The organism is Streptomyces sp. NPDC093111 (assembly GCF_040683955.1).
In the GTDB taxonomy this organism is placed as follows: domain Bacteria; phylum Actinomycetota; class Actinomycetes; order Streptomycetales; family Streptomycetaceae; genus Streptomyces.
Map to the genome: position 1 here is coordinate 1 of NZ_JBFBNW010000037.1, position 48,672 is coordinate 48,672.

Below are 48,672 nucleotides of genomic sequence, written 5' to 3' on the forward strand. Positions count from 1 at the left end.
GCCCGCGCACGGGTCTTCGGCACAGTCGCCCGCCTCGCGCGAACGGCCGAAGTGCCCTGCGGGGCCGTATCGGATACGGCCCGCGCACGGGTCTTCGAGCCACCTGCGGGGGGCGGCGGCGTGCCCCAGCGGATCTCCACACAGGGCGAGCCGGGCGGCGAGCGACGCGCCGAGGGCGCCACTCACCGCTCCGGCTCGCCCCCGGGTCGCTCCGGCCCTCCCCCAGCCCGCTCGGCTCGCTCGGGGCCCTTTCAGGCTCACTCCAGCCCTCACTGGCTCGCTCGGGCACACCCCGGCCCTCCCCAGCCCGCTCGGGCTCGGCACGTGGCCGGCACGGGGCCGCACGGGCTCGGCACGTGGCCGGCACGGGCCCGCACGGGCTCGGCACGGGCCCGCTCGGGCCCTCCCCGCCCCTCCCGCCCCTCCCCGGAGCCCGGCGTCCTAGCCCGCGACCGCCGCCCGTACCTCGTCGGCGAAGCGGTCCGCCGCGGCGCGGAGCGCGGACGCGTCCGGGCCCTCCTTCAGGACGCCGCGGCTGACGTTCGGGACCACGTTGCGGACGGCCGCGCCGAAGACCGCGGGGAGGTCGGCCGGGGTCGCGCCCTGGGCGCCGATGCCGGGGGCGAGCAGCGGACCGTTGATGTCCAGGTCGAAGGCGGACAGGTCGCCGAGGGTGGCGCCGACGACCGCGCCGAAGGAGCCCATGGGGCTCTCCCCCGCGTTCTCCGCCGCCAGGTGGGCCAGCATCGTCGCGCCGATGGTCCGGCCGTCCTCGCGGACCGCGCGCTGCACCTCGGCGCCCTCGGGGTTCGAGGTGAGGGCGAGCACGAAGAGACCGGCGCCGGACTCGCGGGCCAGGTCGACGGCCGGCTTCAGGGAGCCGTAGCCGAGGTACGGGGAGACCGTGAGCGCGTCCGAGAACAGCGGGGAGTCCTTGCGCAGGAACGCCTCCGCGTAGGCGCCCATCGTGGAGCCGATGTCGCCGCGCTTGGCGTCCATGACCACCAGGCCGCCCGCGGCCCGCAGATCGGCGACGGCGCGCTCCAGGACGGCGATGCCGCGCGAGCCGAAGCGCTCGAAGAAGGCCGCCTGGGGCTTGAAGACGGCCACGGTGCCGGCCAGGGCCTCCACGACGGTGTACGTGAAGCGCTCCAGGCCCGCGATGTCGTCCGCCAGGCCCCAGGAGCTCAGCAGGCCCGCGTGCGGGTCGATGCCGACGCACAGGGGGCCGCGCTCGTCCATGGCGGCGCGCAGGCGGGCGCCGAACGGGGCCAGGTTCTCCAGGGTCGCTTCGGTCACTTCTCGGCCTTTCGGTGGGCGGCGCCGACGGCCTCGGCGAGGGTGGCGTACGGGGAGGCGGCCAGGCGCGCGGCGAGGCCCTTGTGGATCGCGCGGGCGTAGAACGGGCCCTCGTAGATGAAGGCGCTGTAGCCCTGGATCAGGGTGGCGCCGGCGAGGATCCGCTGCCAGGCGTCCTCGGCGTTCTCGATGCCGCCGACGCCGATCAGGACGATCCGGTCGCCCACGCGCGCGTAGAGGCGGCTCAGGACCTCCAGGGAGCGCTGCTTGACGGGAGCGCCGGACAGTCCGCCGGTCTCCTTGACCAGCGCGGGGTCGGAGGTCAGGCCGAGGCCCTCGCGGGCGATGGTGGTGTTGGTGGCGATGATGCCGTCGAGGCCGAGCTCCAGGGCCAGGTCGGCGACGGCGTCCACGTCCTCGTCGGCGAGGTCGGGGGCGATCTTGACCAGGAGCGGGACGCGGCGGTCGGTGACGGCGCGGTCGGCGGCCTCGCGGACGGCGGTCAGGAGCGGGCGCAGCGACTCGGTGGCCTGGAGGTTGCGCAGGCCCGGGGTGTTCGGCGAGGAGACGTTGACGACCAGGTAGTCGGCGTGGCGGGCGAGCCGCTCGGTGGACTTCACGTAGTCGGCGGCGGCCTCGGCCTCGGGCACGACCTTGGTCTTGCCGATGTTGACGCCCACGACGGTCCGGAAGACCGCGTCGCGGGCCGCCAGGCGGTCCGCCACGGCCGCCGAGCCCTCGTTGTTGAAGCCCATGCGGTTGATCAGGGCGCGGTCCGGGACCAGCCGGAAGAGGCGCTTCTTGGGGTTGCCGGGCTGCGCCTCGCCGGTGACGGTGCCGATCTCGACGTGGTCGAAGCCGAGCATGGCCATGCCGTCGATGGCGACGGCGTTCTTGTCGAAGCCGGCGGCGAGGCCGAAGGGGCCGTGCATGCGCAGGCCCAGGGCCTCGGTGCGCAGCTCCTTGTACCGGGGGGCGAGGACGGCCGCGACGAAGGTGCGCAGGACCGGGGTGCGAGCGGCGAGCCGGATCCAGCGGAAGGCCAGGTAGTGGGCCTTCTCGGGGTCCATCCGCTTGAAGATCAGGTTGAAGAAGAGCTTGTACATCGTCCGAGATATCCCTTGTGCGCTCATGAAGAGGGGGACACCGCGGGTGTTGCCGGTGTCCCCCTGCTTCGTACGGGCTGCTAGTCGCGGGCCGCGGTCAGCTGCTCCGCGTGCTCCTGGAGCGAGCGGACGCCCACGTCTCCGTGGTTGAGGGCGTCGATGCCCTGGACCGCCGCCGCCAGCGCCTGGACCGTGGTCAGGCAGGGAACGGAGCGGGCCACCGCCGCCGTACGGATCTCGTAGCCGTCGAGGCGGCCGCCGGTGCCGTACGGGGTGTTGACGATCAGGTCGACCTGGCCGTCGTGGATGAGCTGGACGATGGTCTTCTCGCCGTTCGGCCCCTCGCCCTCGGACTGCTTGCGCACGACGGTGGCGTTGATGCCGTTGCGCTTGAGGACCTCGGCGGTGCCGGAGGTGGCCATCAGCTCGAAGCCGTGGGCGACGAGCTCACGGGCCGGGAAGATCATCGAGCGCTTGTCGCGGTTGGCGACGGAGATGAACGCGCGGCCCTTGGTGGGCAGCGGGCCGTAGGCGCCGGCCTGCGACTTGGCGTACGCCGTGCCGAAGACGTTGTCGATGCCCATGACCTCGCCGGTGGAGCGCATCTCCGGGCCGAGGACGGTGTCCACGCCGCGGCCGTGGATGTCGCGGAAGCGCGACCACGGCATCACGGCCTCCTTGACGGAGATCGGCGCGTCGAGCGGCAGGGTGCCGCCGTCGCCGGTCTTCGGCAGCAGGCCCTCGGCGCGCAGCTCGGCGATGGTGGCGCCCAGCGAGATGCGGGCGGCGGCCTTCGCGAGCGGCACCGCGGTCGCCTTCGAGGTGAAGGGGACCGTGCGGGAGGCGCGCGGGTTGGCCTCCAGGACGTACAGGATGTCGCCGGCCATCGCGAACTGGATGTTGATCAGGCCGCGCACGCCGACGCCCTTGGCGATGGCCTCGGTGGAGGCGCGCAGGCGCTTGATGTCGAAACCGCCGAGGGTGATCGGGGGCAGGGCGCAGGCCGAGTCGCCGGAGTGGATGCCGGCCTCCTCGATGTGCTCCATGACACCGCCGAGGTAGAGCTCCTCGCCGTCGTAGAGCGCGTCGACGTCGATCTCGATGGCGTCGTCGAGGAAGCGGTCGACGAGGACCGGGCGGGTCGGGGAGATCTCGGTGGACTCGGCGATGTACGACTCCAGGCGCGCCTCGTCGTAGACGATCTCCATGCCGCGGCCGCCGAGCACGTACGAGGGGCGTACGAGGACGGGGTAGCCGATCTCGTCGGCGATGGCCTTGGCGCCGGCGAAGGTGGTGGCGGTGCCGTGCTTCGGCGCGGGCAGCCCGGCCTCGGCGAGCACCTGGCCGAAGGCACCGCGGTCCTCGGCGGCGTGGATGGCCTCCGGGGAGGTGCCGACGACCGGCACGCCGTTGTCCTTGAGCGCCTGGGCGAGGCCCAGCGGGGTCTGGCCGCCGAGCTGGACGACGACACCGGCGATCGGGCCCGCGAGGGACTCGGCGTGGACGATCTCCAGCACGTCCTCGAGCGTCAGCGGCTCGAAGTACAGGCGGTCGGAGGTGTCGTAGTCCGTCGAGACGGTCTCGGGGTTGCAGTTGACCATCACGGTCTCGTAGCCGGCGTCGCTGAGCGCGAAGGAGGCGTGGACGCAGGAGTAGTCGAACTCGATGCCCTGGCCGATGCGGTTCGGGCCGGAGCCCAGGATGATCACCGCGGGCTTCTCGCGCGGCGCGACCTCGCTCTCCTCGTCGTACGAGGAGTAGAAGTACGGGGTGTTGGCGGCGAACTCGGCGGCGCAGGTGTCGACCGTCTTGTAGACCGGGCGGACGCCGAGGGCGTGCCGGACCTCGCGGACGACGTCCTCGCGCAGGCCGCGGATCTCGGCGATCTGGGCGTCGGAGAAGCCGTGGCGCTTGGCCTCGGCGAGGAGCTCGGGCTCCAGCTTCTCGGCGCCGGCCAGGTCGTCGGCGATCTCCTTGATGAGGAAGAGCTGGTCGACGAACCAGGGGTCGATCTTGGTGGCCTCGAAGACCTCCTCGGGGGTGGCGCCCGCGCGGATGGCCTCCATGACGGTGTTGATCCGGCCGTCGGTGGGGCGGACCGCCTCGCGGAGCAGCTCGGCCTTGTCGCCGGTCTCGCCGGTGAAGGCGAACTGCGAGCCCTTCTTCTCCAGGGAGCGCAGGGCCTTCTGGAGCGCCTCGGTGAAGTTGCGGCCGATCGCCATGGCCTCGCCGACCGACTTCATGGTCGTGGTCAGCGTGGAGTCGGCGGCCGGGAACTTCTCGAAGGCGAAGCGCGGGGCCTTGACGACGACGTAGTCGAGGGTCGGCTCGAAGGAGGCCGGCGTCTTCTCGGTGATGTCGTTGGGGATCTCGTCCAGCGTGTAGCCGACGGCGAGCCGGGCCGCGATCTTGGCGATCGGGAAGCCGGTCGCCTTGGAGGCGAGCGCGGAGGAGCGGGAGACGCGCGGGTTCATCTCGATGACGATGATCCGGCCGTCGACCGGGTCGATCGCGAACTGGATGTTGCAGCCGCCGGTGTCGACGCCGACCTCGCGGATGATCGCGATGCCGATGTCGCGGAGCCGCTGGTACTCGCGGTCGGTGAGCGTCATCGCCGGGGCGACGGTGATCGAGTCACCGGTGTGGACGCCCATGGGGTCGAAGTTCTCGATGGAGCAGACGACCACGACGTTGTCGTTCTTGTCGCGCATCAGCTCCAGCTCGTACTCCTTCCAGCCGAGGATGGACTCCTCCAGGAGCACCTCGGTGGTCGGGGAGAGCGTGAGGCCCTGGCCGGCGATGCGGCGCAGCTCCTCCTCGTCGTGGGCGAAGCCGGAGCCGGCGCCGCCCATGGTGAAGGAGGGGCGCACGACGACGGGGTAGCCGCCGAGGGTGTCGACGCCCTTGAGGACGTCGTCCATGGAGTGGCAGATGACCGAGCGGGCGGACTCGCCGTAGCCGATCTTGGCCTTGACGGCCTCGACGACGCCCTTGAAGAGGTCGCGGTCCTCGCCCTTGTGGATGGCCTCGACGTTGGCGCCGATGAGCTCGACGCCGTACTTCTCCAGGACGCCCTGCTCGTGCATGGAGATCGCGGTGTTGAGCGCGGTCTGGCCGCCGAGGGTGGGCAGGAGGGCGTCGGGGCGCTCCTTGGCGATGATCTTCTCGACGAACTCGGGGGTGATCGGCTCGACGTACGTGGCGTCGGCGATCTCCGGGTCGGTCATGATCGTGGCCGGGTTGGAGTTCACCAGGATGACCCGCAGGCCCTCGGCCTTGAGGATGCGGCAGGCCTGGGTACCGGAGTAGTCGAACTCGGCTGCCTGGCCGATGACGATCGGGCCGGAGCCGATGACCAGGACGGACTGGATATCGGTGCGCTTAGGCACGCTCGGCCTCCAGGGCGGTGTTCATGAGCGAAGTGAAGCGGTCGAAGAGGTACGCGGCGTCGTGCGGGCCCGCGGCCGCCTCGGGGTGGTACTGGACGGAGAAGGCCGGCTGGTCGAGCAGCTGGAGACCCTCCACGACGTCGTCGTTCAGGCAGACGTGGGAGACCTCGACCCGCCCGAAGGGGGTGTCGGAGACCTTGTCGAGGGGCGCGTCGACGGCGAAGCCGTGGTTGTGCGCGGTGACCTCGACCTTGCCGGTGGTGCGGTCCTGGACGGGCTGGTTGATGCCCCGGTGGCCGTACTTCAGCTTGTAGGTGCCGAAGCCGAGCGCGCGGCCCAGGATCTGGTTGCCGAAGCAGATGCCGAAGAGCGGGGTCTTGCGGCGCAGGACCTCCTGCATGACGGCGACGGGGCCGTCGGCGGTGGCCGGGTCGCCCGGGCCGTTGGAGAAGAACACGCCGTCGGGGTTGACGGCGTAGACGTCCTCGGCGGTGGCGGTGGCGGGCAGCACATGGACCTCGATGCCGCGCTCGGCCATCCGGTGCGGGGTCATGCCCTTGATGCCGAGGTCGACGGCGGCGACGGTGAACTTCTTCTCGCCGATCGCGGGGACGACGTACGTCTCCTTGGTGGCGACCTCGGCGGAGAGGTCCGCGCCCTTCATCTCGGGCTGCTGGCGGACCTCGGCCAGCATGGTGCCCTCGTCGGGGAGCGCGCTGCCGGAGAAGATGCCGACGCGCATGGCGCCGCTCTCGCGCAGGTGGCGGGTGAGGGCGCGGGTGTCGATGCCCTGGATGCCGACGACGCCCTGCTGCCGCAGCTCCTCGTCGAGGGAGCGGCGGGCGCGCCAGTTGGAGGAGACGCGTGCGGGGTCGCGGACGACGTAGCCGGCGACCCAGATGCGGGACGACTCGGGGTCCTCGTCGTTGACGCCGGTGTTGCCCACGTGGGGGGCGGTCATCACGACGACCTGGCGGTGGTACGACGGGTCGGTGAGGGTCTCCTGGTAGCCGGTCATGCCGGTGGAGAACACGGCCTCGCCGAAGGTCTCCCCCACGGCCCCGTAGGCGCGGCCGCGGAAGATGCGGCCGTCCTCCAGGACGAGTACGGCGGGAACCTTGGAGGCTCCCCTTGTGGAGGTCGTCATCGTGCGCCTTCCGTCGTGTTTGCGTGGTTCGTGGTGCTCATGGAGTTGATCGCCTCGACCCAGGCGGCGTGATCGGCCGCCCGGTCGGAGCGGAAGCCGGAGTCGAGCAGCGTGTCGCCGTGCGTCCAGGTGACGACCAGGAGGCCGCCCTCGGTGAGGACCTTGCCGGCGATGCCCTTGTCCAGCCGGGCCTCGCGCAGGGCGTGGGCCGGGATGAGGAAGTCGTTCGCGCCGGGGCGGACGACCGCGACGCCCTGGTCCGTCAGGGTGAGCTCGGCCCGGCTGCGGACGCCCAGGCCGTGGGCGACGATCCGGTCGAGCCAGTGCCCGGCGGTGGTGGAGCCGTGGTAGCGGCCGGCCAGTGCGAGCCGGGCCTCACCGGGTGCCTCGGGCAGCTCGGGGAGGGCCGGCAGGCCGGACTGGAGGCTGCCGCGCCACTTCCATCCCTGGCGCATCAGCCAGTAGACGAAGGCGACGAAGAGCAGCAGTCCCGCGACCCAGCCGATGCGGCCGGCCCAGTCGGTGACCTCGGCGGACTTCTGCTCGGCCAGTTGAATGAGTGGTGTCACGCCAGCTTCCCGTCGACGAGCGTTGCCCGGCCCCGCAGGAACGTGTGGGTGACGCGCCCCGGCAGCTCGCGGCCCTCGTAGGGGGTGTTGCGGCTGCGGGAGGCGAAGTCGGCGGGGTCCACGACACCACGGTAAGCCGGATCGACCAGCGTCAGGTTGGCGGGCTCACCTGCCGAGACGGGGCGGCCGTGCTCCTTGGCCTGTCCGATCCGGGCCGGATTGACGGACATCCGGTCGGCGACGCCGGCCCAGTCGAGCAGTCCGGTCTCCACCATCGTCTGCTGGACGACGGACAGGGCGGTCTCCAGGCCGACCATGCCCATGGCGGCCGCGGCCCACTCGCAGTCCTTGTCCTCGTGCGGGTGCGGGGCGTGGTCGGTGGCGACGATGTCGATGGTGCCGTCGGCGAGGGCCTCGCGCAGCGCCATGACGTCCCGCTCGGTGCGCAGCGGCGGGTTCACCTTGTAGACCGGGTTGTACGTCCGTACGAGCTCGTCCGTGAGGAGCAGGTGGTGCGGGGTGACCTCGGCGGTGACGTCGATGCCGCGGGACTTGGCCCAGCGGACGATCTCGACGGAGCCGGCCGTGGAGAGGTGGCAGATGTGGACGCGGGAGCCGACGTGCTCGGCGAGCAGGACGTCGCGGGCGATGATCGACTCCTCGGCGACGGCCGGCCAGCCGCCCAGGCCGAGCTCGGCGGAGACGATGCCCTCGTTCATCTGGGCGCCCTCGGTGAGGCGGGGCTCCTGGGCGTGCTGGGCGACGACGCCGCCGAAGGCCTTCACGTACTCCAGGGCGCGGCGCATGATCACGGCGTCGTCGACGCACTTGCCGTCGTCGGAGAAGACGGTGACGCCGGCGGCGGAGTCGTGCATGGCGCCGAGCTCGGCCAGCTTCTTGCCCTCCAGGCCGACGGTGACGGCGCCGATGGGCTGCACGTCGCAGTAGCCGTGCTCGCGGCCGAGGCGGTAGACCTGCTCGACGACGCCGGCGGTGTCGGCGACCGGGTGGGTGTTGGCCATGGCGAAGACGGCCGTGTAGCCACCGGAGGCGGCGGCCCGGGTGCCGGTGAGGACGGTCTCGGAGTCCTCGCGGCCCGGCTCGCGCAGGTGGGTGTGCAGGTCGACGAGGCCCGGCAGCAGGATCCGGCCCTCGGCCTCGATCACCTGCGCGCCCTCGGCCGACAGGCCGGTGCCGACCTCGGCGATGGTCTCGCCGTCGATCAGGACGTCCTGCGCCTCGCCACCGAGCACCTTCGCACCACGGATCAGGATCTTGCTCATGGGGTTCAGTTCTCCTCGGTGCGGGGGGTGGCGGGGGCGGCGGGGGCGGCGGGCTCGGAGCCGCCGAGCAGCAGGTAGAGCACGGCCATGCGGATGGAGACGCCGTTGGCGACCTGCTCGACGACCGTGCAGCGGTCGGAGTCGGCGACCTCGGCGGTGATCTCCATGCCGCGGACCATGGGCCCGGGGTGCATGACGATGGCGTGCTCGGGCATCTTGGCCATCCGCTCGCCGTTCAGCCCGTAGCGGCGCGAGTACTCGCGCTCGGTCGGGAAGAAGGCGGCGTTCATCCGCTCGCGCTGCACACGCAGCATCATCACCGCGTCGGACTTCGGCAGCACGCCGTCGAGGTCGTACGAGACCTCGCAGGGCCAGGTCTCCACGCCGACGGGGACCAGGGTGGGCGGGGCCACCAGGGTGACCTCGGCGCCGAGGGTGTGCAGCAGGTCGACGTTGGAGCGGGCGACCCGGCTGTGCAGGACGTCGCCGACGAGCGTGATGCGCTTGCCGTCCAGGTCCTTGCCGAGGCCGGTGTCGCGGCCGACCAGGCGGCGGCGCATGGTGAAGGCGTCCAGGAGGGCCTGGGTGGGGTGCTGGTGGGTGCCGTCGCCCGCGTTGATGACGGGGGCGTCGATCCAGCCGGAGGTGGCCAGGCGGTACGGGGCGCCGGAGGCGCTGTGCCGGATGACGACGGCGTCGACGCCCATCGCCTCCAGGGTCTGCGCGGTGTCCTTGAGGGACTCGCCCTTGGAGACGCTGGAGCCCTTGGCCGCGAAGTTGATCACATCGGCGGAGAGGCGCTTCTCGGCGGCCTCGAAGGAGATCCGGGTGCGGGTGGAGTCCTCGAAGAAGAGGTTGCAGATCGTGCGGCCGCGCAGGGTCGGCAGCTTCCTGATCGGCCGGTCGGCCACCCGGGCCATCTCCTCGGCGGTGTCGAGGATGAGGACGGCGTCGTCGCGGGTGAGGTCGGCGGCCGAGATGAGGTGACGCATCATCGGGGTTTCTCTCCGGGGTGGGGAGGGTGAGGGCATGCGGGTGCGCAGGGCTGTGCCCCGGACCCGTCGGGGGCCGGTCCGGCTAGGAGGCGGGCTTGCTGCCGAGCAGCACGGTGTCGCGACCGTCCTCCTCGGCGAGCTGGACCTTGACCGTCTCCCGCAGCGACGTGGGGAGGTTCTTGCCGACGTAGTCGGCGCGGATCGGGAGCTCGCGGTGGCCGCGGTCGACGAGGACGGCGAGCTGGACGGCGCGGGGGCGGCCGATGTCGCCGAGGGCGTCGAGGGCGGCGCGGATGGTGCGGCCGGAGAAGAGCACGTCGTCGACGAGGACGACCAGGCGGCCGTCGATGCCGTCACCCGGGATCTCGGTGCGGCCGAGGGCGCGCGCCGGCTTCATCCGCAGGTCGTCGCGGTACATCGTGATGTCGAGGGAGCCGACCGGGATCTTGGCGCCGGTGATCGATTCCAGCTTCTCGGCCAGCCGGCGGGCGAGGTACACACCGCGGGTCGGAATGCCGAGGAGGACCACGTCGTCGGCACCTTTGGCGCGCTCGACGATCTCGTGGGCGATGCGGGTCAGGACCCGCGCGATGTCCGGGGCCTCGAGAACGGGCCGGGCATCGGTGTGCTGCTGTGCGTCCATATGAAACGGACCTCCTTCTCCGCCTCACGGGACGGACCTTAAAGGACGTCGGAATTGCGCCATCCACACTACCAGGGGCGGGCCGGTGCCCTGCTCACCCCCCTGGCGCCGCTCCGGTCCCGTCCCCCGGGAGGGGGCGGTATGGACCATTCGGCTTGACGGGAGAGTGTCACGCTGCGTAACCTCACAGTGAGTTACCAGCCGCGCGGCACCGCCGCAATCGTCACAGCGTCCGGGAGCGTTATGTCCAGCGAATACGCAAAGCAGCTCGGGGCCAAACTCCGTGCGATCCGCACCCAGCAGGGCCTTTCCCTCCACGGTGTGGAGGAGAAGTCCCAGGGCCGCTGGAAGGCGGTCGTGGTCGGTTCTTACGAGCGTGGTGACCGCGCCGTGACCGTACAGCGTCTGGCCGAGCTGGCGGACTTCTACGGGGTCCCGGTGCAGGAGCTGCTGCCGGGCACCACGCCGGGCGGGGCCGCCGAGCCGCCGCCGAAGCTGGTCCTGGACCTGGAGCGCCTCGCCCACGTCCCCGCCGAGAAGGCCGGCCCGCTCCAGCGCTACGCGGCGACCATCCAGTCGCAGCGCGGCGACTACAACGGCAAGGTGCTGTCGATCCGCCAGGACGACCTGCGCACCCTCGCCGTCATCTACGACCAGTCCCCCTCGGTCCTCACCGAGCAGCTGATCAGCTGGGGCGTCCTGGACGCGGACGCGCGCCGCGCCGTCGCCCACGAGGAGAACTGACCCCCTGCGGGTCGGAAAGCCTCATACCAGCGCAGAAACGTGCCGCCGGGCCCCCGGGAGTCGCTCCGACTCTCGGGGGCCCGGTGCGTTCCCGCAGGGCGCCTGAGGGCCTGCCTGGCGCCGCCGCCACCCACACGGCGCTCCGGCCGGCCGGAGCACGGTCGGCGGCGAGCACGATCGGCCGGAGCACGGCGAAGGGGCCCGCAGCACCAGTGGTGCTGCGGGCCCCTTCGACTGCCGTGGGAACGGCTGCGGGCCTGGGCCGGGTGTGGGACTAGGCGTCCGCGTCCCGGCGAAGGCGCGGCTTCAGGTCCTTGAAGCGGCCGAGCAGACCGTTGACGAAGGCCGGCGACTCGTCCGTGGAGAACTCCTTGGCGAGCTGCACCGCCTCGTCGATCGCCACCGCGTCCGGGGTGCCGTCCTCCCAGATCAGCTCGTACGCGCCGAGGCGCACGATGTTCCGGTCGGCGACGGGCATCCGGTCGAGGTCCCAGTCCACCGCGTAGGTCGCGATGAGCTCGTCGATGCGCGCCACGTGCGAGGAGTACCCCTCGACCAGCTGCATGGTGAACTCGTTGACCGGCGGCTGGTGGTCGTCCGACCGGGCGAACCGGACCTGGTCCGCGAGGACTGCCTGGACCGAGGTGCCGCGCTGGTCGGCCTCGAACAGGATCTGGAAGGCCCGCCTGCGGGCCTTGCTCCGGGCAGCCACGGTTAGCTGTTCACCCGGCCGAGGTAGGCGCTGGAGCGGGTGTCGACCTTGACCTTCTCACCGGTGGTGATGAAGAGCGGGACCTGGATCTGGTGACCGGTCTCCAGGGTGGCGGGCTTGGTGCCACCGGTGGAGCGGTCGCCCTGGACGCCCGGCTCGGTCTCCTGGATCACGAGCTCGACGGCGGCCGGCAGCTCCACGTAGAGCACCTCGCCCTCGTGCTGCGCGACCGAGGCGGTGAAGCCCTCGATCAGGAAGTTGGCGGTGTCGCCGACGTTCTTCCGGTCGATGTGCAGCTGGTCGTAGGTCTCCATGTCCATGAAGACGAAGTACTCGCCGTCCATGTAGGAGAACTGCATGTCACGGCGGTCGATGGTGGCGGTGTCGACCTTCGTACCAGCGTTGAAGGTCTTGTCGACGACCTTGCCGGAGAGCACGTGCTTGAGCTTGGTGCGCACGAAGGCGGGGCCCTTGCCGGGCTTGACGTGCTGGAACTCGACGACGGACCAGAGCTGGCCCCCGTCGAGCTTGAGCACCATGCCGTTCTTGAGGTCGTTCGTGGAAGCCACGGTTGCGGAATCTCCTGGACTGACGTGGACCTGGGAGGCGTACGCGCCCTACAGCGCGAGCAGCTCCTTGGTCGTGATGGTGAGTAGCTCGGGTCCGCCGTCCGCCTCCTGGCGTACGACGAGCGTGTCATCGATCCGGACCCCGCCCCGGCCCGGGAGGTGGACCCCCGGTTCGACGGTGACCGGCACACAAGCGTCCAGTTTACCCATGGCCGCGGGTGCCAGCTGCGGGTCCTCGTCGATTTCCAGGCCCACGCCGTGCCCGGTGAGGGGTGCGCTGGCGTCTCCGTGGCCCCCCGCGACGAGAATCTGCCGGGCCGCGCGGTCGACGTCGCGGTACTCGGCGCCGGGTGCGAGGGCCTCCCGGCCGGCCCGCTGAGCGGCGAAGACGAGGTCGTACAGCTCGATCTGCCAGTCGGCGGGAGTGGTCCCGATGACGAAGGTACGACCGATCTCACAGCGGTAGCCGCGATAGTTGGCGCCGAGGCAGACGGACAGGAAGTCGCCCTCCTCGACCCGCCGGTCGGTGGGCCGGTGCCCGGCCCGCCCGGAGTGCGGCCCGGTGGCCACGGAGGTGCGGAAGGCGGGGCCGTCGGCGCCGTGGTCGACGAGCCGCCGCTCCAGCTCCAGGGCGAGGTGCCGCTCGGTCCTGCCGACCAGGATGGACTCCAGGAGCTCGCCGAGGGCCTGGTCGGCGATCTCGGCGGCGATCCGCAGACAGGCGATCTCGTCCTCGTCCTTGACGATCCGCAGCTGTTCGACGCCGCTCGACAGGTCGGCGAGGCGCAGTCCGGGGGCGACGGAGCCCATGGCCCGGTGGCGGGCGACGGTCAGGTGGTGCTCCTCGACGGCGAGGCCGTCCGCCCCGGCCTTGCGGGCGAAGTCGACGGCCGCGACCGCCGGATCGCCGCCGCCGGTGGGCAGCAGCAGCTGGCGCAGCAGCTCGTCGAGCCGCCCGTCGGCGGGATCGGTGCCCGGGGCGGTCGGGCAGAGCAGCACGTCCTCCTCGGGGCCGAGCAGCAGCACCGCCCCGGCGGGTGAACCGCCGGTGAGATAGCGGACGTTGGCGGGACGGGAGACCAGGGCCGCCGAGCTGCCCGCGGCCGCACACCGGTCGCGCAGCCGCACCCGGCGGTCCGCATACACCTCTGACATGTTCCGAGCGTACGAGGGGCCGGGCGCCCCGGCCTGTTCAGCGGGTCCGACCGGGCGGGCCCGCCGTCCCCGGCGACGGCCCGCCGGCCCGTCCGGGGCCGCCGCGCCCTCAGCCCGTCTGGGGGTTCGCGATCGCGCGGGCCAGGACGTCGTCGAGGACGCGGGCGGTGGTCTCCACGTCGTACGTGGAGTTGTCGATGATCGGCAGGCCGGAGCCGTACCAGCCGGCCATCCGGCCGTGGATGGCGGCGACCTCCTCGTCCGAGAGGCGCCGGTTGCCGCTGCGCTCGGCGTTGCGCTCCAGGACGATGTCGAGGCCGGGCAGCAGGACGACGGGGAGCAGGCCGGGGCCGACGTGGCGCTTCCAGCCGCCGAGGCCGACGACGGGCCAGTCGGGGAAGACGGCGTCGTCGAGGATGCAGGAGATGCCGTTGGCGAGGAAGTTGCGGGCGGCGAAGCCGCAGGTGCGGCGGGCGAGGCGGTACTGGGCCTCGGAGTTCTCGTTCCACCCGGCCTGCGGGTCGGCGAAGCCGGAGCAGACCCATTCACGCACGTCGTCGAGGCTGATGTGGGCGGTCGGGACGTGCCGGCGCCGCGCCCAGTGGCGGGCGACGGTGGTCTTTCCGGCGCCGGCCGGTCCGATGAGCAGCACGGCGAGGGTGGCGGTCCCGGTGCCGGTCACCATCGGCGGCATCGCCGTGTGGGCGGTGACGGGGGCGCTCGTCCAGCCGGGTGCGGGCGGCGGGCCCTGCGGCGGTCCGGGCGGCGGCGCGGCCTGCGCGGAGGGGTAGGGGTAGTGCTGCGGCGGGGCGGGCGGAACGGGGGGAGGCGCGCCCTGGGCGGCTCCGGGCGCGTGGGCCCGCGGGGCGTGCGCCCAGGCCGAGGGGTCGGCGGGCTGGTGCGGTGGCGACGGAGCCCCCATTCCGTGCTGCATCCCGGTGCCCACTCCGTCCCGTACGCCTTTTGCTTCCACTGTTGCCGGAACGTTACCGCCCCCGGCTTCCCGAGGGGAAACGGCCGGGGGCGGTACGCGGTGCCCGAGGGCCTCGCGAGCGGTGCTCAGGAGGTGTTCAGGCGGTCAGTTCCTCCGCGAGCGCGCGCAGGGCGAGCCGGTAGGAGCCGATCCCGAAGCCGGCGATCGTGCCGGTCGCCACGGCGGCGACGACCGAGGTGTGCCGGAACTCCTCGCGCGTGTACGGGTTGGAGATGTGCACCTCGATGAGCGGCGCGGTGCGCTGGGCGGCCGCGTCGCGCATGCCGTACGAGTAGTGCGTGAACGCGCCGGGGTTGAGCACGACCGGCAGCGAGCCGTCCGCGGCCTCGTGCAGCCAGCGGATCATCTCGCCCTCGTCGTTGGTCTCGCGCACCTCGACGTCGAAGCCCAGCTCCTCGCCGAGGGTCCGGCAGGAGTCGACCAGCCCCTTGTAGGAGGTGGCGCCGTAGATGTCGGGCTCGCGGGAGCCGAGCCGCCCCAGGTTCGGGCCGTTGAGGACGAGGACCCGGCGCGGCTCGCTCACGCGGACACCTCGCCGTAGGCGGCGATCAGGACGGCCGGGTCGGGGCCCTCCAGGACCGTCGGCTTGCCGAGGCCGTCGAGGACGATGAAGCGCAGCAGGTCGCCGCGGGACTTCTTGTCGACCTTCATGGTCTCCAGCAGCTTGGGCCACTGGTCGCCTCGGTAGGTGAGCGGCAGTCCGACCGACTCCAGGACGGCGCGGTGCCGGTCGGCGGTGGCGTCGTCGAGGCGGCCGGCGAGCCGGCCGAGCTCGGCGGCGAAGACCATGCCGACGGAGACGGCGGCGCCGTGGCGCCACTTGTACCGCTCGTTCTTCTCGATGGCGTGGGCGAGGGTGTGCCCGTAGTTGAGGATCTCGCGGCGGCCGGCCTCCTTGAGGTCGCCGGAGACGACCTCGGCCTTGACCTGGATCGACCGCACGATGAGCTCGGCGGTGTGCGGTCCGGCCGGGGTACGGGCGCCCTCCGGGTCCCCCTCGATCAGGTCGAGGATGACCGGGTCGGCGATGAAACCGGCCTTGATGATCTCGGCGAGGCCGCTGACGTAGTCGTGCACGGGCAGCGAGTCCAGCGCGGCGAGGTCGCAGAGCACCCCGGCCGGCGGGTGGAAGGCGCCGACGAGGTTCTTGCCCTCGGCGGTGTTGATGCCGGTCTTGCCGCCGACGGCCGCGTCGACCATGGCGAGCACCGTGGTGGGCACGGCGATCCAGCGCACGCCCCGCAGCCAGGTCGCGGCGACGAAGCCGGCCAGGTCGGTGGTGGCGCCGCCGCCGACGCCCACGATGATGTCGCTGCGGGTGAAGCCGGTCTGGCCGAGCGCCTTCCAGCAGTAGGCGGCGACCTCCGCGGTCTTCGCCTCCTCGGCGTTGGGCACCTGGATGGCGACGGCCTCGTAGCCCTGGTCCGCGAGGTCGCCACGCAGGGCCTCGCCGGTCTCGGCGAGCGCCTCGGGGTGGATGACGGCCACCCGCTTGGCGCCGGGGCCGATGAGGGCGGGGAGCTCGCCGAGCAGCTGCCGTCCGACCAGCACCTCGTACGGCTCGGTGCCCGCCGAGCCGCCGACCTGGATACGGGTCACTTCCTGGTGCGTCATGTCTCCTTCTTCAGGTCCAGAGCGTCGAGGACGGCGTCCGCGACCTCTTCGGGTGTGCGGTCGTCGGTGGCGACGACGGCACGGGCGACTTCGGTGTAGAGGTGGCGGCGGGCGTCCATCAGCTCGCGCCACTGGCGGCGCGGGTTGACGGCGAGCAGCGGCCGCGCGGCGCCGAGGCCGACGCGGCGGACCGCTTCCTCGACGTCCATCGAGAGGTACGCGACGGGCAGCCCGGCCAGCAGGGCGCGGGTGCCGGCGTCGAGCACGGCACCGCCGCCGAGCGCGAGGACGCCCTCGTGCTCGGTGACGGCGGTGCGCACGGCCGCGCGCTCCAGGGCCCGGAAGTGGTCCTCGCCGTCCTCGACGAAGATGTCGGAGATCTCGCGTCCCTCGGCGGCGACGATGTCGGCGTCGGTGTCGCGGTACGCGGCGCCGAGCCGCTCGGCGAGGAGCGCGCCGACCGTGGACTTGCCGGAACCCATCGGGCCGACGAGGACGACCAGGGGGCCGCCGGTCACCGGATCTGGAGGTTGTCGAGGTAGGACCGCACGTTGCGGCGGGTCTCGGGGACGCTGTCTCCGCCGAACTTCTCGACGACCGCGTCGGCCAGGACCAGCGCGACCATGGCCTCGGCCACGATCCCCGCCGCCGGCACCGCGCACACGTCGGAGCGCTGGTGGTGGGCCGCGGCGACCTCGCCGGTGGCGACGTCGACGGTGGCGAGCGCGCGGGGCACGGTCGCGATGGGCTTCATGGCGGCGCGGACGCGCAGCAGCTCGCCGGTGGTCAGGCCGCCCTCGGTGCCGCCGGCGCGGCCGGTGGCGCGGGTGATGCCGTCGGGGCCCTGGACGATCTCGTCGTGGGCCTGGGAGCCGGGGACGCGGGCGAGGTCGAAGCCGTCGCCGACCTCGACGCCCTTGATGGCCTGGATGCCCATGAGCGCGGCGGCGAGGCGGGCGTCGAGGCGCCGGTCCCAGTGCACGTGCGAGCCGAGGCCGACGGGCACGCCGTAGGCCAGGACCTCGACGACGCCGCCGAGGGTGTCGCCGTCCTTGTGGGCCTGGTCGATCTCGGCGACCATCGCCTTCGACGCGTCGGCGTCCAGGCAGCGCACCGGGTCGGCGTCCAGCTTCTCGACGTCGGCCGGGGTCGGGTAGACGCCGTACGGGGCCTTCGCGGCGGCGAGCTCGACGACGTGGGACACGATCTCGATGCCGGCCGCCTCCTTCAGGAAGGAGCGGGCGACGGCACCGAGGGCGACACGGGCGGCGGTCTCACGGGCGCTGGCGCGCTCCAGGATCGGCCGGGCCTCGTCGAAGCCGTACTTCTGCATGCCGGCGAGGTCGGCGTGGCCGGGGCGGGGCCGGGTCAGGGGCGCGTTGCGGCCCGTCTCCTTGAGCTCCGCGGGGTCGACGGGGTCCGCCGACATGACCTTCTCCCACTTCGGCCATTCCGTGTTGCCGACCATGACGGCGACGGGCGAGCCGAGCGAGAGGCCGTGGCGGACTCCGCCGAGGAAGGTGACCTCGTCCTGCTCGAACTTCATCCGGGCTCCGCGCCCGTAGCCGAGGCGCCGCCGCGCGAGGTGGTCGGCCACCAGCTCCGTGGTGACCGGCACGCCTGCGGGAAGTCCTTCGAGGGTTGCAACCAGCGCGGGTCCGTGGGACTCCCCCGCCGTCAGCCAACGCAGCCTGCTCAACGATGCTCCTCATGCTCGCGCCTGGGCTCTGCTCCGGCGCGACCTGGGTGCGCGGCCCTGGTCCGCCTCCCCTGATCCTCCCACGTCCCGGCGCCTGATCGATCGCCGGTCCACAGGTCGGAACGCATCTGTCAGGTGTCGAGTCGGGTTTCGGCCAGCCCGTCCGCGGGGCTCCGCCGGGCCCGCCACCGGGTCACCACGCAGTACAGGAGGAACGCGCCGCCGAGCGCGAGGACCGGATAGCGGACCACCGCGGGCAGGGAGCCGATCCCGATCCGGACCAGCCCGATCACCAGATGGACGAGATCCCAGCCCGCGTCCCACCTGGACGCGAGCAACACGTCTCCCGCCACGCTCTCTCCCCCTGTTTCCCCGCCGCCCCGTCGTCCCCGTGGCCCCTCGGCCCCCGGCCCCCGTCGTTCCGGATCAGCGCTCGGCCAGCGCCCGCTCCCCCGCCGCCCGCATCGCGGCCAGCGGCCCCGGGGCCCGCCCGGTCATCTGCTCGACCTGGAGCACCGCCTGGTGGACCAGCAGGTCGAGGCCGCCGACCACCTTCCCGCCGCGCGCCGACCAGGCGGAGGCGATCCGGGTGGGCCACGGGTCGTACAGCACGTCGAAGAGGGTGCCGGGGGCGTCCGGCACGGCCGCCGCGAGCGCGTCCGTCGTCCCGGCCGGCGTGGTGGCGACGACCAGCGGGGCCGCGAAGGCCTCGGCGGCGTCGTCCCAGGCGGCGGTGCGCACGTCGACGCCGAGCCGCTCGCCCCAGCCCCGCATCTCCCGCGCGCGCGCCTCACTGCGTACGTAGGCGGTGACGGGCCCCGAGCAGATCCCGGCCAGGGCGGCGAGCGCCGAGGAGGCGGTGGCGCCCGCGCCGAGGATCGCGGCCGAATCGACCTTCTCGACGGCCCGCTCCCGCAGGGCGGCGACGATGCCGGGGGTGTCGGTGTTGTCGCCGACCCGCCGCCCGTCCTCGGTGCACACGACCGTGTTCACCGCCTCGACCGAGGCCGCCACGTCGGTGACCTCGTCGAGCAGCGGCATGATCGCCCGCTTGAGCGGCATCGTGAGCGAGAGCCCCGCCCACGACGCGTCGAGCTCGCCCATGAACCCGGGCAGCGCGGCCTCGTCCACCTCGAAGCGGTCGTACGACCAGTCGTCGAGGCCGAGCTCCCGGTACGCGGCCCGGTGCAGCACCGGGGAGAGCGAGTGGGCGATGGGCGAGCCGAGCACGGCCGCCCGCCGTCGGAAGGTCATCTCAGTTCCCTGCGTTGAACTTCTCGACGAGCCGGTCGTGCTCGGCGAGCGTCTTGGCGAACTCGGTCTTGTTCATGCCGTCCGTGGCGACGAAGTACATCCAGCCGTCGTTCGTCGGGTGGAGGGCGGCGGTCATCGCCTCGACGCCCGGATTGCCGATCGGTCCCGGCGTGAGACCCGCGTGCTTGTACGTGTTGTACGGGTCCGGGTTGGTGAGGATCTCCTTCCGGGTGATCTTGATCTTGCTCGTACCCATCAGGTAGTTGTACGTCGAGTCGAACTGGAGGAGCTGGAAGGTCTCCTTGTTGTCCGGCGAGAGACGGTTGTAGATGACTTCGGCCATCTTCGTGAAGTCGTCGTGCGTCTTGCCCTCGGCCTGGATCATGCTCGCGACCGTGACCAGCTCCCAGGGGCCGCCCTTCAGCCCGAGCTGGCGCGACTTCGCCTCCAGGTCCAGCTTTCCGTACTCCTCGTTGGACCGCGCGACCATCTTCCGCAGCACGTCCTCGGGTTTGTTGCCCTTGGCGACCGGGTAGCTGGCCGGGAAGAGGAAGCCCTCCAGGGGGTCCTTGACGTCGGCGTGGTTCTTCGCCCAGTCCGGCAGGCCGAGGGAGCCGGCCTGTTTGAAGGCGGTCTCCTTCGTGGTGCCCGGCTTGAGGTCGAGACGCTTGTCGATCTCGGCGTAGACCCAGGAGTTGCGGCGCCCCTCGGGGATGACGAAGTTGGCCTTGCTCGCCGGGCTGAGCATCAGCGCGACGGCGCTCTCCGCCGACATCCCCTTCTTCATCGTGTAGACGCCGTCCTGGATGGCGACGCCCTTGGGGTTCTTCTGCTGGGCCGAGACGAAGGCGTCGACGCTCTTGACGACACCCGCCTTCTTGAGGATGTTGCCGATGTCGTAGCCGAGGGCCCCGCGCGGGATCTCGATCTGGACCGCCCCGCTGCCCTCGCCGGCGTAGTCGGGCGCCGCGCCGAACTGGCCCTGCCAGAACTGGTAGCCGAAGTAGCCGATGCCGCCGACGCCGCCGCCGATGACGAGCGCCACGACCAGGCAGGCCATGCCGTTCTTGGCCTTGCGGCCCTTCTTCTTGCCCTTGCCGCCCCGGCGGTCGCCACGGCGCCCGGCGGGCTCGTCGTCGTACGCGTCGTCGTAGGGCTCGTCGTCGTGGGCGTCCGCCGCCGTGTCGCCGTCGTCCGCACGGCCACGGTCGCGACGCCCGCGGCGCCCGGTCCGCTCCTCGGTCCGCTCGTCCGGCCGGGGGTCCGACGGCTCGTCCTCGCCGGTGAAGAACGGGTGGTCCTCCTCCGGCTCCCGCTGCGCCTCCGCCTCCCAGTCGGTCACCGGCTGGGGCGGCACCTGGCGCCGGCCCGGGGGCTGCGGCGGGGGGTAGGCCTCGGGGGTGCCGTAGAGGTCGGGCTGCTGGCCGCCGTACGGATCGGCGGGCGCGGCGTTGTACGGCATCGCCGCCTGGCCCGTCTCCCAGGTGCCGTCGTACTGCTGTGCGGGATACCCGGGCGTGTCGTACCCGCCCGGGTTCCCGTACTGCTGTTCGCCGTAAGCCTGCGGATAGTACGGCTGCTGGGCCTGCTGAGGCTGCTGGGGCTGTTGCGGCTGCTGGTAGGCGCCGCCTCCGTAGGTCTGACCGTACGGATCCTGCTGCCCCTGGTGACCGGGATGCCCCTGGTGACCGGGATGGCCCTGCTGCTGCTCGTACTGCTGCTGCGCCTGCTGCTGGTCGTACTGCTGCTGCGCCTGCTGCGGGTACTGCTGCTGGCCCTCCCACCCCTGGTCCCCGTACAGCGGGTCCGTGGGGTGCCACGGTTCGGAGCCGGGGCTCCGGCCATACTCAGTCATCGATCCCCAAACAGCCGCGAGGCTTCCGGACGATCCGCCTCTACGTAGTGCGGCAGCTGTTCGAACACCGCCGCATCGCGCGGAACGTTACCGTATCGCGATCAGATGACCACTTCGACGCCCTCGCCGGGCGGATTACCTGATACCCGTTCGGACTCAAGAGCGTTCTGAAGGATGATCACAGCGGCGGCCTGGTCGATGACGGACCGCCCCTTCTTGGCCTTCACCCCGGAGGCCCGCAGCCCCTGGGTCGCCGTCACCGTCGTCATCCGCTCGTCGACCAGCCGGACCGGCACCGGGGCGATGCCCTTGGCCATCTCCCCGGCGAAGGCCCGGACCTTGGTCGCGGCCGGACCCTCCCGCCCGCTGAGCGAGCGGGGCAGGCCCACGACGACCTCGATCGGCTCGTACTCCTCGACGATCTGGCGCAGCCGCCGGTGGGCGGCCGGGACGTCACGTCCCGGCACGGTCTCCACCGGCGTGGCGAGGACCCCGTCGGGGTCGCACGAGGCGACCCCGATCCGGGCGTCCCCGACGTCGACCGCGATCCGGCGTCCGCGACGCATCGTCACGCGGTCTCCACCACAAGACGCTCGACGGCCTCGATGGCCTCGCCGACGGCCTGCGGGTTCTGACCGCCGCCCTGGGCGACGTCGGGCTTGCCGCCACCGCCGCCACCGAGGGTCTTGGCCGCGGTGCGGACCAGCTCGCCGGCCTTGAGACCGCGCTCGCGGGCGGCCTCGTTGGTGGCGATGACCGTCAGCGGCTTGCCGTTGACGGTGGTGAACAGGGCCACGACCACCGGACGGTCCGCGGGGATGCGGCCGCGCACGTCGAGGACCAGCTTGCGCAGGTCGTCGGCGCCGGTGCCGTCCGGGACCTGGCCGGTGACCAGGGCGACGCCGCGGACGTCCTTGGCGGAGTCGACCAGACCGGCGGCGGCCTGCAGGACCTTCTCCGCGCGGAACCTCTCGATCTCCTTCTCGGCGTCCTTCAGCTTGCCGAGCATCGCGGAGACCTTCTCCGGCAGCTCCTCCGGGCGGCCCTTGACCAGCTCCTGGAGCTGGGCGACGACCGTGTGCTCACGGGCGAGGAAGTGGTACGCGTCGACGCCGACCAGGGCCTCGACACGGCGCACGCCGGAACCGATGGACGACTCGCCGAGCAGCTTCACCAGACCCAGCTGGGCGGTGTTGTGCACGTGCGTACCGCCGCACAGCTCCTTGGAGAAGTCGCCGATGGTCACGACGCGGACCTTCTCGCCGTACTTCTCGCCGAACTCGGCGATGGCGCCCTGGCGCTTCGCCTCGTCGATCGGCATGACCTCGGCGTGGACCTCCAGCTCGCGCGAGAGGACCTCGTTGATCTTCTGCTCGACGTCGGTCAGGACCGCGCCGGGCACGGCGTTCGGCGAGCCGAAGTCGAAGCGGAAGCGGCCCGGCGAGTTCTCCGAACCGGCCTGGGCGGCCGTCGGGCCGAGCGCGTCGCGCAGCGCCTGGTGGGTGAGGTGGGTGGCCGAGTGGGCGCGGGCGATGGCCCGGCGGCGCCGGATGTCGATGGCGGCGTAGGCGGTCGCGCCCACGGTCACCTCGCCGACCTGCACCGAACCCTTGTGCACGGAGACGCCGGGGACCGGCTGCTGCACGTCGCGGATCTCGATGACCGCGCCGGAGTGCAGCTTGATGCGGCCCTGGTCGGCGAGCTGGCCGCCGCCCTCGGCGTAGAACGGGGTGCGGTCCAGGACGACCTCGACCTCGTCGCCCTCCGAGGCGGCCGGCGAGGGAACGCCGTTGACCAGCAGGCCGACGACGGTGGTCTCGCCCTCGGTGTTGGTGTAGCCGGTGAACTCGGTGGCGCCGTTGCCGTCGGCGATCTCGCGGTACGCGGTGACGTCGGCGTGACCGGTCTTCTTGGCCAGGGCGTCGGCCTTGGCGCGGTCCCGCTGCTCCTTCATGAGGCGGCGGAAGCCCTCCTCGTCCACGGACAGCCCCTGCTCGGCGGCCATCTCGAGGGTGAGGTCGATCGGGAAGCCCCAGGTGTCGTGGAGCAGGAACGCCTTGTCGCCCGACAGGATCGTGCCGCCGGCCGACTTGGTCTCGGTGACCGCGGTGTCGAGGATGTTCGTGCCGCCCTTGAGGGCCTTGAGGAACGCGGCCTCCTCGGCGAGCGCGACCGTCTCGATGCGCTTGCGGTCGGTGACCAGCTCCGGGTACTGCTCGCCCATCGTGTCGATCACGGTGTCGACGAGCTCCTGCACGACCAGGCCGGTGGCGCCGAGCAGGCGCATGTTGCGGACGGCGCGGCGCATGATGCGGCGCAGCACGTAGCCGCGGCCCTCGTTGCCGGGGGTGACGCCGTCGCCGATGAGCATCACGGAGGTGCGCATGTGGTCGGCGACGACCCGCAGCGACACGTCGCTGTCGTGGGCCTTGCCGTAGGCGACGCCGGTCAGCCGGGTCGCCTTGTCGATGACGACCTGGAGGGTGTCGGTCTCGTACATGTTCTGCACGCCCTGGAGGATCATCGCCAGGCGCTCGAGGCCGAGACCGGTGTCGATGTTCTTTGACGGCAGCTCGCCGAGGATCGGGAAGTCGTCCTTCCCGGTGCCCTCGCCACGCTCGTACTGCATGAAGACCAGGTTCCAGATCTCCACGTACCGCTCGTCGTTGACGGCCGGGCCGCCCTCGACGCCGAACTCGGGACCGCGGTCGTAGTTGATCTCGGAGCACGGGCCGCAGGGGCCGGGGACGCCCATGGACCAGTAGTTGTCCTTCTTGCCGAGGCGCTGGATGCGCTCGGCCGGGACGCCGACGACGTCGCGCCAGATCTGCTCGGCCTCGTCGTCCTCCTGGTAGACGGTGATCCAGAGCTTCTCCGGCTCAAGCCCGTAGCCGCCGTGCTCGACCGAGGAGGTCAGCAGCTCCCAGGCCAGCTTGATGGCGCCTTCCTTGAAGTAGTCGCCGAAGGAGAAGTTGCCGCACATCTGGAAGAACGTGCCGTGCCGGGTGGTCTTGCCGACCTCTTCGATGTCCGGCGTGCGGACGCACTTCTGCACGCTGGAGGCGCGCGAGAAGGGCGGCTTGACCTCACCCAGGAAGTAGGGCTTGAACGGCACCATGCCGGCGGGGACGAGCAGCAGAGTCGGGTCGTCCGCGATGAGCGACGCCGAAGGGACGACGGTGTGCCCGCGCTCCTCGAAGAAGCTCAGCCAGCGGCGGCGGATTTCAGCCGACTCCATCAGTGGTCCTCATTCCGGTTGTACGAAAACGAATACGGGGTGGTCGTGCCGGGGTCCGCGAGCGGTCCGAGCGCGGGCCTGCGGCGCGGCGCGGGGAACTCACGGCCGGGGTCCTGGTCCGCCGGGGCGTCCAGGCCGAGGGCCGAGCCGAGCTCGGCCTCGCGCTGCTGCATGCCCGCCCTCACGTCGAGGGCGAAGTCCTTGAGCCGGTGGCCGGTCTCGATCGCCTTGTCCGCCGCCTGGGCGGCGAGGCTCTCGGGGGTCAGCTGCTTGAGCTTGCGGTTGACCTTGGTGGTGGCCCAGACGCCGGCGGCCGCGCCGGCGGTGAACCAGAACGTACGGCGGAACATCCTGCTCAGCCCTTCTGCTTCCGGCGCCTCGCGGACGGCACAATACGACCGACGATCACAGTACGCGGGTCGGACGCGGGCGGCGCGGGGGGAGCGTCCTGACGGCCGCGGCCCATTGCCCTGCGCACCCCGTAGCCGAAGGCCGCGACCTTGACCAGGGGGCCGCCGAAGGTGGAGGCGACGGTGGTGGACAGCGCGGAGGCGTTGGAGGTGACCTCCTGGACGTCCGAGGCGATGGCGTCGACCCGGTCGAGCTGGGTCTGCGCGGAGCGCACGGTCGCGGAGGCGTCGGCGAGCAGCGGGACGGCCTGTTCGGTCACGTCCGCCACCAGCTTGGTGGTCGCCTTGAGCGTCTGCGCCAGCCTCACCAGCACCACGGCGAGGAAGGAGACCAGGATCGCCCAGAAGACGGCCACCAGGATGCCGGCCACCTCTCCACCGGTCACTCCGCACCGCTCTCTGCTGTCGCTCATGTCTTCGGGCCTCCGACGGACGTCGGGCCCTTGTTTACCAGTCCTCCGACCCTATCGCGCCGGAGCTCTTCAGCCGTACCGCATTCGCGCTCGTGGGAGGGGAGTTGCGCCGGTCCGATTGTACGGAGCGCGCGCGGATGAGTACGCTCCGTGTCCCATGCGACGGAGCAATCTCCCTGCGGAGCTCAACCGGTTCGTGGGCCGGGCCGCGGAACAGGACGAACTGGCCCGCCTCATCGAGGAGTTCCGCCTGGTCACGGTCGTCGGTGTGGGCGGGGTCGGCAAGACGCGGCTGGCGCTGCGCACCGCGGCCGCCGAGCAGAAACGCTACGCCGACGGGGTCCGGCTCGCGGAGCTGTCCGCGCTGCGGGATCCGGAGCTGGTGGCCCACGCCCTGGTCGAGTCCCTCGGTCTGACCGACCACACCCTGCGCGGCCCGCGGGAGGTGCTGACCGAACACCTGGCGGAGCTGCGGCTGCTGCTCGTGGTGGACGGCTTCGAGCACCTGGTGGAGGAGTGCGCGGGGCTGCTGCGGGAGTTGCTGCGCGGCTGCGCCGGGCTCACGGTGCTGGCGGTGGGCCGCCGGCCGCTGCGGGTGGACGGCGAGGCCGTGCTGGCGCTGGCGCCGATGGCGGAGGCGGACGCGGTGGCGCTGTTCACCGAGCGGGCGGCGGAGTCGGCGGGGCGGCACGCGCCGGCGGCGCCCGGGCCGGTGCGGGAGCTGTGCCGGCGGCTGGACGGGATCCCGCTGGCACTGGAACTCGCGGCCGGGCGCCTGCCGCTGCTCTCGGTGGAGCAGGTGCTGCAACGGCTCGACGACCGGTTCCGGCTGCTCGACGGCGGTCGGCGCGGGGCGCTGCCCCGGCACCGGACGCTGCGCACGGCGATCGGCTGGAGCCACGAGCTGTGCGCCCCGGAGGAGCGGCTGCTCTGGGCGCGCCTCTCGGTGTTCTCGGGCCCGTTCGACCTGGAGGCGGTGGAGTACGTCTGCTCGGGGCCCGAGTTGCCGGTGGAGCGGGTGCTCGACGTGCTAGGCGAGCTGCTGGCGCAGTCGCTGGTGGCGCGGGAGGAGTCGGCGGCGGGGCCGCGCTACCGGATGCTGGACACGGTCGCGGCGTACGGGGCGGAGTGGTTGGCGGCGCTGGACGACACGGAGCGGATGCGCCGTCGGCACCGCGACTGGTACATGGGGCTCGCGACCTGGTGCGAGCTGGAGTGGTTCAGTCCCCGGCAGGCGGAGGTGGCGGCGGCCACGGACGTGGCGCTGCCGAATCTGCGGGCGGCGCTGGAGCTGTGCCTGGAGTCGCCCGAGGACCTCGCGCTCGCCCAGCACCTGGCGGGCACGCTCTGGTTCTACTGGGCGGGGTGCGGGCGTCTGTCCGAGGGGCGGCACTGGCTCGACCGGGCGCTGGGCGCGGCCCCGGCGGGGGCGGAGCAGGAGGACGCGCGGCTGAAGGCGCTGTGGGTGCTGGGGTACGTGGCCGTCCTGCAGGGGGATCCGACGGCGGCGGTGGCGGCGTTGCACGAGTGCGGCGAGCGGGCCCGGGCCACGGGCAACGCGCTGGCGGAGGCGTACGCGACGCACCGGATGGGGTGTCTGGCGCTGTTGTCGGACGACATGCCGCGGGCCGAGGAGCTGATCGGGCGGGCCCTGGAGGCGTATCGGGAGCAGGGCGAGCTGAACAGCAACGTGCTGATGGGCCAGGTCGAGCTGGCGATGGCGCGGGCGTTCCAGGGGGATCTGGAGGGCGCGGTCGCGCTGTGCGCGGAGGTCCGGGAGATCTGCGAGGAGCGGGGCGAGCGGTGGACGCGGGCGTACGCGCTCTACGTGCTGGGGTACGCGGCGCTGGCCGAGGGGGAGCCGGCGCGGGCGCGGGAGCTGCTGGCCGAGTGCGTCACCATCGACCACGCCTTCCACGACCTGGTGGGTCTGGTGCTGGCGGTCGAGCTGCTCGCGCTGGTGCGGGCGGCCGAGGGGGACGTGCGGGAGGCGGCGGTGCTCCAGGGCGCGGCGCGGCCGATGTGGGACTCGGTGGGGCTGCCGCTGTTCGGCTCGGGCCATTTCAACGGCCCGCGGGTGCTCTGCGAGCGGCAGGCGGGCGAGGCGCTGGGCGGCGAGGGGTACGCGGCGGCGTTCCGGGAGGGGCAGGCGCTGTCGTGGGACGAGGCGGTGGACCGGGCGCTCGCCGAGTGCCGGGATCCGGCCGTCCTCGGGCAGCCGGCCGGGCCGAGGGCGCCGCGGCCGTTCCGTACCGCGCGGACACCGGTCCCGGACACGCGGAAGCCCGCCGGCTCCCCCACGGGTAAGGGCGGGGAAGCGGCGGGCTGAACACCGCGGGGGTGGTACTACACCGTTGCCGAGATCAGCGGGCGTAGTACTCGACGACCAGCTGCTCGTCGCAGATGACCGGGATTTCCTTGCGGTTCGGGTCGCGGTCGAGGCGGAAGGCCAGGGCCTTCAGGTTGACCTGCAGGTAGCGCGGGGTCTCACCGTCGGCGGCGAAGCCACCCTCACGGGCGACCTCGAACAGCGGCTTGGTGCGGCTGCGCTCGCGGACCATCACGACGTCGTCGGGACGGACGCGGAACGACGGCTTGTCGACCTTGGTGCCGTTGACCTGGATGTGGCCGTGGACGACCATCTGACGGGCCTGGTAGATGGTGCGGGCGATGCCCGAACGCAGGACCAGGGCGTCGAGGCGACGCTCGAGCTCGACGACCAGCGCCTCGCCCGTCTTGCCCTCGGCCTTCTTCGCGCGGTCGTACGCGCGGGCCATCTGGCGCTCGCTGATGTCGTACTGGGCGCGCAGACGCTGCTTCTCGAGGAGACGGACCTTGTAGTCCGAGTTCTGCTTGCGGCCACGGCCGTGCTCGCCCGGCGGGTAGGGGCGGGCCTCGAAGTACTTGACGGCCTTCGGCGTCAGCGCAATGCCGAGCGCACGGGACTTCTTGACCTTGGGACGCGACTGGTTAGGCACGTTCTCCAGACCTCCATTGTAGGTTAGGTTAGGCTCACCTTACTCAAGGAGATCGCATGTCTCGCCCGGGGAACACCACACGCATCACGGACGGCAGCACAAAGACCGATGCACTTTCCTCCACGGAAGCCGCGGAAGGCATCGATACGACGGAGGTCCGATCAGCTCATGGTCAGCCGCGTCCAAACGGGCTTGATCTCGCACGGATGCCGTCAGCAGCCGAGCGCACACGAACTCTCGTACAGAGTACATGCTCCGCGGTGCTGCTGATTCCGGGGGCCTCCGGGCACCCCCCGGAGCAGCTCTCCCCCGAGGCCCGCGCGGTCGGACCGGACGGCGAGATCTTCCTGCTCTACCCCGCGGACGCGGCACCGGTACGGGCCGCCACCCACGCGCAGGACGACGAGCTGCCGGTCGTGCTGGAGCTCACGGACGTCGCCCCCGTCTCGGTCCCCCACCGCATCCGGGGCCGGGCCTGGATCTCCGGCTGGCTGACCTGCGTGCCCGGGATCGCCGAACCCGGCCGCATGATGCTCCGCGTGGAGGTCGGCGCGGCCAACGTGGACGACCTGTGGGGCTGCGCCGAGGTCGACCCCGAGGAGTTCGGGGCGGCCGAACCCGATCCGCTGCGGATCCACGAGACGGAGCTCCTCCAGCACCTGCACGCCGCCCACGGCGACCGGATGCGCGAACTGACCTCGCTGCTCGGCACCCACGCGGCCGGCCTGGTCCCCACGCGTGACGTGGCCCCGCTCGCCCTCGACCGCTTCGGACTGCGGGTCCGCTTCAGCGCCGGCCCCGAGTCCTGCTTCGACGCACGCTTCGACTTTCCCGAGGCCGTACGGGACGTCTCCGGGCTGCGCCGCGAGATGCACCGGCTCTTCGAGGCAGCCGCCTCCTGACGCCCCGGCCCCGGGGGTGTCACGAACAGCCGGGCGGCTCCGCCGGCGCCCGCACGGCCGCCCTCCTCCTTCAGCCGCCCTCGCCCTTCAGGCGCTCCCGCACCTTCTCCACCACGTCCGCGTAACGCGCCTCCGCCCCGTAGCGGGTCGGCTCGTAGTAGCGCTTGCCGTGGACCGGGTCTGGGGCGTACTGCTGCGGGGCGATGGCGCCGGGGACGTCGTGCGGGTAGACGTACCCCTGGGCGTGGCCCAGTTTGGCGGCGCCCTTGTAGTGCCCGTCGCGCAGGTGGGGCGGGACCGGGCCCGCGAGGCCGTCGCGGACGTCGGCACGGGCCGCGAAGATCGCGTTCGTCGCCGCGTTCGACTTCGGGGCGAGGGCCAGGGCGATGGTGGCGTGGCTCAGGGTCAGCGCCGCCTCCGGGAAGCCGATCATCGCGACGGCCTGGGCGGCGGCCACGGCCAGCGGCAGCGCGTTCGGATCGGCGAGGCCGATGTCCTCGCTCGCCGAGATCATCAGCCGCCGGGCGATGAACCGCGGGTCCTCCCCCGCCTCGATCATGCGGGCCAGGTAGTGCAGTGCCGCGTCCACGTCCGAGCCGCGGATCGACTTGATGAGGGCGCTGGCCACGTCGTAGTGCTGGTCGCCGTCCCGGTCGTACGTCACGGCGGCCCGGTCGACGGTCTCCTCGACCGTCTCCAGGGTGATCTCCGCCTCCTGCTTGGCGAGGGCGGCGCCCGCCGCCGCCTCCAGGGCGGTCAGGGCGCGCCGCGCGTCCCCGCCGGCGATGCGCAGCAGATGGGCCTCGGCGTCCTCGGCCAGGGTGACGGCCCCGCCGAGTCCCCGCTCCTCCTCCAGGGCCCGGCGCATCAGTCCGCTCAGGTCCTCGTCGGTGAGCGACTCCAGGGTGAGCAGCAGAGAGCGGGAGAGCAGCGGGGAGATCACCGAGAAGTACGGGTTCTCCGTGGTGGCGGCGATCAGGGTCACCCAGCGGTTCTCGACGGCCGGCAGGAGGGAGTCCTGCTGGGCCTTGGAGAAGCGGTGGATCTCGTCGAGGAAGAGGACGGTCTCCTTGCCGTAGCCCCCGACGGCGCGGCGGGCGCCGTCGATGACCGCCCGGACCTCCTTGACGCCCGCGGTGATCGCGGAGAGCTCCACGAACCGCTTGTCCGTCGCCTTCGACACCACGTACGCCAGGGTGGTCTTGCCGATGCCCGGCGGGCCCCACAGGATCACCGAGGAGGCGCCGGCGGGGCCGCCGCCGTCGCCGACCAGGCGGCGCAGGGGCGAGCCCGGCTTGAGCAGGTGCCGCTGGCCCACCACCTCGTCGAGGGTGCGCGGGCGCATCCGGACGGCCAGCGGGCTGCTGGCCGGATCCTTCTCCTGGCGTTCTTCGGCGGCTGCGGTAAACAGGTCGGGCTCCACGGTCATGAAGCCTAGGTCACCGCACTGACAACGGGGGCCGCCGTCAGCTGGTCCAGAAGTCCCACCAGCGGGTCAGGATCAGCATGCCGATGATCCCGACGTGCAGCACGGGCAGCACCCAGGTGAACTCGTCGAAGAAGGTGCGCACGGCGCCGGGGGCGCGGATGACGCCCTGGCGCACGTTGTGCGAGGTGGTGTACCAGAACATGACGATGGTGGCGACCCAGGCCAGGCAGCACCACAGGCACAGCGAGTTGATCTCGTACAGCGACTGGTACATGAGCCAGGTGCAGAAGCCGACGCCGAAGAGCGCGCCCGCGTTGAGGCCGAGCCAGTACCAGCGCCGGTAGCGGGCGCCGGCCAGCAGGCCCACGCCGATCGCGACGACCATGCCGTACGTGACGAGCCCGAGCATCGGGTTGGGGAAGCCGAAGACCGAGGCCTGCTCGCTCTTCATGATGTTGCCGCAGGAGACGATCGGGTTGAGGCTGCACCCCGGGGTGAAGTTCGGGTCCTCGAGGAGCTTGAACTTGTCGATCGTGATGACCCAGGCGGCGAGCAGCCCGGCGGCGCCGGTGATCACCAGGAGCCAGGCGAAGGCGCGGCTGGCGCCGATGGTGCGGGGTTCGTCCCGCACGGCGGTCTCGTGGGCGGCCGCTGCTTTCGTCATGTCGCTCTGCTCGCTCTTCTCGCTGGGCTCGTTCGGCTGACCGGGCACGGTCATTGTGCCGCACAGGGTGCCACGGGCCGCGTTCGCGCCCGGTAAGGGAGCCGGAAAGGCGGGAGGGGCCCGGTCCGCGTGACGCGGGCCGGGCCCCTCCTCCGTACGGTGTGCGGTCAGGCCAGCTTGGCCCGCACCGCGTCGAGCAGTCCGTCGAGGGCGACCGGCTGCTGCTCGCCGGACTCCATGTCCTTGAGCTGGACGACGCCCTCGGCGAGGTCCCGCTCGCCGGCGACGACCGCGAGGCGGGCGCCGGAGCGGTTGGCGTCCTTCATGGCGCCCTTGAGGCCCTTGCCGCCGAAGGAGAAGTCGGCCGCGATCCCGGCCCTGCGCAGCTCGGTGATCTTGCCGAAGAGCAGCCGGCGGGCCTCCTCGCCGAGGGCCACCGCGAAGACGCTGGTGGCGGCCGGGAGGTCGAGCTCCACGCCCTCCGCCTCCAGCGCGAGGACGGTGCGGTCCACGCCGAGCGCCCAGCCCACGGAGGGCAGCGCCGGGCCGCCGATCATCTCGGAGAGGCCGTCGTAGCGCCCACCGCCGCCGACCGCCGACTGCGAGCCGAGACCGTCGTGCACGAACTCGAAGGTGGTGCGGGTGTAGTAGTCCAGGCCGCGCACCAGCTTGGCGTCGTCCTCGAAGACCACGCCCGCCGCGGTGATCAGGGCGCGCACCTCCTCGTGGTACGCCTTGCACGCGTCGCACAGGTAGTCGCGCAGCAGCGGGGCGTCGGCCAGCTGCTTCTGCACGGCCTCCCGCTTGTCGTCGAGGACGCGCAGCGGGTTGATCTCGGCGCGGCGCAGGGTCTCCTCGTCCAGGTCGAGGCCGCGCAGGAAGCCCTGCAGCGCCTCGCGGTAGACGGGGCGGCACTCCTGGTCGCCGAGCGAGTTCAGCAGGATGCGGAAGTCGCGCAGGCCGAGCGAGCGGTAGGCCTGGTCGGCCAGGATGATCAGCTCGGCGTCGAGCGCCGGGTCCTCGGCACCGATGGCCTCGGCGCCGACCTGGGAGAAGTGGCGGTAGCGGCCCTTCTGCGGGCGCTCGTAGCGGTAGTACGAGCCCGAGTACCAGAGCTTGACCGGCAGGTTGCCCTGCTTGTGCAGGCTGGCCTCCAGGGCCGCGCGCAGCACGGAGGCGGTGCCTTCGGGGCGCAGGGCCAGCTTGTCGCCGCCCTTGGTCTCGAAGGCGTACATCTCCTTGGTGACGATGTCGGTGGACTCGCCGACGCCGCGGGCGAAGAGGTTGACGTCCTCGAAGCCGGGGGTCTCGACGTAGCCGTAGCCGGCCGTGCGCAGGGGGCCGGAGATGGCCTCGCGGACCGCGAGGTACTTCGCCGAGTACGGCGGGATCAGGTCGTACGTGCCCTTGGGGGCCTTGAAGGTGCTCACGTGGATCTCGTCACATTCCTCGTCGGGGAGCCCGGGGACTCCCGAGGCCGTCGGCCACCTGCCGCAGATAGGGATTGGTGGCGCGTTCCTGGCCGATGGTCGTCTGGGGACCGTGTCCCGACAGGACCACGGTCGAGTTGTCGAGCGGCAGGCACACGCGGGCCAGCGATCCGAGCATCTCGTCCATGTCACCGCCGGGCAGGTCGGTGCGTCCGATGGAGCCGGCGAACAGCAGGTCCCCGGAGAAGAACACGGAGGGGATCTCCGTGGTCTCGGGGGTCCGGAAGGTCACCGACCCCTTGGTATGACCGGGCGCGTGCGCGACGGAGAGCGTCAGTCCGGCGAGGCTCAGCTCGGCGCCGTCGGTGAGCTCGCGCACGTCGTCGGGCTCGCCCACGGTCAGCTCGCCCATGAGGGGCATCCCGATGGAGCGGCCGAGGGCCTTCTCCGGGTCGCTCATCATGTACCGGTCGGAGGGGTGGATCCACGCGGGTACGTCATGGGCGCCGCAGACCGGGACGACGGAGGCGACGTGGTCGATGTGGCCATGGGTGAGGACCACGGCGACGGGCTTGAGCCGATGCTTCCTGAGCGTCTCCTCGACTCCCTGGGCGGCCTGGTGGCCCGGGTCGATGATGACGCACTCCTCGCCTGCGGCGGGGGCGACCACGTAACAGTTGGTGCCCCAGGCCCCGGCGGGGAACCCGGCAATCAGCACGATCGTCCTTATTTGTCGTCCGGCAGATGGCTGCGGCGAAACGGAATGCAGCGGGTCAGAGCCTACCGGCGCTGCGTATTCCACAGCCAACCCGTATACGGTACGGGCACATCCGGCCAGGACTGAACAGACGATCGACAAGGAGCGGACCCGGTGGTCACCAGCGATCAGCGGCGGCGGCAGCTCGCCAGGGACAAGTACCAGCGTCAGCAGCAGCGACGCGCCGACGCCCGGCGCAGGTCGCGCCGGATCAGCGTCATCGCCGCCTCGCTCGCGGTCGTGGTCGCCGCGGGCGGCGCGGTCTACCTCTCGGTGGCGCTGAGCGGCGACGACAAGAAGTCGGACAACGCGGCGAGCCAGCCGACGAACACGCCGAGCCCGGAGCAGAGCACGTCCTCGCAGCCCGAGCCGGCGATGTCCATCGACAAGACGGCCTCGTACACGATGGCCCTCAAGACCAACCAGGGCGACATCACGGTCACGATGGACGCGGCCAAGGCCCCGCACACCGTGAACTCGTTCAAGCACCTCGCGGACAAGAAGTACTTCGACGGCACCAAGTGCCACCGCCTCACCACCTCGGGCATCTTCGTGCTCCAGTGCGGCGACCCGAAGGGCGACGGCACCGGCGGCCCCGGCTACGTCATCCCGGACGAGAACCTGACCGGGCTCGGCAAGGCCGGCGCGGACGGCTCCGTCACGTACCCCAAGGGCACGGTGGCCATGGCCAACGCGGGCGCGAACACCGGCGGCAGCCAGTTCTTCCTCGTCTACAAGGACACCAAGCTGCCCCCGAACTACACCCCGTTCGGCACCTTCGACGCGGCGGGCCTCAAGGTCGTCGAGGACGTGGCGAAGGCCGGCGTCCAGGGCGGCGCGGGCGACGGTGCGCCGCAGAAGGCCGTCACCATCGAGAAGGCCGTCGTCGGCAAGAAGTGACGCGACGGCGGCCCGGCGGCCCGCCCGCACGTGACCGTTGAATTTCGGTCGTGCTGAGTGCGGACAGCCGGGCCGCCGTTCGCCTAGATTGGCGTTGTGCAGCGCCGGCCGTCGGCCGCGCTGTGGAGGGCGGGCGAGACCCGCCGGGAATCCGTGGACGATGCCAGGGGGCAGGGCCCCCATGACGGCATCATGGTGAGGAGGCGCTGTGAGCAGCGACCCGTGGGGCCGCGTCGACGAGACGGGCACCGTGTACGTGCGTACGGCCGAGGGCGAGCAGGTCGTCGGATCGTGGCAGGCCGGCACCCCTGAGGAGGCGCTGGCCTACTTCGAGCGCAAGTACGAGGGCCTGGTGGTCGAGATCGGCCTCCTCGAGAAGCGGGTGAGGACCACCGACCTCTCCGCGAAGGACGCCACGACGGCGATCGAGCACATCCGCGAGCAGGTCCGGGAGCACCACGCGGTGGGCGACCTGGCCGCGCTGGCGGCCCGGCTCGACAAGCTGACCGAGGCGGTCGAGTCCCGCCGCGAGGAGCGCAAGGTCCAGAAGGCCAAGCAGGCCGACGAGGCCCGCTCCGCCAAGGAGACCCTGGTCACCGAGGCCGAGGAGCTCGCCCAGAGCGAGCAGTGGCGTGCCGCGGGCGAGCGGCTGCGCGCGCTCGTGGACACCTGGAAGGGCCTGCCGCGGCTGGACCGCAAGTCGGACGACGAGCTGTGGCACCGCTTCTCCCACGCCCGCTCCGCCTTCTCCAAGCGCCGCAAGGCCCACTTCGCGGCGCTCGACGCGCAGCGCGAGGACGCCCGCAAGGCCAAGGAGAAGCTGGTCGCCGAGGCCGAGGCGCTCTCGAACTCCACCGACTGGGGCACCACGGCCGCCCGCTACCGCGAGCTGATGGCGGACTGGAAGGCGGCGGGCCGCGCCCAGCGCGAGCACGAGGACGAGCTGTGGAACCGCTTCCGCGGCGCCCAGGACGTCTTCTTCGCGGCCCGTGGCGGCGTCTTCGCCGAGCGTGACGCGGAGCAGACCGAGAACCTCAAGCTGAAGGAGGAGCTCGCGGTCGAGGCCGAGAAGCTGGTGCCGGTGTCGGACCTGAAGGCGGCCCGCGCGGCCTTCCGCTCCCTCAACGAGCGCTGGGAGGCCATCGGCCACGTGCCGCGCGACGCCCGCCCGAAGGTCGAGGGCCGGATGCACACCGTGGAGCGCGCGATCCAGGAGGCCGAGGAGGCCGAGTGGCGCCGCACCAACCCGGAGGCGCGCGCCCGCGCCGCGGGTCTGACCGGCCAGCTCCAGGACGCGGTCGACAAGCTGCAGAAGCAGATCGACACCGCCCGCGCCGCCGGCAACGACGCCCGGGCCGACAAGCTCGCGCGCGAGCTGGAGGGCCGCCAGGCGCTGCTCGACCAGGCCCTGAAGGGTCTGCAGGAGTTCGGCGGCTGACAGCAGTCCCAGCGGTACGAGGAAGGGCCCCCGGCTTCGGCCGGGGGCCCTTCCTCGTGCGCGGGGCGCTGTGCGGCGCGTGGCGCCCCGTTCTCAGGGGCGCCGGGCGCTGGTGACCCGGTAGACGTCGTAGACGCCCTCGACGCCACGGACGGCCTTCAGGACGTGACCCAGGTGCTTCGGGTCGCCCATCTCGAAGGTGAACCGCGAGGTGGCCACCCGGTCGCGGGAGGTCTGCACGGCCGCCGAGAGGATGTTGACGTGCTGGTCCGACAGGACGCGGGTGACGTCCGAGAGCAGCCGGGAGCGGTCCAGCGCCTCGACCTGGATGGCGACGAGGAAGACCGAGGACTGGGTGGGGGCCCACTCGACCTCGAGGATCCGCTCGGGCTCCCGGGACAGCGAGTCGACGTTCACGCAGTCGCTGCGGTGCACCGAGACGCCGCTGCCGCGGGTGACGAAGCCGATGATCGGGTCGCCGGGCACCGGCGTGCAGCACCGGGCCAGCTTGACCCAGACGTCCTCGACGCCCTTGACGACGACGCCGGGGTCGGCGTTCGACCGGCGCTTGGAGCGGCCGCGGGCGGGCGGGGCGGCCTCCTCGATGTCCTCGGTGGCCGCCTCCTCGCCGCCGAGGGCCTGGACCAGCTTCTGCACGATCGACTGGGCCGTGACGTGGCCCTCGCCGATCGCCGCGTACAGCGAGGAGATGTCGCTGTAGCGCAGCTCGTGCGCGAGGGTGACCAGCGAGTCGCCGGTGAGGATCCGCTGGATGGGCAGGTTCTGCTTGCGCATGGCCCGCGCGATGGCGTCCTTGCCCTGCTCGATGGCCTCGTCGCGGCGCTCCTTGGAGAACCAGGCGCGGATCTTGTTCCGGGCGCGCGGGGACTTGACGAAGCCGAGCCAGTCCCGGGAGGGTCCGGCGCCGGCGGCCTTGGAGGTGAAGACCTCGACGAGGTCGCCGTTGTCGAGGGTGGACTCCAGCGGCACGAGCCGGCCGTTGACCCGGGCTCCTATGGTGCGGTGCCCGACCTCGGTGTGGACGGCGTAGGAGAAGTCGACCGGGGTGGCGCCCGCGGGCAGCGCTATGACGTCGCCCTTGGGGGTGAAGACGAAGACCTCGTTGCGGGAGAGGTCGAAGCGCAGCGACTCCAGGAACTCCGAGGGGTCCTCGGTCTCCTTCTGCCAGTCGAGCAGCTGGCGCAGCCAGGCCATGTCGTTGAGGTGGTCGTCCTTGCCGGCCTTCTTGGGCACGTCGGCGCGGACCTTGGAGGCGCCGGCGACGGCCTCCTGCTTGTACTTCCAGTGCGCGGCGATGCCGTACTCGGCGCGCCGGTGCATGTCGAAGGTGCGGATCTGGAGCTCGACGGGCTTGCCGTTGGGTCCGATGACCGTCGTGTGCAGCGACTGGTACATGTTGAACTTCGGCATCGCGATGTAGTCCTTGAACCGGCCGGGGACCGGGTTCCATCGCGCGTGGACGGTGCCGAGCGCCGCGTAGCAGTCGCGGACGGTGTCCACGAGGACGCGGATGCCGACCAGGTCGTAGATCTCCGCGAAGTCACGGCCGCGGACGATCATCTTCTGGTAGACGCTGTAGTAGTGCTTGGGCCGGCCGGTGACGGTGGCCTTGATGCGGGCGGAGCGCAGGTCGGCCTGGACCTCGTCGGTCACTATCGCCAGGTACTCGTCCCGCTTGGGGGCGCGCTCGGCGACCAGCCGGACGATCTCGTCGTACATCTTGGGGTAGAGGATCGCGAAGGCGAGGTCCTCCAGCTCCCACTTGATGGTGTTCATGCCCAGCCGGTGCGCCAGCGGGGCGTAGATCTCCAGGGTCTCGCGGGCCTTCTTCTCCTGCTTCTCCCGCTTGAGGTAGCGCATCGTGCGCATGTTGTGCAGGCGGTCGGCCAGCTTGATGACCAGGACGCGCGGGTCCTTGGCCATGGCGACGACCATCTTGCGGACGGTCTCGGCCTGGGCGGCCTCGCCGAACTTGACCTTGTCCAGCTTGGTGACGCCGTCGACGAGCAGGGCGACCTGGTCGCCGAAGTCGCGGCGCAGGGTGTCCAGGCCGTACTCGGTGTCCTCGACGGTGTCGTGCAGCAGGCCGGCCATCAGCGTCGCCGGGTCCATGCCCAGCTCGGCGAGGATCGTGGTGACCGCGAGCGGGTGCGTGATGTACGGGTCGCCGCTCTTGCGCTTCTGGCCGCGGTGCCAGCGCTCGGCGACCTGGTAGGCCCGCTCGATCTGGCGCAATGTCGCCGTTTCGATCTTCGGGTCGTTGGAGCGCACGATCCGCAGCAGCGGTTCGAGGACCGGGTTGTACGGGGAGGAGCGCTGGACGCCGAGGCGGGCCAGCCGGGCGCGGACGCGGCTGGAGGAGCCGCCGGAGCGGCTCGGCGTCGCGGGCGTGGGCCGCACGGCCGGCGCGGGGGCGGGGGCCTGGTCGGCGGGCCGGGGCCGGGTCTCCGCAGGCTTGTTCTGGGGCGCGTCGGGTCCCTGCGCGGCCTGGTCGGCCTGCTGCTCGGGCTGCGCGGCGGAGAGTGGCTGGGCCTCGTCTGGCAAGAGCGCTCCTCTGGGGGTACCCCCGGACGGAGTCTGGGGGAATGTCCGGGTCCCCCGGTCAGGCCCGGAAAGGCCATCGTATCGACCTGGAAGCGCCTGTGCTCACGTGGCTGCGGGCTGAGACGTCCGCACCGCCGCACGGAGCGCCGCTCGGGGGTGTGTCCGGAAAACGACGGGGGCGGCCCGGGGAATTCCCCGGGCCGCCCCCGTCCGTCGGACGCCGCGGGTCAGACGGTGATGAGCGCGGTGAGCGGAGCGCCGGCCAGGGCCGGCTCCAGGCGGGCCCGGCCGGGCAGGAAGCCCAGCTCCATCAGGACGGCCACGCCGGCGACCTCGGCTCCGGCACGCCGGATGAGCTCGAGGGACGCCTCGGCGGTGCCGCCGGTGGCGAGGACGTCGTCGATGACCATGACCCGGTCGCCCGGGGCCAGGTCCTCGGCGTGCACCTCGATCTCGGCGGTGCCGTACTCCAGCTCGTACGCCTGCCGCAGGGTGGCTCCGGGCAGCTTCCCGGCCTTGCGGACCGGGATGAAGCCGAGGCCGGCGCGGACCGCGACCGGGGCGGCCAGGATGAAGCCGCGGGCCTCCAGGCCGACGATCTTCGTGGCGCCCTGTGCCGCGCACAGCCCGGCGAGGGCGTCGGTCAGAGCGGTGAACGCCTCCGGGTCCGCGAGCAGCGGGGTGATGTCCTTGAACAGCACCCCGGGCTTCGGGTAGTCGGGGACGTCACGGATGCGGCTGAGCAGCAGCTCCGTGGTGCTCCGGGCCTCGGCGGTCATCAGCGGTTCTCCGAGCGGCCGCGGTGGCCCTGGCCGACGACGGCGGCCTCACCCGCGAGGGCGCCGTCCGAGAGGTCGGTGTCCTCGTCGAGGGACTCGCCCTTGGCGGCAGCGGCGGCGCGCTTGGCCATGATCCGCTTCTTCAGGGCCTTCATCGCCGGCTCGCGCTCCTTGAGGTCGGCGACGAGCGGGGTGGCGATGAAGATCGAGGAGTACGCACCGGCGGCGAGACCCACGAACAGCGACAGCGAGATGTCGTTCAGCATGCCGGCGCCGAGGACGCCGCCACCGATGAAGAGCAGGCCGGCGACCGGCAGCAGCGCGACGACGGTGGTGTTGATCGAACGGACCAGGGTGCCGTTGATCGATCGGTTGGCGATCTCGCTGTAGGTCCAGCGGGTCTGCTTGGTGATGCCCTTCGTCTGCTCCTTGAGCGAGTCGAAGACGACGACCGTGTCGTAGAGCGAGTAACCGAGGATCGTCAGCAGACCGATGACCGTACCGACCGTGACCTCGAAGCCCACCAGCGAGTAGATGCCGACGGTGATGGTGAGGTCGTGGATCAGCGCGATGAGCGCCGCGACGGCCATCCGCCATTCGAAGGCGATGGCGAGGTAGATCACCACGAGGATCATGAAGACCGCGAGACCGGTCCATGCCTTCGTGGCGATCTGCTCACCCCAGCTGGGGCCGACGAGCTCCGCCGCGATCTTGGACTCGGGGACGTTCAGCTCCTTGGCGAGCTCCGTGCGGACCTGGTCGGACTTCGCGGTGTCGAGACCGCCGACCTGGATGCGCAGGGAGCCGCTGCCGAGCTCCTGGACGATCGCGTCGTGGCCGGAGGCCTCTTCCGCGAACTCCTGGGCCTGGGTGACCGAGACGGCCGTCTTCGGGGTGGTGAAGACGGCGCCGCCCTGGAACTCGATGCCCATGTTGAGGCCGCGCACCGCGAGGGCGACGATCGCCGTGATGGTGATCAGGATCGAGATGCCGTACCAGATCCTGCGGTTGCCGATGAAGTCGTAGCCGACCTCACCGCGGTGGAGCCGGGCGCCGAGATCTCCGAGCTTCGACATCTCACGCCTCCTTCGGGTCTACGGGGGCGGACTGACGGCGGGAGCGGCGCAGCGGCGGCTTGGCGCCGAGGCGCTTCGGGTCGAGGCCGGACCACTTGTGGCCGTTGCCGAAGAACTTCGTACGGGCGAGGAGCGTCATCACCGGCTTGGTGAAGAGGAACACCACGACGACGTCGAGCAGCGTGGTCAGGCCGAGCGTGAACGCGAAGCCCTGGACCTTGCCGACGGTGACGATGAAGAGCACCGCGGCGGCCAGGAACGACACGAAGTCGGAGACCATGATGGTGCGCCGGGCCCGCGGCCAGGCGCGCTCGACGGCCGGGCGCATCGTGCGGCCCTCGCGGATCTCGTCGCGGATGCGCTCGAAGTACACGATGAACGAGTCCGCGGTGATGCCGATGGCCACGATGGCGCCACAGACGGCCGGCAGGTTCAGCGCGAAGCCGATGGCCGGGCCGAGCAGGGACATGATCACGTAGGTGAGCAGGGCCGAGACGCCGAGGCTGAGGATCGCGATCAGCGACAGGCCGCGGTAGTAGACCACCAGGTAGATGATGACCAGCGCGAGACCGATGGCGCCGGCGATCAGACCGGCCTGCAGCTGCTCGCCGCCGAGGGCGGCGGTCACGGTGTCGACGCTCTGCGTGTCGAACGTGAGCGGCAGGGCACCGTAGGACAGGATGTTGCCGAGGTCCTGGGCCGACTGCTGGTTGAAGCTGCCCGAGATCTCCGCGTTGGCGCTCAGCGTGGTGCGCACGGACGGGGCCGAGACGACCTCGCCGTCGAGCACGATCGCGAACTGGTTCTGCGGCTCCTGCTGCTGCGAGAGCTTGCCGGTGATCTTCTGGAACTTCTTGGCGCCGCCGCTCGTGAACTCCATGTTCACGATCCACATGCCGCGCTGCTGGTCGAAGACGCCCTTGGCGTCGTCGACGTCCTTGCCGTCCACCTCGGCCGGGCCGAGGATGTACTTCTCCCACTGGCCGACGGCGTTCTTGCCGCAGGCGACGGTGGTGTCGGTCGGCTTGACGCCGTCACCGGCGGCGGTGCGCTGCTTGGGGTCCAGGCAGTTCAGCGTGGCGAACTTCTGCTGCAGGGCGGCGGTGGCCGGGTCGGCCGGGGTGTCGGCCTTCGGCGTGCCGGTCGACTTCGGCGTCGCGGTGGACGTCGGCGTCGGGCTCGGCGCCTTCAGCGCGTCGGTGACGGCGCGGCCCTGGGTGGACGCGGTGGCCGTCGGGGTGGCGGACTTGTCCGTCTTGCCCTTGTCCGCGGTGGCGCCGGAAGCCGAGGGCTTCGGCGTCGGCGTGGCCGAGGAGCTGGTGTTCGGCGCCGGCTGCTCGGCGGCGGCCACGGCCAGGACCTGGCGGAAGTACAGCTGGGCGGTGGTACCGACCTGCTCGCGGGCCTGCTTCTCGTTCGATCCCTTGGGGATGTTCACGATGATGTTCTCGCGGCCCTGCGTCTGGACCTCGGCCTCCGAGACACCCAGACCGTTGACACGCCGCTCGATGATGCCGACCGCGGTGTTCATGTTGGTCTCGTTGACGGCGGACTCCTGTCCGGGCTCCGCCTTCGCCTTGAGCGTGATCGACGTACCGCCGGCGAGGTCGATGCCCAGGCGCGGGGTGGTGTGCCCCGACCAGAACATGCCGCCGGTGAGCGCGACCATGGCGATCACAATGAGTGCCAGGGCGCGGCCCGGCCGGCTCTGTCCCCCCGCCGGCCTTCGGCCCTTCTTCGGTGCTGCCACCTGTCGTTTCTCCCTGTCCAAACCGCCCCGCGCCGGTTGGGCGCGCAGCGGCCACGAAGTGTGTGGTGGGGTCCTGCCCCCGCAGACGTGGAACCGTCGCCGGAGCCGCGCGCGCCGGATCGGCGGACGCGCGGCTCCTGCCGCGAACTACTTCGCTTCGGTCCCGCCGTCGGCCTTGCCGTCCTTGACGTCCTCGGCGGCGTCCGTCTTCTTGGTGAGATCGGCCTTGACGTCCTCGGTGGACTCCTCGACGGCCTCGGTCAGCGAGGAGGCGTCGTCGGGGACGACCTCGCCGGGCTCGTCGCCGTGGACGATCCGGTTGTACTCGGAGTCCTCCAGGACGGCGCCGATGGAGTTCTTCGCGTAGACCGCGTGGACGCCGGGCGCGACCTCGAGAAGGACGGTCTCGTCACCGATCTCCTTGACGGTGGCGTACATCCCCCCGATCGTGCGAACGCCGGTACCGGGTGCCAACTGGTTGCGCATCTCCGCCGCCTGCGCCTGCTTCTTCTTGGCAGAGCGGGTCATGAGGAACATGGCCCCGATGAGCACGATGAACGGGAGGAGCATGCCGATGTTATTCACGGGACGGAATTTCCTTCGCAAGGCCGCCGAGATGTCGCAGCCTGATTCGGGGGTGGGTGCGCCGACCATAAGGAGCGGCACCGGCGGAGTCTAGGCGAGTCCGCATCGTTGGAACAACGCCCAGCATCGCACCCCGGTTCCCGGACGGGCGAGTCTCCGCGCCGTCACGCCCCGAAGAGCCCCTGTTGTCCGCTTCCTGTGCCCCCCGGCCCTGCGGCCTGCGGCGGAACCATTCCGAGGTGGTTCCATGCGGCGGGAGTGGCGACGCGGCCACGGGGTGTGCGCGCGAGGAGACCCTCGCGTACGAGGAAGGGCTCGGCGACCTCCTCGACGGTCTCCCGCTCCTCCCCCACGGCGACCGCGAGGGTGGACAGGCCGACCGGGCCGCCGCCGAACAGCTTGAGCAGGGCCCGCAGCACCGCGCGGTCGAGACGGTCGAGGCCGCGGCTGTCGACCTCGTACACCCCGAGGGCGGCGGCGGCGATCTCCTGGGTGATCACGCCGTCGGCTCTGACCTGCGCGTAGTCCCGGACGCGGCGCAGCAGCCGGTTGGCGATGCGGGGGGTGCCGCGGGAGCGGCCGGCGATCTCGGCGGCGCCGGCGGTGTCGATCTCGACGTCGAGGAGCCCGGCGGAGCGGTGCACGACCCGCTCCAGCTCGTGCGGCTCGTAGAACTCCATGTGCCCGGTGAAGCCGAAGCGGTCGCGCAGCGGCGGCGGCAGCAGGCCGGCCCGGGTGGTGGCGCCGACCAGGGTGAAGGGCGGCAGCTCCAGGGGGATGGCGGTGGCGCCGGGGCCCTTGCCGACGATGACGTCGACGCGGAAGTCCTCCATCGCCATGTAGAGCATCTCCTCGGCGGGCCGGGACATCCGGTGGATCTCGTCGAGGAAGAGGATCTCGCCCTCCTGGAGGGAGGACAGGATGGCCGCGAGGTCGCCGGCGTGCTGGATGGCGGGGCCGCTGGTGATCCTGATCGGCGCGTTCATCTCCGCCGCGATGATCATCGACAGGGTGGTCTTGCCGAGGCCGGGGGCGCCGGAGAGCAGCACGTGGTCGGCGGTGGCGCCGCGCTGGCGGGCGGCCCTGAGGACCAGGTCGAGCTGCTGGCGGACCTTCTCCTGGCCGACGAACTCGCTCAGGTCCTTCGGCCGCAGCGCCGCCTCGACGGCCTGGTCGTCGCCCTCGGCGGAGGCGTCGACGATGCGCTCCTCGGCGGCCGGTGCCGTCTCGTCGTCCCAGTTCACGGTGGTTGGTTGCCTTCTTCGAGTACGGGAGGTCAGCGGGCGCGGTTGAGCGTCTGCAGGGCTGCGCGCAGCAGCTGCGGGACGGGCGCGGAGCCGGTCTCGGCGAGCGCGGCCTCGGCCTGCGGGGTGACGGCGGCGACGGCCTCATCGGCCTCGCGGCTCGCGTAGCCGAGTCCGACGAGGGCGGCGGCGAGCTGCTCGGTCCAGGGGGCGGGTCCGGCCGCGACGGCGCGCTGGGCGCCGACCAGGCCGCTGCTGCCGAGTGGGCGGCCCAGCTTGTCCTTCAGTTCGAGGAGGAGCTTCTGCGCGCCCTTCTTGCCGATGCCGGGGACGGCGGTCAGCGCCTTCTCGTCGCCGGTCGAGAACGCGAGCCGCAGCGCGTCGGGGCGGTGCACGCCGAGCATCGCCTGGGCGAGCCGGGGCCCGACCCCGCTGGCGGTCTGGAGCAGCTCGAAGACCTGCCGCTCGTCGTCGTCGGCGAAGCCGTACAGGGTGAGCGAGTCCTCGCGGACGACCAGGGAGGTGGCGAGGCGGGCGTGCTCACCGACGCGCAGCCCGGCGAGGGTGTCGGGGGTGCACTGGACGGCCATGCCGATGCCTCCGACCTCGACGACGGCGGTCGTGGGGGCGAGGGCGGCCACCGGGCCGCTGACGAAGGCGATCATCGGATACGGCCTTTCGAGGCGTGCAGGGCGACGGCCTGCTGGAGACGGTTCTGCGCGGGGGCGCGCCAGATGTGGCAGATGGCGAGGGCGAGGGCGTCGGCGGCGTCGGCCGGCTTGGGCGGGGCGGACAGCCGGAGCAGCCGGGTGACCATGGCGCCGACCTGGGCCTTGTCCGCGCGGCCGCTGCCGGTGACGGCGGCCTTGACCTCGCTGGGCGTGTGCAGGGCGACGGGCAGGCCGCGCCGGGCGGCGCACAGCATGGCGACGGCGCTCGCCTGGGCGGTGCCCATCACGGTGCTCACGTTGTGCTGGCTGAACACCCGCTCCACGGCGACGAGTTCGGGCTGGAAGCGCTCGATCCACTCCTCGATGCCACGCTCGATGCCGACCAGCCGGACGCCGATGTCGGCGTCGGCGGGGGTGCGCACCACGCCGACCCCGAGCATGGTCAGCGGTCGCCCGGCGACCCCCTCGACCACCCCGACACCACATCGGGTCAGTCCGGGATCCACCCCCAGAACGCGCACCGTGCCCTCCCTGTTCGCTCACCTGTTTGTGCAGGCTATCTGCTGCCACCGACAACGCAGCGGGCCGACGGGGGGTGTGTCCCCCGTCGGCCCGCTGCGGTGAGGTCGCGATCAGGCGTCGACCTTCTCCATGACCTCGTCGCTGACGTCGAAGTTGGCGTAGACGTTCTGCACGTCGTCGCTGTCCTCCAGGGCGTCGATCAGCTTGAACATCTTGCGCGCACCCTCCTCGTCGAGCTCGACCTGCATGGTCGGGACGAAGCTGGAGTCGGCCGAGTCGTAGTCGATGCCGGCGCCCTGGAGCGCGGTACGGACCGCGACCAGGTCGGTGGCCTCGCTGATGACCTCGAAGGACTCACCGAGGTCGTTGACCTCCTCGGCGCCGGCTTCGAGCACCGACTCCAGGACGTCGTCCTCGGTCAGCTCGCCCTTGGGGAGCACGACGACGCCCTTGCGGTTGAACAGGTACGAGACGGAGCCCGGGTCGGCCATCGAGCCGCCGTTGCGGGTCATGGCGACCCGCACGTCGGAGGCGGCGCGGTTGCGGTTGTCGGTGAGGCACTCGATGAGCACCGCGACACCGTTCGGGCCGTAACCCTCGTACATGATCGTCGCGTAGTCGACGCCGCCGGCCTCGAGGCCGCCGCCGCGCTTGACCGCGGAGTCGATGTTCTTGTTGGGAACGGACGACTTCTTGGCCTTCTGGATGGCGTCGTAGAGCGTCGGGTTGCCCTCGGGGTCGGCACCGCCGGTGCGGGCCGCGACCTCGATGTTCTTGATCAGCTTCGCGAAGAGCTTGCCGCGCTTGGCATCGATCACGGCCTTCTTGTGCTTCGTCGTAGCCCATTTAGAGTGGCCGGACATCTGCCTGTCTCCTTCGCGTAACCCATTACTGAACGAACCCCAGAGATCCTACAAGGATCGTCTCACCCCTCGGCGCGCACCATGGCCACGAACAGCTCGTGGATCCGGTGGTCACCGGTGAGCTCGGGGTGGAACGAGGTCGCGAGGGCCCGTCCCTGCCGCACGGCGACGATGTGGCCGTCGTGCTCGGCGAGCACCTCGACCTCCGCGCCGACCGACTCGACCCACGGGGCGCGGATGAAGACGCCCTCGACGGGGGTGTCGATCCCCGTCACGGTCACGCCCGCCTCGAAGGACTCGTTCTGCCGCCCGAAGGCGTTGCGGCGCACGATCATGTCGATGCCGCCGAAGGTCTCCTGGCCCGAGCGCGGGTCGAGGATCTTGTCGGCGAGCATGATCAGACCGGCGCAGGTGCCGTACACGGGCATGCCGCCCGCGATCCGCTCGCGCAGCGGCTCCGTCAGGCCGAACAGCGCGGCCAGCTTGGAGATGGTGGTGGACTCTCCGCCGGGGATGACGAGGCCGTCGATCTCGGCGAGCTCCTCGGGGCGCCTGACGGGCCTGGCCACGGCGTCAGCCGCGGCCAGGGCGATCAGGTGCTCCCGTACGTCGCCCTGGAGAGCCAGGACCCCGATGACAGGGCTGACGGGAGTGCTCATGAGTGCTTACCAGCCCCGGTTCGCGTAGCGCTCGGCCTCGGGGAGGGTGTCGCAGTTGATGCCGACCATGGCCTCGCCCAGGTTGCGGGAGGCGTCCGCGATGACCTTCGGGTCGTCGTAGAAGGTGGTGGCCTTCACGATGGCGGCGGCGCGCTTGGCCGGGTCGCCGGACTTGAAGATGCCGGAGCCGACGAAGACGCCCTCGGCACCGAGCTGGCGCATCAGCGCGGCGTCGGCCGGGGTGGCCACACCACCGGCGGAGAACAGCACCACCGGCAGCTTGCCGAGCTCGGCGACCTCCTTGACGAGCTCGTACGGGGCGCGCAGCTCCTTGGCGGCGGCGTACAGCTCGTTGTTGTCGAAGCCGCGCAGCTTGGCGATCTCGTTCTTGATCTGGCGCAGGTGGCGGACGGCCTCGACGACGTTGCCGGTGCCGGCCTCGCCCTTGGAGCGGATCATGGCCGCGCCCTCGGCGATGCGGCGCAGGGCCTCGCCCAGGTTGGTGGCGCCACAGACGAAGGGGGTCGTGAAGGCCCACTTGTCGGAGTGGTTGACCTCGTCGGCCGGGGTCAGGACCTCGGACTCGTCGATGTAGTCCACGCCCAGCGACTGGAGGATCTGGGCCTCGACGAAGTGGCCGATGCGGGACTTGGCCATGACCGGGATGGAGACGGCGCCGATGATCTCTTCGATCATGTTCGGGTCGGACATGCGGGCCACGCCGCCGTCCTTGCGGATGTCCGCGGGGACCCGCTCCAGGGCCATGACGGCCACGGCGCCGGCGTCCTCGGCGATCTTCGCCTGCTCGGCGTTGACCACGTCCATGATCACGCCGCCCTTGAGCTGCTCGGCCATGCCGCGCTTGACTCGGGAGGTGCCGATCGCGTCGGCGGACTGCGGGGTGGTGGAAGGCGTGGTGGACACGGGTACCTCACTCAGTGACAACGGGGATTGTTGACGAGATGAGGAAACCGGCCAGCAGGGGGCCACAGCAAGGGCCAATGCATAGCCGGTGGCTCGTTTTCGCAGGTTACGAAGGCCACACCGGGTCAGGCGGGGCGATCCGCAAGGGCCACGGGCGGCTCGTCATCCATTTCGAAGGCGAGCGGGAACGGAGCGTGACCGGCCAGCCGGAACCAGCGCACCTTGCGGTGGCGGCGCAGCGCCCTCGCGGCCCGTACGGCGTCGTTGTGGAAACGGCGCGCCATCGGCACCCGGCGCACGGCCGCGGCCAGCTCCCCCGCGGCCTCCTCGCCACCGGGCGCCTCGCGCACCAGCTCGACCTGCTCCGACTCCCCGAACACGGCCCGCAGCGCCTGGCTGAGCTCGCTCTCGGCGACCTCGCGGTGGTCCTCCTCGGCCTGCCGGGCCGCGTGCGCCGCCTCGTAGAGCACGATCGAGGCGGCCGGATCGAGCACCCCCGAGGTGGCGAGCTCCTGAGCGACCGAGGCCCGCCGGAGCAACTGCGCGTCGAGCGCGGCGCGGGCCGCGTCGATACGGGTGTGCAGCCGGTCGAGCCTGCCGGCGGTCCAACTCAGATAGACACCGATCAGAATCAGCGCGGCGACGGTCCAGATCAGGGTTTCGGTCACGGACGCACAGGCTACCGGGGCGGGGGCAGCACCCCTTCCCAATGGTCGTGGTCATGGGCGAACAGGACACGCGCGGGCCGCCCCCCGCCGAGCTCTCCGAGCCGTTCCAGCCACGGCCGGTGGGGCCGTCCGAACTCCCCCGCGAAGTCGTACGCCTGTCCCGCGAGCACCGTCAGCCGGTCACCGTGGTCGACCACCAGCGACTGGTGCCCCTCGGTGTGCCCCGGCGTGGGCACGATCCGGATCCCCTCGGCGACCTCGTGCTCCCCGTCGATCTCCTCGTACCGGACGCCGTCCAGCAACGAGTCGATCGTGTACCCCCCGCCCCGCGCGACGGCGAGCTCCGTCTTCTGCACCAGCACGGGACGGCCGAGCGCGCGGTTGCCGCCGATGTGGTCGAAGTGCAGGTGGCAGTTGACGACGAGATCCACCTCCCCGACGTCCAAGGCCCGGCGCACGGGGCGGTAGTGGGCATCGGTCTCGGGCGACCCTTCCCCGAGCCCGGTGTCGAACAACAACGTGCCCTCGCCGTGCCGCACGAGATAGGCGAGGACGGGCTCCGCCCGATCCCGCTCCCCACCCCACTCCTCGGCGGGCCGAACGAGGTACCCCAGATCGATCGTCTCCACAGAGATCATCGCCTCAGCCTGCCACCACGCCGCGACAGCCGACAACGGCGGGAGGCGACCGGTGCCGGAGCGGGGGTAGGGGGTGTCCGGACGTGGCGGCGCCCGTAACGAGCGAAGCGAAGTGAAGGTCGCAGTCCGGACACCCCCTACC

General features: G+C 71.7%; 46 protein-coding genes. 5 read left to right on the forward strand and 41 right to left on the reverse strand.

Annotated features, from left to right (window positions below; genetic code table 11):
- Positions 1-441: 441 nt before the first annotated feature.
- From pyrF to pyrR, 8 genes are all read right to left on the reverse strand, one after another.
- A complete protein-coding gene (gene pyrF / locus AB0Q96_RS37960; protein ID WP_365333799.1) occupies positions 442-1,284 on the reverse strand; it encodes an orotidine-5'-phosphate decarboxylase in 843 nt (280 codons plus the stop codon).
- An 11-nt stretch (positions 1,285-1,295) separates the two neighbouring features.
- The gene (locus AB0Q96_RS37965) at positions 1,296-2,405 is read right to left on the reverse strand and encodes a quinone-dependent dihydroorotate dehydrogenase (protein ID WP_365333736.1); all 1,110 of its coding nucleotides are present in this window, start codon (positions 2,403-2,405) and stop codon (positions 1,296-1,298) included.
- Positions 2,406-2,485: 80 nt separating this feature from the next.
- Positions 2,486-5,794 carry a carbamoyl-phosphate synthase large subunit gene (gene carB / locus AB0Q96_RS37970; RefSeq protein ID WP_365333738.1) on the reverse strand — a complete coding sequence of 1,103 codons (3,309 nt, stop codon included), beginning with the start codon at positions 5,792-5,794 and terminating at the stop codon, positions 2,486-2,488.
- The gene (gene carA, locus AB0Q96_RS37975) at positions 5,787-6,941 is read right to left on the reverse strand and encodes a glutamine-hydrolyzing carbamoyl-phosphate synthase small subunit (RefSeq protein WP_365333740.1); all 1,155 of its coding nucleotides are present in this window, start codon (positions 6,939-6,941) and stop codon (positions 5,787-5,789) included. The genes carB and carA overlap by 8 nt, the downstream gene beginning before the upstream one ends.
- Positions 6,938-7,510: a hypothetical protein gene (locus AB0Q96_RS37980; protein WP_365333742.1), complete on the reverse strand. Its 573-nt coding sequence runs from the start codon at positions 7,508-7,510 to the stop codon at positions 6,938-6,940. The genes carA and AB0Q96_RS37980 overlap by 4 nt, the downstream gene beginning before the upstream one ends.
- Positions 7,507-8,793, reverse strand: coding sequence for a dihydroorotase (locus tag AB0Q96_RS37985; protein WP_365333743.1), 1,287 nt, complete (start codon positions 8,791-8,793; stop codon positions 7,507-7,509). The genes AB0Q96_RS37980 and AB0Q96_RS37985 overlap by 4 nt, the downstream gene beginning before the upstream one ends.
- 5 nt (positions 8,794-8,798) lie before the next feature.
- Entirely contained in the window at positions 8,799-9,788 is a 990-nt protein-coding gene (locus AB0Q96_RS37990; protein ID WP_365333745.1) for an aspartate carbamoyltransferase catalytic subunit, read from the reverse strand.
- 82 nt (positions 9,789-9,870) lie between these two features.
- Entirely contained in the window at positions 9,871-10,431 is a 561-nt protein-coding gene (gene pyrR, locus AB0Q96_RS37995) for a bifunctional pyr operon transcriptional regulator/uracil phosphoribosyltransferase PyrR (protein ID WP_365333747.1), read from the reverse strand.
- Positions 10,432-10,674: 243 nt separating this feature from the next.
- On the opposite strand from pyrR, the gene bldD reads away from it, so the two are divergent.
- On the forward strand, positions 10,675-11,175 hold the full coding sequence (gene bldD / locus AB0Q96_RS38000) for a transcriptional regulator BldD (protein WP_189976704.1): 501 nt from the start codon (positions 10,675-10,677) through the stop codon (positions 11,173-11,175).
- 274 nt (positions 11,176-11,449) lie between these two features.
- Here the strand turns inward: bldD and nusB are convergent, their stop codons facing one another.
- The 15 genes from nusB to AB0Q96_RS38075 form a co-directional block, all read right to left on the reverse strand.
- Positions 11,450-11,887 carry a transcription antitermination factor NusB gene (gene nusB, locus AB0Q96_RS38005; protein ID WP_365333749.1) on the reverse strand — a complete coding sequence of 146 codons (438 nt, stop codon included), beginning with the start codon at positions 11,885-11,887 and terminating at the stop codon, positions 11,450-11,452.
- Positions 11,888-11,889: 2 nt separating this feature from the next.
- Positions 11,890-12,456 carry an elongation factor P gene (gene efp, locus AB0Q96_RS38010; protein ID WP_361169370.1) on the reverse strand — a complete coding sequence of 189 codons (567 nt, stop codon included), beginning with the start codon at positions 12,454-12,456 and terminating at the stop codon, positions 11,890-11,892.
- Between the two features lie 48 nt (positions 12,457-12,504).
- On the reverse strand, positions 12,505-13,611 hold the full coding sequence (locus tag AB0Q96_RS38015; protein ID WP_365333751.1) for an aminopeptidase P family protein: 1,107 nt from the start codon (positions 13,609-13,611) through the stop codon (positions 12,505-12,507).
- 109 nt (positions 13,612-13,720) lie between these two features.
- Positions 13,721-14,545, reverse strand: coding sequence for an AAA family ATPase (locus AB0Q96_RS38020; protein ID WP_365333753.1), 825 nt, complete (start codon positions 14,543-14,545; stop codon positions 13,721-13,723).
- Between the two features lie 136 nt (positions 14,546-14,681).
- Positions 14,682-15,128 carry a type II 3-dehydroquinate dehydratase gene (gene aroQ, locus AB0Q96_RS38025; protein ID WP_046907476.1) on the reverse strand — a complete coding sequence of 149 codons (447 nt, stop codon included), beginning with the start codon at positions 15,126-15,128 and terminating at the stop codon, positions 14,682-14,684.
- Positions 15,125-16,219 carry a 3-dehydroquinate synthase gene (aroB, locus tag AB0Q96_RS38030; protein WP_365333755.1) on the reverse strand — a complete coding sequence of 365 codons (1,095 nt, stop codon included), beginning with the start codon at positions 16,217-16,219 and terminating at the stop codon, positions 15,125-15,127. The genes aroQ and aroB overlap by 4 nt, the downstream gene beginning before the upstream one ends.
- A complete protein-coding gene (locus AB0Q96_RS38035) occupies positions 16,216-16,737 on the reverse strand; it encodes a shikimate kinase (protein WP_365333757.1) in 522 nt (173 codons plus the stop codon). Before AB0Q96_RS38035 ends, aroB begins: the two co-directional genes overlap by 4 nt.
- Positions 16,734-17,918, reverse strand: a complete 1,185-nt coding sequence (gene aroC, locus AB0Q96_RS38040) for a chorismate synthase (RefSeq protein ID WP_365333759.1) — start codon at positions 17,916-17,918, stop codon at positions 16,734-16,736. Before aroC ends, AB0Q96_RS38035 begins: the two co-directional genes overlap by 4 nt.
- A gap of 131 nt (positions 17,919-18,049) precedes the next feature.
- Positions 18,050-18,256 carry a hypothetical protein gene (locus AB0Q96_RS38045; protein ID WP_365333761.1) on the reverse strand — a complete coding sequence of 69 codons (207 nt, stop codon included), beginning with the start codon at positions 18,254-18,256 and terminating at the stop codon, positions 18,050-18,052.
- A gap of 88 nt (positions 18,257-18,344) precedes the next feature.
- Positions 18,345-19,172: a shikimate dehydrogenase gene (locus tag AB0Q96_RS38050; RefSeq protein WP_365333763.1), complete on the reverse strand. Its 828-nt coding sequence runs from the start codon at positions 19,170-19,172 to the stop codon at positions 18,345-18,347.
- 1 nt (position 19,173) lies between these two features.
- A complete protein-coding gene (gene mltG, locus AB0Q96_RS38055; protein WP_365333764.1) occupies positions 19,174-21,027 on the reverse strand; it encodes an endolytic transglycosylase MltG in 1,854 nt (617 codons plus the stop codon).
- A 101-nt stretch (positions 21,028-21,128) separates the two neighbouring features.
- Positions 21,129-21,593, reverse strand: coding sequence for a Holliday junction resolvase RuvX (gene ruvX, locus AB0Q96_RS38060; RefSeq protein WP_030316278.1), 465 nt, complete (start codon positions 21,591-21,593; stop codon positions 21,129-21,131).
- 2 nt (positions 21,594-21,595) lie between these two features.
- Positions 21,596-24,265 (reverse strand): alanine--tRNA ligase, encoded by a 2,670-nt coding sequence (gene alaS, locus AB0Q96_RS38065; protein ID WP_365333766.1) that lies wholly within the window; start codon positions 24,263-24,265, stop codon positions 21,596-21,598.
- Positions 24,265-24,615 (reverse strand): hypothetical protein, encoded by a 351-nt coding sequence (locus tag AB0Q96_RS38070; RefSeq protein WP_365333768.1) that lies wholly within the window; start codon positions 24,613-24,615, stop codon positions 24,265-24,267. The genes alaS and AB0Q96_RS38070 overlap by 1 nt, the downstream gene beginning before the upstream one ends.
- 5 nt (positions 24,616-24,620) lie before the next feature.
- Complete coding sequence (locus tag AB0Q96_RS38075) at positions 24,621-25,061, reverse strand: DUF948 domain-containing protein (RefSeq protein WP_365333801.1); 441 nt, start codon at positions 25,059-25,061, stop codon at positions 24,621-24,623.
- 184 nt (positions 25,062-25,245) lie between these two features.
- Here AB0Q96_RS38075 and AB0Q96_RS38080 point away from each other — a divergent pair, with 184 nt between their 5' ends.
- Positions 25,246-27,417, forward strand: coding sequence for an AAA family ATPase (locus tag AB0Q96_RS38080; protein ID WP_365333770.1), 2,172 nt, complete (start codon positions 25,246-25,248; stop codon positions 27,415-27,417).
- 34 nt (positions 27,418-27,451) lie between these two features.
- Here the strand turns inward: AB0Q96_RS38080 and rpsD are convergent, their stop codons facing one another.
- A complete protein-coding gene (rpsD, locus tag AB0Q96_RS38085; RefSeq protein WP_046907488.1) occupies positions 27,452-28,066 on the reverse strand; it encodes a 30S ribosomal protein S4 in 615 nt (204 codons plus the stop codon).
- Positions 28,067-28,272: 206 nt separating this feature from the next.
- On the opposite strand from rpsD, the gene AB0Q96_RS38090 reads away from it, so the two are divergent.
- The gene (locus tag AB0Q96_RS38090) at positions 28,273-28,968 is read left to right on the forward strand and encodes a DUF2470 domain-containing protein (protein WP_365333803.1); all 696 of its coding nucleotides are present in this window, start codon (positions 28,273-28,275) and stop codon (positions 28,966-28,968) included.
- Positions 28,969-29,038: 70 nt separating this feature from the next.
- On the opposite strand, the gene AB0Q96_RS38095 is transcribed toward AB0Q96_RS38090, so the two are convergent.
- The 4 genes from AB0Q96_RS38095 to AB0Q96_RS38110 form a co-directional block, all read right to left on the reverse strand.
- Complete coding sequence (locus tag AB0Q96_RS38095; RefSeq protein WP_365333805.1) at positions 29,039-30,391, reverse strand: replication-associated recombination protein A; 1,353 nt, start codon at positions 30,389-30,391, stop codon at positions 29,039-29,041.
- Positions 30,392-30,434: 43 nt separating this feature from the next.
- Complete coding sequence (locus AB0Q96_RS38100; RefSeq protein ID WP_365333807.1) at positions 30,435-31,061, reverse strand: vitamin K epoxide reductase family protein; 627 nt, start codon at positions 31,059-31,061, stop codon at positions 30,435-30,437.
- Between the two features lie 167 nt (positions 31,062-31,228).
- The gene (gene hisS / locus AB0Q96_RS38105; RefSeq protein WP_365333772.1) at positions 31,229-32,491 is read right to left on the reverse strand and encodes a histidine--tRNA ligase; all 1,263 of its coding nucleotides are present in this window, start codon (positions 32,489-32,491) and stop codon (positions 31,229-31,231) included.
- A gap of 10 nt (positions 32,492-32,501) precedes the next feature.
- Positions 32,502-33,209, reverse strand: a complete 708-nt coding sequence (locus AB0Q96_RS38110; RefSeq protein WP_365333774.1) for an MBL fold metallo-hydrolase — start codon at positions 33,207-33,209, stop codon at positions 32,502-32,504.
- Between the two features lie 153 nt (positions 33,210-33,362).
- Between AB0Q96_RS38110 and AB0Q96_RS38115 the strand changes: the two genes are divergently transcribed.
- Both AB0Q96_RS38115 and AB0Q96_RS38120 read left to right on the forward strand, forming a co-directional pair.
- Entirely contained in the window at positions 33,363-34,148 is a 786-nt protein-coding gene (locus AB0Q96_RS38115; RefSeq protein ID WP_365333776.1) for a peptidylprolyl isomerase, read from the forward strand.
- A 208-nt stretch (positions 34,149-34,356) separates the two neighbouring features.
- Entirely contained in the window at positions 34,357-35,586 is a 1,230-nt protein-coding gene (locus AB0Q96_RS38120; protein WP_365333778.1) for a DUF349 domain-containing protein, read from the forward strand.
- 93 nt (positions 35,587-35,679) lie between these two features.
- On the opposite strand, the gene AB0Q96_RS38125 is transcribed toward AB0Q96_RS38120, so the two are convergent.
- The 13 genes from AB0Q96_RS38125 to AB0Q96_RS38185 form a co-directional block, all read right to left on the reverse strand.
- Positions 35,680-38,151 (reverse strand): bifunctional (p)ppGpp synthetase/guanosine-3',5'-bis(diphosphate) 3'-pyrophosphohydrolase, encoded by a 2,472-nt coding sequence (locus AB0Q96_RS38125; RefSeq protein WP_365333780.1) that lies wholly within the window; start codon positions 38,149-38,151, stop codon positions 35,680-35,682.
- A gap of 227 nt (positions 38,152-38,378) precedes the next feature.
- Entirely contained in the window at positions 38,379-38,930 is a 552-nt protein-coding gene (locus AB0Q96_RS38130) for an adenine phosphoribosyltransferase (RefSeq protein ID WP_365333782.1), read from the reverse strand.
- Positions 38,930-40,006, reverse strand: a complete 1,077-nt coding sequence (secF, locus tag AB0Q96_RS38135; RefSeq protein WP_365333784.1) for a protein translocase subunit SecF — start codon at positions 40,004-40,006, stop codon at positions 38,930-38,932. The genes AB0Q96_RS38130 and secF overlap by 1 nt, the downstream gene beginning before the upstream one ends.
- Position 40,007: 1 nt before the next feature.
- Positions 40,008-41,756 (reverse strand): protein translocase subunit SecD, encoded by a 1,749-nt coding sequence (gene secD, locus AB0Q96_RS38140; protein ID WP_365333786.1) that lies wholly within the window; start codon positions 41,754-41,756, stop codon positions 40,008-40,010.
- 147 nt (positions 41,757-41,903) lie between these two features.
- Positions 41,904-42,326: a preprotein translocase subunit YajC gene (yajC, locus tag AB0Q96_RS38145; RefSeq protein WP_365333809.1), complete on the reverse strand. Its 423-nt coding sequence runs from the start codon at positions 42,324-42,326 to the stop codon at positions 41,904-41,906.
- 179 nt (positions 42,327-42,505) lie between these two features.
- Entirely contained in the window at positions 42,506-43,585 is a 1,080-nt protein-coding gene (ruvB, locus tag AB0Q96_RS38150) for a Holliday junction branch migration DNA helicase RuvB (RefSeq protein WP_365333788.1), read from the reverse strand.
- 32 nt (positions 43,586-43,617) lie between these two features.
- Positions 43,618-44,250, reverse strand: coding sequence for a Holliday junction branch migration protein RuvA (ruvA, locus tag AB0Q96_RS38155; RefSeq protein ID WP_365333790.1), 633 nt, complete (start codon positions 44,248-44,250; stop codon positions 43,618-43,620).
- Positions 44,247-44,777, reverse strand: a complete 531-nt coding sequence (ruvC, locus tag AB0Q96_RS38160; RefSeq protein ID WP_365333792.1) for a crossover junction endodeoxyribonuclease RuvC — start codon at positions 44,775-44,777, stop codon at positions 44,247-44,249. The genes ruvA and ruvC overlap by 4 nt, the downstream gene beginning before the upstream one ends.
- A 111-nt stretch (positions 44,778-44,888) precedes the next feature.
- On the reverse strand, positions 44,889-45,641 hold the full coding sequence (locus tag AB0Q96_RS38165) for a YebC/PmpR family DNA-binding transcriptional regulator (RefSeq protein ID WP_329419012.1): 753 nt from the start codon (positions 45,639-45,641) through the stop codon (positions 44,889-44,891).
- A gap of 62 nt (positions 45,642-45,703) precedes the next feature.
- On the reverse strand, positions 45,704-46,300 hold the full coding sequence (pdxT, locus tag AB0Q96_RS38170) for a pyridoxal 5'-phosphate synthase glutaminase subunit PdxT (RefSeq protein ID WP_365333794.1): 597 nt from the start codon (positions 46,298-46,300) through the stop codon (positions 45,704-45,706).
- A 6-nt stretch (positions 46,301-46,306) separates the two neighbouring features.
- Positions 46,307-47,224: a pyridoxal 5'-phosphate synthase lyase subunit PdxS gene (gene pdxS, locus AB0Q96_RS38175; protein ID WP_361169457.1), complete on the reverse strand. Its 918-nt coding sequence runs from the start codon at positions 47,222-47,224 to the stop codon at positions 46,307-46,309.
- 125 nt (positions 47,225-47,349) lie between these two features.
- Positions 47,350-47,892, reverse strand: coding sequence for a hypothetical protein (locus AB0Q96_RS38180; RefSeq protein WP_329419017.1), 543 nt, complete (start codon positions 47,890-47,892; stop codon positions 47,350-47,352).
- Positions 47,893-47,903: 11 nt separating this feature from the next.
- A complete protein-coding gene (locus tag AB0Q96_RS38185) occupies positions 47,904-48,530 on the reverse strand; it encodes an MBL fold metallo-hydrolase (protein WP_365333797.1) in 627 nt (208 codons plus the stop codon).
- Positions 48,531-48,672 lie beyond the last annotated feature (142 nt).

What these genes read in the sequence shown, in the direction of transcription:
- AB0Q96_RS37965 (WP_365333736.1), bottom strand. Translation starts at nt 2,405, where the DNA reads ATGTACAAGCTCTTCTTCAACCTGATCTTCAAGCGGATGGACCCCGAG.
- carA (WP_365333740.1), bottom strand. Translation starts at nt 6,941, where the DNA reads ATGACGACCTCCACAAGGGGAGCCTCCAAGGTTCCCGCCGTACTCGTC.
- AB0Q96_RS37985 (WP_365333743.1), bottom strand. Translation starts at nt 8,793, where the DNA reads ATGAGCAAGATCCTGATCCGTGGTGCGAAGGTGCTCGGTGGCGAGGCG.
- AB0Q96_RS37990 (WP_365333745.1), bottom strand. Translation starts at nt 9,788, where the DNA reads ATGATGCGTCACCTCATCTCGGCCGCCGACCTCACCCGCGACGACGCC.
- pyrR (WP_365333747.1), bottom strand. Translation starts at nt 10,431, where the DNA reads ATGGACGCACAGCAGCACACCGATGCCCGGCCCGTTCTCGAGGCCCCG.
- bldD (WP_189976704.1), top strand. Translation starts at nt 10,675, where the DNA reads ATGTCCAGCGAATACGCAAAGCAGCTCGGGGCCAAACTCCGTGCGATC.
- AB0Q96_RS38015 (WP_365333751.1), bottom strand. Translation starts at nt 13,611, where the DNA reads ATGTCAGAGGTGTATGCGGACCGCCGGGTGCGGCTGCGCGACCGGTGT.
- AB0Q96_RS38020 (WP_365333753.1), bottom strand. Translation starts at nt 14,545, where the DNA reads ATGCAGCACGGAATGGGGGCTCCGTCGCCACCGCACCAGCCCGCCGAC.
- aroB (WP_365333755.1), bottom strand. Translation starts at nt 16,219, where the DNA reads ATGACGCACCAGGAAGTGACCCGTATCCAGGTCGGCGGCTCGGCGGGC.
- AB0Q96_RS38050 (WP_365333763.1), bottom strand. Translation starts at nt 19,172, where the DNA reads ATGACCTTCCGACGGCGGGCGGCCGTGCTCGGCTCGCCCATCGCCCAC.
- mltG (WP_365333764.1), bottom strand. Translation starts at nt 21,027, where the DNA reads ATGACTGAGTATGGCCGGAGCCCCGGCTCCGAACCGTGGCACCCCACG.
- ruvX (WP_030316278.1), bottom strand. Translation starts at nt 21,593, where the DNA reads ATGCGTCGCGGACGCCGGATCGCGGTCGACGTCGGGGACGCCCGGATC.
- alaS (WP_365333766.1), bottom strand. Translation starts at nt 24,265, where the DNA reads ATGGAGTCGGCTGAAATCCGCCGCCGCTGGCTGAGCTTCTTCGAGGAG.
- AB0Q96_RS38070 (WP_365333768.1), bottom strand. Translation starts at nt 24,615, where the DNA reads ATGTTCCGCCGTACGTTCTGGTTCACCGCCGGCGCGGCCGCCGGCGTC.
- AB0Q96_RS38080 (WP_365333770.1), top strand. Translation starts at nt 25,246, where the DNA reads ATGCGACGGAGCAATCTCCCTGCGGAGCTCAACCGGTTCGTGGGCCGG.
- AB0Q96_RS38090 (WP_365333803.1), top strand. Translation starts at nt 28,273, where the DNA reads ATGCCGTCAGCAGCCGAGCGCACACGAACTCTCGTACAGAGTACATGC.
- AB0Q96_RS38100 (WP_365333807.1), bottom strand. Translation starts at nt 31,061, where the DNA reads ATGACGAAAGCAGCGGCCGCCCACGAGACCGCCGTGCGGGACGAACCC.
- AB0Q96_RS38130 (WP_365333782.1), bottom strand. Translation starts at nt 38,930, where the DNA reads ATGACCGCCGAGGCCCGGAGCACCACGGAGCTGCTGCTCAGCCGCATC.
- secF (WP_365333784.1), bottom strand. Translation starts at nt 40,006, where the DNA reads ATGTCGAAGCTCGGAGATCTCGGCGCCCGGCTCCACCGCGGTGAGGTC.
- yajC (WP_365333809.1), bottom strand. Translation starts at nt 42,326, where the DNA reads ATGCTCCTCCCGTTCATCGTGCTCATCGGGGCCATGTTCCTCATGACC.
- ruvA (WP_365333790.1), bottom strand. Translation starts at nt 44,250, where the DNA reads ATGATCGCCTTCGTCAGCGGCCCGGTGGCCGCCCTCGCCCCCACGACC.
- AB0Q96_RS38165 (WP_329419012.1), bottom strand. Translation starts at nt 45,641, where the DNA reads ATGTCCGGCCACTCTAAATGGGCTACGACGAAGCACAAGAAGGCCGTG.
- pdxT (WP_365333794.1), bottom strand. Translation starts at nt 46,300, where the DNA reads ATGAGCACTCCCGTCAGCCCTGTCATCGGGGTCCTGGCTCTCCAGGGC.
- AB0Q96_RS38185 (WP_365333797.1), bottom strand. Translation starts at nt 48,530, where the DNA reads ATGATCTCTGTGGAGACGATCGATCTGGGGTACCTCGTTCGGCCCGCC.